The following is a 51,073-nucleotide window of genomic DNA, read 5'->3' as shown; positions in this document are numbered from 1 at the left end:
GTGACTGGAGCAACAGGGACAGCTGGAGCGACTGGGGCAACGGGAGCGGCAGGTGTAACAGGAGCAACAGGAGTGGCAGGTGTAACTGGAGCAACGGGGGCAGTTGGAGTGACTGGAGCAACCGGAGCGGACGGAGTGACTGGAGCAACGGGAGCAGCTGGAGCGACTGGAGCAACGGGAGCGGACGGAGTGACTGGAGCAACAGGGACAGCTGGAGCGACTGGGGCAACGGGAGCGGCAGGTGTAACAGGAGCAACAGGAGTGGCAGGTGTAACTGGAGCAACAGGAGCGGCAGGTGTGACTGGAGCGACGGGAGCGGACGGAGTGACAGGGGCAACTGGAGCGGCAGGTGTGACTGGAGCAACAGGGCCGAATATTCAAGCTGAGGGATTCTCAGCGTTCCTATCAGCTTTGTCAGTTTCTACTTCTTCCCAACTGACTGGATGGTCTGTGGCTTCTCCTTTCTATTCTGATCCTTCCTTTAACCCTGTTACGGGAAATTACACAGTTCCGACAACGGGTAGATATTCTATTGAAGCGACTATTAACTATTCCACAACTGCCTCAATCTCAATTAGTCTTGGTAGTGGGGTTAATCCAGCTTTCGTAGTTCAGAGAACTTCTCCTACTTCAACAAATCTGGTAAGTGGATTATTCCCTGTGTTGGATGTGAATGTTGCGCTTATTCTAGATTTGAGAGCTATTTTGGGAAGTGGGACTGTAACGCTGGTTGGAGAATTTGCACTAACAGCAGGTGATGTTATTGGTTTGTTCTATGTTTCTAATGGCTTGACGGTTCCTTTGAATCTGGGCGGTGCCAATACTTCGGGTATAGTTTGGTCTGTTCATGAATTGACGTAAATTTATCTCTGAGTTTGATTGTGAAAATAGAGGATGCTCAGTAGCCGTAAGGATGGCTTCCTGAGCTATCCTCTATTTTGTTAACGGGACAAGTTTTGGGCAGAACAGAATAATGCTCCTAAGAGTTACAATCTATTGAATATTGATAGATTTATAGATTTTTCCAATAGCACTCAATATGTATAGTAGTAGCTTTTGATAGATGTCCACACATTAAAAAGAGAAAAGAATATTACTATAAAGAGCCGAAAATTTCCAACTGAAAAATATAACAGGCTCATTGTTAGCGAATTTAGAGTAGATCGGAGGAATGATTATAGTAACGCTACTATTTAGAATTTTTTGCAGGCAATCTATTTAAAAATAAAAGGAGTTGATAACTTGAGTTATTTATCTACTGGACCTATAGAAAACAATCTGGTAAGCGGTGAAAGACCCACTCAGCTTGTTACTATTAAACTTGTTAATCAGAGTGATGTCACTGCGTCGTTGATTCAAGTCGAAGGATATTATATGAACGGTACAAGAACACTATATGTTAGTGAACTTCATACTGTGGGACCTAATGAAGTACTAACAAATGATTATTATGCAAATTTTGATTCATTCGAATTTTCATTTACAACACCAACTTTGATAGACGATCCAATTCAAGTCTCAGTTTGGGGAAAAAGCAGCACAGGTCAATTAGTGACTGCTCATCGGCTTGTCTACTCTGAATTGTATGGTGAAAATATAGGTTATTCAGGAGCCACCGGAGCCACTGGAGCCACCGGAGATACCGGAGCGACAGGAAGTACAGGTGCAACAGGAGCAACGGGAAGCGCAGGTGCAACAGGAGCAACAGGAAGCGCAGGAGTTACCGGAGCAACGGGAAGCGCAGGAGTTACCGGAGCAACGGGAAGCGCAGGTGTAACAGGAGCGACAGGAAGCGCAGGTGTAACAGGAGCAACAGGAAGTGCAGGTGCAACAGGAGCGACAGGAAGCGCAGGAGTTACCGGAGCAACGGGAAGCGCAGGTGTAACAGGAGCGACAGGAAGCGCAGGTGTAACTGGAGCAACAGGAAGCGCAGGTGTAACTGGAGCAACAGGAAGTGCAGGTGCAACAGGAGCAACGGGAAGCGCAGGTGTAACAGGAGCGACAGGAAGCGCAGGTGTAACTGGAGCAACAGGAAGTGCAGGCGTGACTGGAGCAACAGGAAGTGCAGGTGCAACAGGAGCAACGGGAAGTGCAGGTGCAACAGGAGCGACAGGAAGCGCAGGTGTAACTGGAGCAACAGGAAGCGCAGGTGTAACTGGAGCAACGGGAAGTGGAGGCGCAACTGGAGCGACTGGAGTGACAGGAACAACCGGAGCAACGGGACCTGCTGGTTCAGGTGCAATCATTCCTTATGCTTCTGGTCTTCCTGTAGCTATGACAACTGTATTAGGAGGCTTGCTGAATACTTCAAGTATCGTAGGATTCGGAAGTAGTGCGACGAATATTAGTGCTGCTGGCGGTACGATAGATCTCACCGGAGCGGCTGGAACCTTGCTGAACTTTGCATTCTCAGTTCCACGCACCGGAACAATTACCTCTTTGGCGGCCTATTTCAGCACAACAGCAGCGCTTAGTTTATTAGGTTCTACAGTAACAATCACTGCTCAATTATTCAGTTCTTCTACACCTAACAATACCTTTACTGCAGTCCCTGGTGCTGTAGTCACATTAAATCCTCCATTTACAGGTGTCCTTTCACTTGGCACAATTAGCAGTGGTATTACTACAGGCTTGAGCATTCCTGTAACCACTGGAGAGCGGTTGCTGTTGGTCTTCACTTCAACAGTAACGGCCGGAGTCGACGTTGCGACAACCATTGCTGGATACGCTAGTGCAGGAGTTACAATCACTTAATACGATGAATTTGAAAAAGGGATATCCCAAAAGCCATTTGGCTGAAGGATATCCCTATTTTTCTCCAAACATCATTACACCTAGATCATCAGAATTTCTCGGATGTCTTGTTCTGTAAGGGTAGATAACCCTTCCTGACCTGGCTGAATTACCTCATCGATCAAGTTCCTTTTCTTCTGTTGTAGCTCATACATTTTGTCTTCCACAGTACCTTGGGTGACGAGCCGAATGACTTGAACTACTTTTTTCTGTCCGATTCGGTGAGCCCGATCTGCAGCTTGCTGTTCGACGGCAGGGTTCCACCATAGATCGTATAGAATGACAGTGTCTGCCCCTGTTAAATTGAGTCCGGTTCCGCCAGCTTTTAAGGAGATCAGGAAAATATCCCGCTCTCCTTCATTAAATTGATTACATAAATCTACGCGCTGAGACACAGGCGTTTGACCGTCTAGGTAAAAATATGGAATACCTTGATAGCCGAGTTCACGTCCAATCAAACCGAGCATTTCTGTGAACTGGGAGAATACTAGCATTCGTTTACCTGAACTGCGGCATTCCTCTATGATTTCAAACAGCTGCTCGAACTTGGCGGAGCTTCCTTCATACCCATCCACAAATAGAGCCGGGTGACAGCATAGCTGGCGCAGACGGGTGAGACCAGCAAGGATTTTAATCCGATTATTATTACCGAAGCTATCCAGGGTCAGATGCTTAAGCGCCTCTTTTTTCAAACGGGCGAGATAAGCGACATATAACTTCTTCTGCTCAGGGAACAGCTCACAGGCTTGGAGTGATTCGATTTTCTCAGGCAATTCTTTTAACACATCACTCTTTAAGCGCCGCAGCAAAAAAGGACGTGCCCGTTTAGCAATAGTTTCCCTCGGCAAATCGTGAAAAGCCTTCTTACCTGGAAACAACCCGGGAAACACAGTGCCGAAGATGGACCATAGATCTTCTAGCGCATTCTCAACAGGAGTCCCTGTAAGTGCAAAACGATGCCGGGCTTGAAGAGCCATAACTGCTTGAGCGGTCTGCGTCGTATGGTTCTTTATGGTTTGCGCTTCATCGAGAATCAGGGTGTGAAAAGATTTCTTAGCATACAACTGAACATCTCTTCGAAGCAGCGGGTAAGAGGTGATAATTACATCCGCCTTCGCTGCATTTTTTAAAATTCGACTGCGTTCCGTTAAGCTTCCATCTGCAATAACAGCCTTAATCTCAGGCGTGAATTTTTTAAGCTCATTATGCCAGTTGTAGGTGAGAGAGGCAGGAGCGACAATAAGAGCGGGCAGACCACTCTGACGAATATCCGGAAGCTCAGAGAGCAGAAAAGCGATACTCTGCAGCGTTTTGCCAAGACCCATATCATCCGCTAAAATTCCCCCGAAATGGTAATGGGCCAGCGTCTTCAGCCACTGAAATCCATACTGCTGATAATCCCGGAGCACGGGAGCCAGACTCTCCGGTATAGGGAAATCAAGGTTCTCAGGATTGTGCATATTCGCAAGTAATCGTTTAAAGGATCTGCTTAGCTTGACTGAGTCACTTTGAGAATCGGAAGAGGTTAAGTGTAACCCACGAACGACTGGTAAAGAAAATTGCGCACCTTTAATCTCACCTTCTCGAATGCCCATCTCGTTCATAAAGGTGATGATTTCTTGGAGCTCCTCACTCTCCAGAGGTAGCAGTGCCCCTTCGGGCAATCGGTAGTATTTACGTTTATCCTGAAGTGATTTTAAGACCATCACAATCTCAGATTCGGGAATACCACCCATGTCAAATTTAAAATCAAGCCAGTCGGTTTTCTCATTCCAACTAATACTCACTTTTGGTGGCGTGGTTCCCGTGAATAGTCTTTCTTTGACAGCGGTGGTCGCATAGACCGTTAATAGTGGTTCAAGCAACGGAATCGTGTGGTATAAAAAATCGTACTCACCATCCTCATCCGTCATAATATACCCGCCTTCGGTTTTGGCGAAGGATTCATGCTCCATCAGCTCCAGAATTTTGGCCTCTCCTTCACCGTCGCGTATAAGAATCAAGTCCGTACCGCGAACATGGGCTTTTTCATCCAAAGGATTGATGATAATGTCACCATACTGAAACTCTAGCCCGGCGAGCAGTCGATCACGCACACGGTCCAGATAGAGCCTCGCTATAAGCTTATGTTGCACAATTCGATCAGCAATAGATTCGGCAATATGCACGTTTCCCAGTTTTTTCAAACCAGGGATAACCTTGTCCATAAAAGGCTCCATTTGTTCGGGGGCAATGTCGATGCCATCTCGACGAGAGGATTCCAGCATTTTCTTCATCTCAGATAGGCGCATGCATTCCTGAGCAGTTAGCTTCAACAGCTTACCTTCAGACAGCACGAGTCCGTAATCTTCCAGAACTGAGATCTGCTCCAGTCCTTGAATATCCAGATGGTAGCCTTCGCCTTCGGCTTGCTCGAACGCAAAGCTAAGGGGCGGTGCTTCATTAGACATATGAATACCTTCGTACAACACCTCTTCTTGTTGCAGATATACCGACTGAACCTCTGAAAGTGCGGGCTGAAGCGTCTCCCAGAAAAAAGGAGGGATAGCCAGCAGGCGATCTCCCCCCAGGCTGCCACCATATGGAGAGTAGTTAGTGACGTTATCGCGATACATTTTTTCATTTAAGACAATTTCAATTAGCTTCTGAAGAACGATGTTATCTTCCTTCCGAAAGCTGTGAATGGCAGGGTCATAGACGAAATGCTTCGAGAATTCGAAGGTTTCTCCACGATGTACACGTTCCAGAAAACCTCTTATTCTATGAACGACATATAGTCGTTTCGAGCCGATTTTCATTTCTATTCCCAGCATGGTAGTGCTATAGCTGTAAGTGAATGGCTTGCAGATGAACTCGACATTTAAAGGGATTCTATTATCTACAAAAGCCCCAGTACCGCTCGGACGAGGCTTATGGTTAGTGAACATGCCTAGCAGGCTGCTCACAAGATGCTGGTCTCTGGACCTTCCTCCCATGTCTCGCGTAGAATCCGTAACATTACGTGGGGTTAAGACTCCAGTATCTTCAATAGTAGAAAGGCTAGAAGTTCCAGTATGAGCTGGCCGTTCTCCAGCAGTTTCAAGGGCATCAATGCTGATCAGTACGGCTGCGATATGTTTGCAGAAAGGCCCTCCATGCGTGTAAGCAGGACAAGTACATTCTGCCGTGACATCACCGTCGATATCGATGACAACCATGACTTCGTAGCCAATGCCCCCTTGAACGAGCGCTTCATAACGAGAGCGGGGAAGATCTGGGATGGATTCATTACGTTCTTCAACATCTATTATATCGACGCTTCCTGACTGGTAATAAGCCAATCCTTTTTCAAAAATAGACTTGCCGCACAGCAGCTTAATTACCCGTTCTGTCACACTAAAGCCCATAACATAATTCCTTCCTCGTAACTTGTTCTTCGAAAAGTCCGATTATTATATAGTCCTTATGATAACAGAACGGGCGTGCGCATCAAATAGGGGCTGCTACTCCACTAATCCCGTGCATAATAAAACGGATCGTCAGGTCAATCTCTTCCTCATCGTTCCAGTCCTTCTCCGGTTGTAGCAGCAGGCGATTAAGCAGATACCCACCAATGGATGAAATAGTGAAACGTAGAATAGCGGGTGTGGGTAATTCAATGACTTCACCTTTTGCCTTGAAGTGTTCAACAATTTCGATGACGCGCTCCAGCACCTTGCTTAGAATATTTTCTGCGAACTGTTCTCTGAGCAACGGTTGGAAAGGAATCTCCTGTATCAGAATCTTTAGCATTTTAAAATTTCTACGGGCGAACTCCAGACGATTGACGATAAATGACCGTAGGAATTCTTCGAAGCTGTCATAGGGAACATCGAGTACCCCGTTGAAATTCCGCAGTACAAAAGGAGCGAGCATACGACTCATGGTGGGGCCAATGATGGAGAGCAGTAAATCTTTTTTGGTTTTGTAATATCGGAAAATCGTACCCTCTGCTACGCCTGCCTTTTGAGCAATTTCACTAGTCGCAGCAGCAGCGTAACCTTTTTCGGAGAACACCTCAATCGCCGCATGCAAAATGGAAATCTGCTTCGGTGTCAGTTTATCCTCTTCACTTATGGCCAGCAGCTCTTCAATCCACTGCTCTTCTATATTTCGTTCCGCAGAATCATGTTCTTTCATTACAATTATCCTCCAAACTTGGTTCATTCCGTTCAACCGATGAAAGTTCTTAGTGAGGCTACATTTTCCGGTGTTTGCGTAGTGCTAATACATTCAGCACCATGAATAATAGTGAAAACCCGATCAGCACATAGACATCCAGAGCGATGGAATTCCATCCTTTGCCACGGATCATGATGTTCATAAGCGCTTCTGATCCATAATAAATTGGGGTTGCGTAGCCGATGCGCTGTAGCCATAGCGGTAGGGTGTCGAGTGGGAACAGTCCGCTGAGGAAAACTTGTGGCACGATAATAAGCGGGATGAACTGAATCATCTGTAGCTCGTTGGCTGCAAAAGCAGATAATAGCGTGCCCAGCGTCAGTGCAGTCATTGACAGGAGTAAGGTGATCAGCATTACGTAACCAAAGCTTCCCGTCATCATAATGCCAAGAATCTGAATGGAAAACCACGAGATCAACAGCGCTTGAAATACGGTAAAAATGCCGAAACCACATACATACCCGAGTACAATCTCCCATCTTTTTAAAGGAGTAGAAAGTAAACGTTCAAGGGTGCCTGTAGTCCGCTCTCGCAGGAAAGAAACACCGGCAATCAGGAATACGAAAAAGAAAACAAATACGCCAATCATAATCGGACCGAAGCGGTCAATCGTCTTCATATTCTCAGAACCGTATAAGTAGCTGATCTGGGGCTGTAATTGCAGCTGTTTCTCTGTACTTGGAAGAAGCTTCTGAGAAAGCTTTTGAAGCGTCATAATTACTGCCTTGTTGGCTGTAGGATTGCTACCCTCTAACAACACTTGAGGGATGACTCCTGAATTCCCAACGTTTCCGTCCAAAGTGATCAAAGCGTCAATCTTTCCTTCTACTAGAGCACTTTTCCCTAGCTCTTCGCTGGCATACTCTTTAATTGTGGTATTTTCTTCTTTTAACGCAGCTGAGATATTTAGTGGCACACCGGATACTCCGATTTTTGGCTCATAGGCGTCCCCGTTGAATACCAAGCTCATTAAACTTAGAACGATAAGCGGTGCAATGAACATTAAGGCCATCGTTCTTTTATCATGAATAAATTGTCGCAAAATCCTTAAGGTGATCGCTCGGATTCTCATGAACGGACACCTCCATAATATAGAAAGGCTTCTTCAATAGAAGCTGAGCCAGTGGCTTCAAGCAATCCGGCAGGTGTGTTGGCGGCAAGCAGTTTGCCATCACGGATCATTCCAAGGCGATCACATTTCTCAGCTTCATCCATGACATGCGTAGTGAGTACAATCGTGGTACCTTTCTCGTTCAGAGCTTTTAGTTCTTTCCAGATGGATAGTCGGAGTACAGGATCGATACCAACTGTTGGTTCATCAAGAAGAAGTAGCGGAGGCTCATGGAGCAGCGCAATCGCCAGGGATAGGCGGCGTTTCATTCCGCCAGAGTATTGATCTACTCTTTTGCGCAGATGCTCCTGAAGATCTACTAGTTCCATAACAGCTTTGATGCGTTTTCCGCGCTCCGCACCTTTTAGTCCATATAGCGCAGCGAAGAACTCCAGATTTTCTTTTGCGCTGAGTTCCGTATATAGGGCATCAGATTGAGCCATGTATCCAATTTGCTGCAGCATGGATAACTTAGGCATGGTGACACCAAGCACCTTTACCTCACCTGAGGTCACCTCATCGATACCTGTAAGCAGCTTTACTAGCGTTGTTTTTCCGGAGCCAGAGGGCCCTAATATGCCGAAGGTTTCCGCACGCTCCACTTGAAGTGAAATATCTTCGAGCACCTGTTTGTCTCCAAAGGCTTTACTAACATGGCTCACTGAAATGACTGGAACTTCCGAACCCATATTCATCTCCTCGATTCTGAATAGTCTGGGATACAAAGTGGTGTTACTGAGTGCTCTGCACAACAATAATGAGTGAGTGCTCACTCATTATTGTGCTCCGGAATCCAGTAAATGTAAAGTGTTAGATTTCCGCTACTGAAACTAACTTACAATTAGGTGTAAATCGCAAAGTAGCGGCATTTTTGCACAAGATGCGAATACCTGCTCACGAATCAACTTGATATGATGTTAATAAGGAATCCAGCTGGGATGTTCGACAACTCAATGATGCAAATGCCATTGCTTCCGAAATTGATTAGGCGTTGTGCCGAAATGGGTTTTGAACAATTTGCAAAAATGAGAGCAATTTGTGATCCCCACTTCCTCGGCGATGTGTGCAACTGTGTATTTGCTTGAAGTCAGAAGATGAACGGCTTCCTGCATTCTTTTGACCGTTAAATAATCGGAAATACTGCTGCCTGTACATTCCTTGAACAAGTGGGATAAATGATGGGGTGAAAGATGCAGATCCTTGCTCATTTGATCAAGCCGCAAAGGTTCCTTGTAATGCAACTGCAGCCATTCCATAATACGTTCTGCCTGATGTGGTTTACGAAGCAATTGTTCCATGGAGGCCGGCTTCTGCTGTGTATCCCAAAGCGGCTTTAAAGTACGTAGGAACGTGATGAGAAACAATGAGACCTCTTCCATGAAATCATTTTTGTGCAAAGTTGGAAGCGCTTTATCCAGATCCTTCAGAAGAGCTATCAGGGATTGCAGGTCCTGCTGTTCATACCATCGAGGTGAGGCAGAATTGCCGCTGTGAATATGATTGAAAAAGCTCTGTAGGATGGGCCACTTTTCAAAATAAGCTTTAAATATGCTGGGCTCATAATGCACGATTGAACGCACGAACGGAACCGCCTCATTAATTTCAATTTGAATATGATGCAGTTGATACGGCTGGAAAATACAAATCATCCCTGGCTTTATTTCATAGCTATTTTGATCAATAATCAGCGTCCCTTTACCTTCATGAACAATAAGAATTTCAACACCCTGATGAGCATGGAATGTACCTTGATAGTCGTCTGTATTTGTACTTGTTCTTTTATATACAAAATAGAGATGGAAGGGTTGTAAGTCCTGCTGCTCATGGTACGTCACATTCGTGTTCCTCCTATTAGTAGGGATGCGGATAACCTATCGTTTACAAAAGTATAAGAGAACCATTGCACAGCTAGCAACATCTAGATTAAAAAGTCTTACTCTCTAATGGAGGACATCGAATTATGGCAGAACAAAAGACAGAATTACATAACGCAGGGTATAAAGCTTGGCTCGAATATCCTTATATTCAATCGAGTACCGTAAGAGAGCGCTATGCTTCTTGGTGCAATAACATTTTGATCCCCGAACAGGATCATCCAGTGATCAAAAGTGCTGTGCAAGAACTAACACGTGGCATACAAGGAATGCTGGATATAGATGCTACTATTAATGAATCTCAGGATAAAGATAAACAAGCTTGTATTGCAATCGGTACGTTTGATAGTAATCATCCGTTGATTACGCATACCTTTAGCGAGGCTACAAGGACAGCAATTGGATCAGAAGGATATGCCATTCGAACAAATACGGAGAAGGACTGTATTGCAATTGGTGCTTCCACACCCGTGGGTTTATTGTACGGTGTATTTGCATTCCTACGCTTACTTGGAACGGGTCAATCTATTAAAGCGTTGGATATGTTGGATCAGCCGGTAAATACGCTCCGCATGATGAATCAATGGGATAACATCGATGGAAGCATCGAACGTGGTTACGCAGGGAAGTCCATATTCTACTCATACAACGAAATCACTAAGGACTTTGATCGATTGCAAGATTATGCGAGAATGCTCGCTTCGATAGGAATCAATGCGATTGCTATAAACAATGTCAATGTACATCGGTTTGAAACGATGTTTATTACGGAGCGCTATCTTCCTGACATCGCGAGGATTGCCGATATCTTCCGTAACTACGGGGTGAAGCTGTTCCTAAGTATTAACTATGCTAGCCCGATCGAAATCGGTGGATTGAATACAGCTGATCCGTTAGATTCTGATGTACGCCAATGGTGGAAGGCAAAGGCAGTAGAAATTTATAAATTGATTCCAGATTTCGGCGGTTTCCTCGTAAAAGCTGATTCAGAGAATCGTCCAGGTCCATTCACTTATGATCGTGATCATGCAGAAGGTTCGAACATGCTGGCTGAAGCTTTATTGCCTTTCGGGGGAATCGTCATCTGGCGCTGCTTCGTTTACAATTGCAAACAGGATTGGCGGGATCGCTCCACCGATCGTGCACGAGCGGCATATGATCACTTTAAACCGCTAGATGGTCGATTCATGGATAATGTTATTTTGCAGGTGAAGAATGGACCGATGGATTTTCAAGTACGGGAAGGTGTGTCTCCGCTGTTCGGTGCCATGGAGCATACTAATATGATGATTGAGTTTCAGGTTACGCAGGAATATACAGGCCAACAGCGTCATGTCTGCTACCTCATTCCTCAATGGAAGGAAGTTCTTGATTTTAATACTTACGCAACGGATTCGGAGTCATCGGTGAAACGGGTCGTCGATGGATCCATGTACGGTTATAAATATAGCGGCTTCGCTGCTGTTTCAAATATTGGTAATGATCATAACTGGACGGGGCATTTGTTAGCGCAGGCCAATCTATATGGTTACGGGCGTCTCGCTTGGAATCCGGAATTAAGTGCAGAGCAAATCGCGAAGGAATGGACAATGCTCACGTTCAGTGCAGAGGATGAGCAGTTAATAGATACGATTCGTGAGATCTTGTTAACCTCCTGGCATATCTATGAATCTTATACTTCGCCGCTTGGGGTAGGCTGGATGGTCAATCCTGATCATCATTACGGTCCAAATGTGGATGGATATGAATATTCGAAATGGGGAACGTATCATTTTGCAGACTTACAAGGGATTGGCGTAGACCGGACAATAAAGACGGGTACGGGTTATGTTGCTCAGTATCAAGGAGCGAATGTAGATTTGTATGAATCGGTAGCTACTTGTCCAGATGAGTTATTACTGTTCTTTCATCATGTACCGTATACGTATACTCTTAAATCTGGTAAAACGGTCATCCAGCATATTTATGATACGCATTTTGATGGCGTGGATCGCGCAGCAGGGCTGAAAGAGAAGTGGCAATCCCTTGAGGGGAAAATGGACGATAGCAGGTATGTGCAGGTGGCAGACCGTCTGCATGAACAGGCACTACATGCCCGCGAGTGGAGAGATATCATCAATACGTATTTCTATCGAAAAAGCGGTATCCCAGACCAGCATCAACGTACAATATACTAAATATTAGCATTAGGAGGAGTGTGTCCAGCAGGGCCACTCCTTCTGTTGCTCCATCCCTTTGTTTCATAATCCTATGAGAAGAAAGGAAGATACACCTTGAATCAGAAAAGATTATTTAATGAGGGCTGGGAATTCGCCAAGAGTACTTTAGAAGTGACGAATGCTGAGTCCTTGGATTTCCATCTCGTCGATCTCCCGCATGATTGGTTGATTTATAACACGTTAGACTTATATGAGAATAGTATTGGCTGGTATCGAAAGTGTTTTATAAATACGAAGAACGATGAGCAGCTATTGCTGTGTTTTGATGGTATTTATATGGACTCCACGATTTATGTGAATCATCAATGGGTTGGGGAGTGGAAATACGGTTATTCTTCCTTTGAATACGAGATTACAGATATGCTCATAGACGGGGAAAATGAAATTCTAGTGAAGGTTGTGCATCAGAGTCCGAATAGTAGATGGTATTCAGGAGCGGGTATCTACCGGAATGTATGGCTCAAGACAAGAGATTGCAATCATATCGTGACAGATGGAATTTACATTCATACGGTACAAAAAAATGACGTTTGGCGAGTGGAGATCGACACCGATGTGAGCATTACAGGAGATATGCGGATTTCCCAAACCGTTCTACACAAGGATCGAGAGATAAAGACCAGTGTTGAGAAGATCTCCGCAGTAGGATTAACACAAGTTACCTCACGTGTAAGTCAGGTGCTGACTGTAGAGAATCCTTTATTATGGAGCCCCGGTGAGCCTCATTTATATCAGCTAAAAACGGAATTGCAGCATAAGGCACCTGATCAGGGCTCTGATGATGTGTGGACAACAATAGAAGAAGTAACACAGTGTATAGGTTTTCGAACGATTGTACTGGATCCGCAAGAGGGAATGCTTCTGAATGGGTTAAAGATCAAGCTTAACGGAGTTTGTGAGCATCATGATCTTGGAGCATTGGGTTCGGCGTTTCATACAGCAGCATTGCGAAGAAGACTTGAGATCTTAAAGGACATGGGCGTAAATGCAATACGCACCGCTCATAATATGCCTGCAGCAGAGCTTATGGATCTGGCGGACGAAATGGGGCTGCTTGTGGTTTCAGAAGCCTTTGATATGTGGGAGCGATCGAAGACCACATATGATTACGCAAGATTTTTCAAGGACTGGGCGTTAAAAGATGTGAGAAGCTGGGTCATGCGAGATCGTAATCATCCAAGCTTGTTAATGTGGAGTATTGGCAATGAAATTTATGATACGCATGCTGACAAGCGAGGGCAAGAATTGACGAGCATGTTGATGGAATCCGTGCTTCAATATGATCCGAAAGGCAACGGGAAAGTGAGCATTGGATCGAACTATATGCCATGGGAGAATGCTCAGAAATGTGCGGACATCGTAAAGGTGGCAGGCTACAATTATGCGGAAAAATATTACCATCAGCATCACGCGGAACATCCTGACTGGATTATCTATGGTAGTGAAACCGCCTCTATTGTGCAGAGCAGGGGAATATATCATTTCCCATTCGAGCAATCCATCCTGGCTGATGACGATGAGCAGTGCTCTGCGCTTGGAAATAGCTCTACAAGCTGGGGAGCGAAGTCGGCAGAAGCGTGTATTATCGCGGAGCGAGATGCAGCGTTCTCATTAGGGCAATTTATATGGACGGGTTTTGATTATATTGGTGAACCTACACCGTATCATACGAAGAATTCGTATTTTGGGCAGATTGATACAGCGACCTTTAAAAAGGATTCATATTACATCTATCGAGCGGCTTGGACAAATTACAAGGAGCATCCGATGGTGTATATTTTTCCCTATTGGGATTTCAATCCCGGTCAAATGATCGATGTTCGAGTCTGCTCGAATGCTCCCAAGATAGAATTGCAGTTCAATGGTGAGACTGTTGGGACCTATGAAATCGATCATGTGCATGGAACGCAGCTAGCGGGCTGGTGGAAGATTCCTTATGAAGCAGGCGAGCTCAAGGCAATCGCTTATGATGAGGCTGACCAAATCATTGCAGTAGACATCAGGAAATCGTTCGGGGATGCGAGTCGAATCTGCTTAAAGGCTGATAAGGGTACACTCCTTGCGAACGGCACAGATTTAATCTTCATCGAAATTACGATGGAGGATGAGCGCGGGAATGCCGTTGAGAATGCAAATAATCGCGTTCAGGTTCAGGTGGGCGGAGCAGGCCGTTTGATCGGTTTAGATAATGGAGACAGCACGGACTATGATCCATACAAAGGAATGAATAGACGCTTGTTCAGCGGTAAGCTTATGGCGATTGTTGCTGCGAGTTTAGAAGCAGGTACGATAACAGTTGAGGTTACATCGAAAGGTGTACTAGGTAGTAAGCTACAGCTTCAATCGCTCCCTGTGGCAGATCGTGGAATAGGCATTTCAGCTAACACTAGAAATCTAGCGTTGCCCTGTGTGATGGGAAATGTAGAAGAAATTCCTTTACGAAAGATAGAAATTATAAGTCATTCTGGACAACAGTTTAATGAAAATAGAAGAAAAATGAATGTACACGCCATCCTTTACCCTAAAGACACTTCCTATACTGAAGTGGAGTGGAGTATTGTAAATGATGCAGGGATTGAGTCCAATCTAGCGCGGCTCGAACAACTGGGACAAGAAGCCAAGATCACGGCGTTAGGAGATGGGAGTTTCCGCGTTCGCTGTATGAGTAAGAACGGTACGGAAAAGACAAAGCTGATTTCACAGTTGGAATTTACAGCGAGCGGTCTGGGGACGGCTTACAAGGATCCGTATGGATTTATATCTGGCGGTCTATATGACGAGGTTAAAGGCGAAGTCGGAAACGGAAATGAACGAGGCGTAGCAACGAGTCGAGATGGTGAGACGCAGGTTGCTTATCGCGAGATTGACTTTGGAACTTACGGCTCGGATTTGATAACGATTCCCCTATTCGCATTGTCTAGCGAAGCCTACGAGCTCCAGATTTGGGAAGGCATGCCGGACGAAGAGCATAGTGAGCTTTTGGCAGACGTTATTTATCAGAAGGAATCGCAATGGAATGTTTATCAGGAGGCAACCTATCTATTATCCAAGAGACTCACGGGTATCAGCTCTATTTGTTTCGTATTACAGAAGAAGGTGCACATTAAAGGCTTCTCATTTGTGAAAAAGAACCGAGCGTTCGAGCAGAATAGGGCTGTGGATTGTGATCGCATTTATGGTGATACGTTCACCATCGCGGAACAGGGTGTTGAAGGAATCGGGAATAACGTATCTCTCGTGTTCGAGCAGATGGATTTTACGACGGAAGGTACTTCAAAGCTTGTCATTTGTGGGAGAACTCCGATCGATAAGAATACCATTCATCTTCGCTTCGAAGAGGGTGAAGCATCTAACAATCAACTGATCGAATTTACACAGTCAGATGGATATGTAGAGCGAGTATTTGAGTTGGAGAAAGTGACAGGGGAGCAGAAGGTAACGTTTATCTTCTTGCCTGGAAGTCAGTTCGATTTCGGTTGGTTTCGGTTTGAATGATCGATTGTCCTTTCAACTACTACGATAAATGAGGTGACGTGTACATGTTAACAGGCAAGATGAATGCTGCAATAATGGATGAGCAATTATCGATTTCTGTGAAGCAAATAGATATTCCTGTTCCTAAAGATAATGAAGCGCTAATTAAGGTGTATTGTATCGGGATTTGCGGGTCAGATGTTCATTACTATGAGCATGGAAGAATCGGTCGTTATGTAGTAAAGGAACCGATCATATTAGGCCATGAGCTGGCTGGTGAAGTCGTTGAGGTTGGTAAGCAGGTATCAAATATAGCTGTAGGTGACCGAGTAGCTGTTGAGCCAGGAGTGACCTGTGGACAATGCGACTATTGTAAATCAGGACGTTATAATTTGTGCCCAGATGTGGTCTTTCTTGCAACACCCCCAGTAAATGGGGCTTGGGCAGAATACATTGTCATGCCAAGCGATTATCTATTTAAACTTCCGGATTCTATGAGTTATGAGGAAGGTGCAATGCTGGAGCCATTGTCGGTTGGTTTTCACGCAATGATGCGTGGTAAGGTTCAACCGTTTGATCGAGTGCTAATAACGGGTCTTGGTCCGATCGGATTGCTTGCAGGACAAGCAGCAAAGCTATTTGGCGTTTCTGAAATTTATGGAACAGACTTAGTACCTTTTCGGCGTCAACTTGCAATGGAGATGGGCTTCACTGCAGCATTAGATCCAGTAAAAGAGAATGTTGGACAGCGACTCAATGAGTTAACGAACGGATTTGGAGTTACACTCGTCGTAGAATCATCGGGTAACGCAATGGCGATGGCGGATACAATTAAGTGGGTTCGCCGTGGCGGGAGAATTGTATTTGTCGGTTTACCAGCCGATAGTGCTATTCCGATGGACATGGGACAATTTATCGATGGTGAGATCGATGCTTATGGTGTTTTTCGTTACGCAAATACCTATCCGGCTGCGATCCAAGCGTTGCAGCATTCTTCATTAGATATTGAGAAAATAGTTACGCATCGCTTTGCGCTTACAGATACTCAAGAGGCTCTTGAAGTAGCACGTAAAGAGAAGGATACAAGTATTAAGGTAATGATCTATCCGAATATACCTTAATGCGTGTTATATAAAAAGAGACCGTCCCAAAAGCCATGAAAATGGCTGCTTGAGGCGGTCTTTTTGTGTTTACGTAGGAGCAACTATTGCTTTTTATATGGACGCTCCGCGAACGGACCGTTGTTCCAATCGCTGTGGTCTCCAGATTTAATTTATTTTCCCTACGCGGTAAAAATCCGGAGACCAAGGCGAACGCTATCGCTTTTCCACAATCAGTCCGTCCTCTCCGCTGTTTTAGAGGGGGAAGTTTCAACAAAAACAACGAGACCGAAGACACATAGATATGCCAAGTTGGACAAATCTTTCTACTGTAGGACAGCCTCTTCGTGTTATTACGCTTTAATATAATCTGCAAAATTCTCCAATAGGTATAAGGAGTTCATATCTTCACGCAAATGATGCTGGACTAGCTCATCCACTTTGTCTGGTTCATGGTTTGTCATACAATCCAGGATCATGTGATGCTCGCTCAAAATTTTCTCCAGCTTTTCTTGCTTTAGGGTATGCAGGCGTCGATATCTTTCATAATGCACATGGGAGAACTTAATTTGCTCCCACAAAAATTCATGTCCTGCTAATGTGAATAACGTCTTATGATAGGCATCATCCAAAGTAAAAAAGTGCTCAATGGCATGTTCTTGATGTATGGCATTTTTTTGTTCTTCTAGGTTCTTCTTAAGTTCTATAATTCCTTTAAGAGTAAGGCTACCGCATAGACCTTTGATAATATCTTTTTCCAAAACACTTCTTAAATAGATCATTTGCTCGACAGATTCCAAATCAATGTATGAAACCAGATTCCCTTTCTTCGGATACACATCAATATAGGACTCGAGGGATAGCTGCTTTAGTACATCGCGCAAAGGTGTTCTGGATATCTGAAACCGTTCGGATAACACGGTCTCACTTAGAATGGATCCAGGCTTTAGTGTTAGGTTAAGAATTTCGTGCTTTAATAGGTTCAAAATATCATTTTTGGTGGACATGAGGTTGCGTCTCCATTGCCGTTGAATTTGTAATGCGGATATCTGAAACGGGATCCTGAAATAAGATAGTGATTTCATTATATAATTTTTTGATCTTGTATACAAGAACGGTAATTATTGATTTTATGTCATTGACAAAAGGTATTATTTAAATCTAATATTTGAGTATATTATCTTGTATACAAGATCTCGACATAAGAAATTATAGGAGGTTTTATCTAGATGAACATGACATGGAGATGGTATGGAGAAGGCAATGACAACATTACGCTTGATCATATCCGGCAAATTCCGGGGGTAATGGGTATTGTCTGGTCACTACATCATAAGGTAGCGGGCGAAGTATGGGAAATGAATGACATTCAAAAGGTTGCGGATCAAATTACGAGCAAAGGGTTTAGCACTGCCGTAGTAGAGAGTGTGAACGTCCATGATGATATCAAGATTGGACTCCCGACGCGTGATAAATATATCGATATTTACATAGACACCATACGGAAGCTAGCCAAGGTCGGTACTAAAGTGATCTGTTACAATTTCATGCCTATCTTTGACTGGACTCGGACGGAGCTGTACAAGGAATTGCCAGATGGCTCGAATGCTCTTTTTTATGAAAATGCGGCAATTAACGAGAACCCGCGCGACATGGTGAATCGTATTCTCGAGGGGGCTGGCGAATTTACGATGCCTGGCTGGGAGCCGGAGCGTCTTGCGAAGCTCGATGAGCTATTCGCCGCTTATGCAGATGTAACGGAAGAGAAGCTGTTCGAGAACTTGGTCTATTTTTTGAAACGCATTATTCCTGTCTGTGAAGAAGTCGACATCAAAATGGCTATTCATCCCGATGATCCTGCTTGGCCGATCTTTGGCTTGCCCCGCATTGTCCGCAGCCGTGATACGATCCGTCGTTTACTTGACGCAGTAGATAGTCCGTATAATGGATTAACCTTCTGCACTGGGTCGCTCGGTACGAATCCGAAGAACGATCTGCCGGCTATGATTCGGGAATTCTGTAATCGTATTCATTTTGCTCATATTCGAAATGTTAAGGTTTTTGAGAACGGAGATTTTATTGAGGTCTCTCATCGTGGACGGGATGGCAGTGTGGATGTGGCAGAGGTTGTTAAAGCGTATCATGAGAATGGATATACGGGGTATGTGCGTCCAGATCATGGTCGACATTTGTGGGGGGAAGAGAAGACTTGCCGCCCGGGGTACGGGCTGTACGATAGAGCAATGGGGATCATGTATTTACTTGGTGTGTGGGATAGTCTCGACAATACGATGGGGGTGAAGTGAATGCTGCTTCTGACAAGAGAGAGTATTCAATCATATGCAGAGGCGTGGAAGGACGCTGACGTGGAGCTTCCTCAGTTTGATTATGAGCAGGTGGCGGAGAATACGCGCGTTAGGCCGGAATGGGTTCATTTTGGAGCGGGAAATATTTTTCGGGAATTTGTTGCGAATGCTCACCAGAAGCTGTTGGAGCTTGGAAAAGCAGATACAGGTATTATTGCCGCTACCTCCTCTGACTACGAGCTGATTGACAAAATTTATAAACCGCATGATCATTTAACACTTCTCGTACTAATGAATGCGAGTGGCGAGTTTACGAAAAAGGTCATTAGCAGCATTACCGAAGCTATTATGGCAAACAAGAATCGAGCGCAGGATTACTGCCGTTTGGTTGAAATTTTTGAAAACCCGAGCCTGCAGATGGCCAGCTTCACCGTTACAGAGAAAGGTTATACCTTGACCGGTCCTGATGGAATGTACCTTGATATCGTGAAGAAGGATATGGAGCAAGGGCCAGAGCAGCCATCCCACAGCATGAGTGTGATCGCTTCTCTAGCGTACCGTCGATATCTAAAAGGCCAGTATCCGATGACTTTTGTCAGTATGGATAACTGTTCGCACAATGGGGATATGTTGAAAAATAGCGTGATTACAATCGCCAAGGCATGGGCTGCGAAAGGGATTGTGGAGGAAGGTTTTGTTGCGTACCTCGAAGACGAGAGTCGCATAACATTCCCCTTGTCGATGATCGATAAAATCACACCACGTCCATCCGAGGTAGTACGTAATGCTTTACAGGAGCAAGGGATTGGCGGCATGGATATACTTATTACCTCGAGGAACGCTCATACCGCGCCTTTTGTTAACGCAGAAGTTAGTGAATATCTGGTCATTGAGGATAAGTTTACGAATGGGCGACCTTTATTAGAAGAAGCCGGCATTATATTCACAGATCGTGAGACCGTGAACAGGGTAGAAACGATGAAAGTTACCACCTGTCTAAACCCCTTACATACTGCGTTAGCGGTCACTGGCTGTCTACTAGGCTACACACAAATTTCGGATGAGATGCAGGATCAGACTCTTCGTACATTAGTCGAGCGGATTGGGTATAAGGAAGGATTGCCTGTAGTTGTAGATCCTATCATTCTACGTCCACAGCAGTTTTTGGATGAAGTGCTACAAGAGCGCTTGGCGAATCCATTTATTCCGGACACCCCGCAGCGAATTGCGACAGATACGTCGCAGAAGATAGGCATACGTTATGGGGAAACGATCAAATCCTATGTACAACGCGAAGATCTTCATCCAGCTGAATTGACGGCGATTCCACTAGCAATTGCTGCTTGGTGCCGCTATTTGATCGGAGTGGGTGATGAAGGAAATTCATTTGAGCTAAGTCCCGATCCGTTAATGGAGTCGCTTCAAGCGCATCTGCAGGGAGTGACTTTGGGAGATTCGACCTCTAATGTGCATAGGATTCTAGATAATGAGAAGATCTTTGGTGTACCGTTATATGAAATCGGTCTGGGTAGCAAGATTGAAAGCTACTTCTATGAGATGCTGAAGGGCCCGGGAGCTGTACGGAGAACGTTGGAAAAGCATTTAAATGAAGAGTTAGTGTAGATCACATTTACAAAAAGCCTCATGGAGTAAAAGCTACTGCACCCCGCAGAGCTATCCCCCATGAGGCTTTTTCGTGTCTAGTCCATTTGGTTTATCTGAATTTAGCAGTCTAGTACGCTAATATACCTACTTTTTCAAAAAAATAATTATAGTTAATATTTCCATAACATTCCTCTGCAACAGAGTTGACAATTGTAGACGAAAATGACATTAGCAGTTACCTATACGAAAAGGGTGAATCTAATTGAAAAACAGTAAATGGATTAGCGCAACGTTGGCTTCAGCACTTCTTGCAACAGTAGGCGTTGGGAGTGTATCTGCAGCTAGCATCGGCAGTAATGTAAAATCTGTGGCTACCAATCAAACCGCTGCAAAAACAGCAGTTAAAGAAGGTACAGCTACTTGGAATGTAAATGGTACGCCGATTGTGTTTAACACCATTAATAGCAGTGGTTACAAGTTGTACTCGCTGAATCAGGTAGCTGGTGAAATTGGAGCTAAGTTAGTACTTGGAGATGGCGGGTTTGAACTTAATGACAGCAAAGGATTACATAATGTGAAGCTCAAAACAGGCTCAAAGAGCTATCAAGTAGATGGTAATTCCGAGACATTCACAGTTGCTCCAGTATTTTATAACGGTAAAACCTATGTAGAGCTTTCAAAGTTAGTTTATGCATTAGGTGGAGAACTGGATGCTGACGCTAGCACGATTCTAAGCTTTGCTCGTCCTGAAGGATTGTTTGATACTTTGCACTGGACAGCAGCTGGAAGTCTGATTGCGAACAAAAGTGATGCTGAATCTGCTCAACTTATCAAGTTCAGCACAGAGCCAGGTAACTACGAAGTATTTTCATCAAATGACAGTGCAGTAGATTTTGCAGTATCGCCGGATGGGCAGTGGGGAGCTTTCAATGATGAGACTGGTTTGTTGAATCTGATTAACCTGTCTAGCGGAGCTACTAAGACACTTGGTACTGACAATAGTGTGAAAACGGATCTGGTGTGGTCGAACGATGGTAAAAGTATTTACTTCGTCCAAGGTGACAAGCAAGAGAAACTCGCAAAAATCGCTGTAGACACTGGTGAAGTTAAATCCGTATTGGCAGACAAAGTAGAAAATAAATCCGAACTGCGCATTTCCGCTGACGAAAAGAGCGCCGTTTATATCGTTAACTTGACGGGTGTTGCTAAAAACGATGCGGACAGCACAGAAGATTCTCTTACTGTAGACTTCAGCTCTGCTGGAGAGCAGCTTTACAAGCTTGACCTGGCTACGAAAGATGCTAAACCAGCTGCACTGACAACTACACCGGATAACAAACTGTACCCTGAAATTTCTGCTGATGGTAGCGTCGTTTACCTGAGTGCAGATGCTGAGGGTAACGCAGCTAACACATTGAAGGTTGTAAAAGCAGACGGAACAAGCAGCAATATTAAACTTGATGTTGAAGTAACTTGGTCTACTGGCGTTAAGAACGGCTTGGTTGTAGCAGGTTCAGCGGCAGATGGAAGCACAGTAGTCTATTCCGTTGATAACAATGGAGCTAAGACTGAACTGTTCCGTTCCACTGAAGATGTATCTGAAGTAGCTGTTTCGAATGATGGAAGCAAGCTTGCTATCGTAAGTGATGGCGGTGTATGGGTGGTTCAAGGCGGTAAAGCATTGCAACTGTCGAAATAATAAATATCCCTAATCATATTTTAACGGCGTAGAGCCGAGAGGAGAAATAATACAAATGAAGATTTTCAAAAAGCTAACAGTAACGGCTCTAACGGCTGTAATTGCGGTAACCGCATCTTTCGCAGGGGTTGCAGCAGCAGCCGATTCACTAAAAGGTAAAATCACAGTTAACGGTTCAACCGCACTTCTTCCATTGACGCTTCAAGCGGCAAAAGAATTCCAAAAGCTGCACCCTAAAGTGAAAATCGCAGCATCAGGTAAAGGTTCAGTAACTGGACCTCAAGCTGTTAAAAAAGGCATCGCCGATATCGGCGCTTGCGACTGGGATGCTAGCATCGACGTACCAGGCTTCAAAGCTTTTGACGGTCAAGTAGCAAACAAAGTAGCAGTTATTCCTTTTGCTACAATCGTAAACAAAAATGTTGGTGTAGATAACCTTACAACTGAACAGCTTAAAGGTATTTTCGCAGGTAAAATCACGAACTGGAAAGAAGTAGGAGGTGCAGATGCTGACATCGTGGTTATCACTCGCTCTTTCGGTTCCGGTACACGCGTTAACTATCAAGCTAAAGCTTTGGATGGCGGAGATATCGTTAAAAAAGCTAAGAACTACAAAGAAACAGGTTCATCCGGTGACATGAAGACTGCCGTAGGAACAACTCCTAACTCTATCGGTTATATCGACCTTGTATATGTAAGTGGTGACGTAAAAGCTGTTAAACACAACGGTATAGCTGCTACTACAGATAACGTAATCAATGGATCTTATAAGATCTGGGCTTATGGTTACTATATGACTAAAGGCCAACCTACTGGCGCTACAAAAGAATTCATCGAATACGTACAAAGCAAGAAGTTCCAACAAGGTTCCCTGAAAAAGCTTAAATTTATTCCGATCGCAGCAATGAAGGGCTAATAACATCTAAAGAACATATTGAACGGTAACAGCGGCCAGCTCCGATCTTGATACGGGGGTGGCCGCTTACAGGAGGGAAAGTATGGGGGCACCAGTCCAAGGCTTGGCAACTAGGGGAAAAGAGAGCGTAACGCAGGTTAGCGCTAATCCCAAACGTCATGGTAGACATTTGTTTAGCAACAAATTGTTTAAGTTTTATTTTTTATTCAGCATTCTTGCGCTTTGCTTCGTGCTTGGACTTGTAATTCTATTTATCGGCAAAACGGCTATGCTTCTGTTCGGCCATCTCTCGCCTGCGGACTTTTTCTTTTCCTTTAACTGGACGCCGGAAGAGGATTCTTTTGGAGCGGCTGCCTTCATTGTAAATACACTTTCACTAACTGCATTAACACTGCTGATTGCAGTTCCTATTTCGGTAGGGATGGCAGTACTTTGTGCAGAGATTGCTCCAAAATGGATGAAGACTTTTATCCGCCCAGTGCTAGATTTATTGGTAGGTATTCCTTCAATTGTTTACGGATATATAGGCTTAACGGTATTACTTCCTTTCTTGCGCAGAATTAGTGGGGAGAGCTTAGGCGATGGCTTGTTAGCTGCTGCGCTTGTGCTCGCATTAATGGTGCTGCCAACGATTTGCCGAATCAGTGATGATGCCATTGTCTCTGTGCCGCGCAAATATCGGGATGCTGCATATGCTCTTGGATCTACCCGTTTACAGGTTATCATGCGTGTAGTACTGCCTGCGGCTAGCCGGGGAATTATCTCTGCGGTTATTCTAGGTATGACTCGTGCTGTGGGTGAGACGATGGCTGTAGTTATGGTTATCGGGAATACACCGCAATTGGCGAAGACGTTATTCACGCCAGCATCGGTGCTGACTAGTAACATCGTTATGCAAATCTCCAATGTAGAGTTTGACTCTACATGGAACTATGCGCTACATATGATGGCATTTCTCCTGCTAGTAATATCATTTGTATTAATTCTGATCATCCGCGTGCTGGGTAGAAAAAGGAGGGATGCAGCGTGAACGGATTCGCAAGTACAAAGCATACAGCGCGTGCTCAAAGAAACAATAAAATTGCAACCATAGGGTTTTATACGCTTGGGGCTTTAGTCATGCTGCTGATCTTCTGGCTGCTCTTCACGATTCTTAGTAAAGGTTTACCGGCACTTAGGCCCGATTTCTTGATTAAACAGCCTGAAGAGATTGACGCAGGTGGTGGGATTGGCCCGGTGCTGTTTAACTCCTTTTACATTTTGTTCATCTCGTTGTTTATTTCCGTTCCAATTGGTTTGGGTGCCGGAATCTATATGGCTGAATATGCACCAGACAATAAATTTACAGGCGCACTACGTATTTGCGTAGAATCTCTCTCATCAGTACCATCGATTGTGTTCGGTATGCTCGGACTCGCAATTTTTGCGGAATATTTCGATATCGGTCTGACGATTCTTGGTGGAGGCGTCAGCTTGGCACTGCTGAATCTACCTATGCTTGCGCGAGTGACAGAGGAAGCGGTACGTGCTGTCCCCGGGGAGATCCGCGAGGCTGGTTATGCGCTTGGGATGACTAAATTCCACGTGATCCGCACGGTAGTCCTGCCTGTTGCAATGTCTGCCATTGTTACTGGGATTTGTCTCGTTGCTGGACGCGCTTTCGGGGAGTCTGCGGTTATTATCCTTACCGCTGGTCTCAGTACCTCGGGCGAAATGTGGGATTTCAATCTGTTCTCACCGGGTGAAACACTGGCCGTACACCTTTGGTATGTACAATCCGAGGCGATCGTAGAAGATGCGCGTCAAATTGCTGATAAGTCGGCAGCCGTACTTGTTTTTGTTGTTTTGTTTATCAATTTTGTATTTCGATTTCCGCTGTGGCTTAGCAATCGCCGCAAAGGACACTAATTCGTTCAATAGGTACGTAAAAACTGTCACCCGGCAATGGATATCGGTGGGTGACCGTTTTTTTGTTTTCTTATGATGAATTATTTAATGTAGCATTCCCTCCGGATAAGGCCAAAGGAATAACCTCGCGAAACACTCGTGGCAAGGCTGAGACAATATCGCACATTTCACTTTCAGTCTAAATTGATAATATTCGCACAAACACATCCTGCACTATTTCTTCCGCGTGCTCCTGCTTCCCAGCATACGAATAGTAAAAACACTTTTTCGTAATGTGCCTCGATTTCCTCAAAGGATAATGTGGTGAGTAGTGAGTAGTGAGTAGTGAGTAATGAGTAATGAGTAATGAGTAATGAGTAATGGTGTTAGGGGTGGCTTTAGTTGCACTTTATGCAGCTATTTATCATGGTGTAGGATTTATTTAGGATTAATTGTACTTTGTGCAACTAAAAATGGAGAAAATGACAATCTAGGAGTAAATCAGAGAATATAAGTGTACGGAATGCAGTTAAACCGAGTTGTTGAGGTCAAAGGGAACCTTTTAGTTGCACAAAATACAATTAAAGTGTTCGAGTTAGGTGGAACCTAAGATTGAACGTTGCCTAATGTTCTGACTGCTACGTGGGTGTATAACGTAGTAGGGGATTTGACGAAGCTTGAGCTCCATAGAAGCCTGTACTCGATTGAAGAGAGAGCTACATCGAAGCCTGAGCCTCATGGATCCCTAAGCCCTAGGCTCTGCTTCTAGCTTTGGTCCTAGCTCTGTCCCTAGGGCTAGGCCCTCCCACTGGTTCGCATCCCCTGAACGCAAAAACAGCCTCCCCGAAGGAAGGCTGTTACTCTGACGTCCCGGAAGGGATTCGAACCCCTGACCGTGCGCTTAGAAGGCGCATGCTCTATCCAGCTGAGCTACCGGGACATGATTGCTGGCTGAAAAGCAAGCAGGAGTTATCATATCATGTACGCCGATGTTTTTCAAGCTGTTTTTTAAAAAGAGTACGGGGTATGCTATAATCTACAATTATTAAGTTTCGGAAGAAGCTTAAGGTCTTAATAACATTTATGACGTTTTAGAATTCAATTCACATAATTAGCTATAAGGAGGTGCCCTCATTAAAGATTCAGATTCCCCCGCCACAAAAGAGAATATCGTCCTGTTTCCCAAGACACTGGACTATTATCAAATCCAGCTTACGGTGATGCTGGAGAGTGAACGATACGGGGAAGCGATGGAGCTGCTGCGTTTTTTGTTGCAGTGTCAAGGACAGGAAGAACGAAATTACGAGGAATGGCGGTCTCTGCTGGAATGGCTCGAAACAGCTTTCCCCTACGCCTCTCAGAATGGAGATGCGGAAGGAGCCGTTCACCCCGAAGACGAAGATTTAAGGGAAGAAGATATGGCCCGTTTCTTGGCCAAATCAAAAATGACTGAGGATGCGGGGTATCCTCAAAAGCTGCTGCAGCGGATAATGAATGAGCCGCTGTCAGAGGCGACAATCCTAGCACTAGAGCAGCTTTCATATCTGGAAGGCGGCGGAGTCGATGAGGCGCTGACGGCATGGCTGCAGGGGGATAATGTTCACCCACTGCTGCAATTTCGGACCCTGCAGACCCTTCGGCGGCGTGGGATGCAGGGAACAGTGAATCTGATTCGTGGTCACGAAACAGCAATTGTAGAGATTGAAAGTGTGCCGCTGCAGACAGAGGATTTTCCACCACAGGTGAGTCAGGTGCTCGAGCGGGTAGCCGAGCAGGCGGAGGTACATGAGCCTACGCTGTATTATTTTGCACAGGAGCTCTGGGGCCAGTTCGTCATGTCGATTTATGGATCGGAAGAGTATCGGAAAATACTGGATGGGGAAGACGCGCTACTAGATATTTGGGCGGGGGCGTTACACCAGTTTGTATCTGAGAGCTTAAACGGTACACGGCAAGAGGAGGAGACTCGTGGAATGTACGGCATTACAGACGGCATGCGCTTTCAATTTGAGGGGGCATATCGTGCGCTCAAGGGTTTTGTAAAGACTTCTCTACTTGATAAATAAAGTAATGTTGTATATAATATAATGGTTATTCTGTGCGTGGATTGTATCATTTTTTGAAGTAAACTTGTGAACCTATATTTTGGAGGGAAAAGTATAATATGAAAGCAACATGGGAAAAAATAGAGAAGAACCTTGGAGTTCTTGAAGTAGAAGTTGACGCAGAACGCGTTGCAGCAGCACTTGATAAAGCTTTTAACAAAGTCGTTAAGAAAGCTAACGTACCAGGCTTCCGTAAAGGTAAAGTGCCACGCCCGATCTTTGAATCCCGTTTTGGTGTAGAAAGCTTGTACCAAGATGCAATCGACATTCTTCTTCCTGAAGCTTACGGTGAAGCAGTTGAACAAACTGACATCTTCCCTGTAGACCGTCCTGAAGTTGATATTGAGCAATTTGCTAAAGGTCAATCCTTTATCTTCAAAGCGAAGATCACGGTTAAACCTGAAGTGAAGCTCGGCGATTACAAAGGTCTGGAAGTTCCAGTACAAAAAGCTGAAGTGACTGAAGAAGAGCTGAGCGCTGAGCTTGCTCGTCTGCAAGAGCGTCATGCTGAACTCGTAGTAGTTGAAGAAGAAGCAGCAGCTAACGGCGACATCGCTGTGATCGATTTTGACGGATATGTTGATGACGTACCGTTCGAAGGCGGAAAAGCTGAGCGTCATTCTCTTGAACTTGGTAGCAACTCCTTCATTCCTGGATTTGAAGAGCAAGTAGTGGGAATGTCCACTGGAGATTTCAAAGATGTTGAAGTTACTTTCCCTGAAGAATACCATGCAGAGAACCTTGCGGGTAAGAAAGCAGTATTCAAAGTGAAACTGCACGAAATCAAACGCAAACAACTTCCTGCACTCGATGATGAGTTCGCTAAAGATGTAAGTGAATTCGAAACTTTGGAAGAGTACAAAGCAGATCTGAAAACTCAGCTCGAATCCCGTAAACAGGATGAACTGAAAGGCCTTCGCGAGAATGCAGTTGTTGATAAAGCAGCAGCAAACGCTGAAGTTGAAATCCCAGAAGCAATGATCAACAGCGAAGTTGAGAACATGGTTCGTGACTTCGACACTCGTCTTCGTCAACAAGGTATGAACATGGATATGTTCCTTAGCTTCTCGGGTCAAACTCGTGAAGACTTGCAGAACCAAATGAAAGGCGATGCTGAAAAACGCGTTCGCAACAACCTGGTACTGGAAGTTATCGCTAAACAAGAGAACATTGAAGTTTCCGAAGAAGAAGTTAACGAAGAGTTGGCTACTATGGCTGAAGCTTACAAACGTACTCCAGAAGAAATTCGCAGTATCTTGGCAGCTAACGGTTCACTGGGCAGCTTGAGCGAAGAACTTTCTTTGCGCAAAACCATTGATTTCCTTGTTAGCAATAGTGTAGAAGTTGAAGCAGTAGAAGAAGCAACTGCTGAAGACACTAAAGCTGAGTAAGATTTTTTAAACTACCTAGAACGGCCGAGCAATCGGCCTCCATACAGATATGATAAGGCACGTAAGTTTCGTTACGTGCCTTATTTTTATCCTCGGGCACAGATATATGTGATTACATAGGTATCCGTATGACCGTATGGTATTAAGGAAATTGGCATGATGACGTCACTATCACAAGCAGTGGACAGGTCTGCTGTAGTGAAAAAATGACATCGGGCCGTGAACGTGTTAAAATATTTTTGAAACGATAAGACTAATCTGTATAGAGAAAAGAGGTTGGTGGCATGAGTCTGGTACCAATGGTTGTGGAATCAACAAGTCGTGGGGAACGTTCATACGATATCTATTCCAGATTGCTCAAGGATCGCATTATTTTCTTAAGCAGTGCGATTGACGATGATGTCGCCAATCTGGTTATTGCTCAACTGCTGTTCCTTGCAGCAGATGATCCCGAGAAGGACATTCACTTGTACCTCAACTCACCCGGTGGTTCAGTAACAGCCGGCATGGGTATATACGATACGATGCAATATATCAAACCGGATGTTTCAACCATTTGTGTAGGGATGGCGGCAAGCATGGGATCGCTCCTTCTAACAGCTGGGGCTCCGGGCAAAAGATACGCGCTGACTAACAGCGAAGTTATGATTCATCAACCGCTCGGTGGTGTTCAAGGTCAAGCGTCCGACATTTGGATTCATACCGACTGGATCCTCAAGACGAAACAGAAGTTGAATCAAATTTATGTAGATCGCACAGGTCAGCCCCTTGAAAAAATCGAACGGGACACAGACCGCGATAACTTCATGAGCGCGGAAGAAGCCAAGGAATATGGGCTTATTGACCAGGTTCTTTCTTCACCGATGAAATCTTAAAGGGGTGGTTAGATGTTTAAATTTAATGATGAAAAAGGGCAATTGAAATGTTCTTTTTGCGGCAAATCACAAGAGCAGGTTCGTAAGCTTGTAGCAGGACCGGGCGTTTATATATGTGACGAATGTATCGAGCTTTGCACGGAAATCGTGGAAGAAGAGCTCGGTCATGAGGAAGAGCTTGATCTGAAGGATATTCCGAAACCAAAGGAAATCCGCGATATTTTGGATCAATATGTAATCGGTCAAGAGCAAGCGAAGAAATCGCTGTCTGTTGCGGTTTACAATCACTATAAGCGTGTGAACAGCCAAAGCAAAATCGAAGATGTTGAACTGACGAAGAGTAATATTCTTTTGCTTGGTCCAACAGGTTCGGGTAAAACTTTGCTCGCACAGACGATGGCGAAGATTATCAACGTTCCATTTGCGATTGCTGATGCTACTTCCCTAACGGAAGCTGGTTATGTCGGCGAGGATGTTGAGAACATTCTGCTTAAGCTGATTCAAGCGGCAGATTATGATGTGGAGAAAGCCGAACGCGGCATTATCTATATTGATGAGATTGATAAAGTGGCACGTAAATCCGAGAACCCGTCCATTACTCGTGACGTATCCGGTGAAGGTGTACAGCAGGCACTTCTGAAGATTCTCGAAGGAACGGTTGCTTCCGTACCTCCACAAGGTGGTCGTAAGCATCCTCATCAAGAGTTTATTCAAATTGATACGACGAACATCTTGTTCATCGTAGGCGGTGCCTTTGACGGTCTGGAGCAAATGATTAAACGCCGTATCGGTAAAAAAGTCATTGGCTTCAACGCAGCGGTTGAAGGACAAAAGGATCTCAAGCCTGGCGAATATTTGTCGATGGTATTACCTGAAGACTTGCTCAAATTCGGATTAATCCCTGAATTTGTAGGCCGTCTACCGGTCATCTCGACTTTGGAGCCGCTTGATGAGAATACGCTGGTGCGTATCCTTTCCGAGCCTAAGAATGCACTCACGAAACAATACATCAAGCTGCTGGAAATGGATAACGTAGCGCTGAAGTTCGAACCGTTGGCACTCGAAGCAATTGCCAAGGAAGCGATCAAACGCAATACGGGAGCCCGTGGACTGCGCGCGATTATTGAGAGCATCATGCTTGATGTGATGTATGAAGTTCCTTCACGCGATGATATTAAAGATTGTGTGATCACGGAGCAGGTCGTTCAAGAGAAGGCTTTGCCTGAATTGAACCTTAAGAAAGACAAAAAGAAAGAGGAAAGCGCGTAAGTCGCTTACCTTAACAATACATGTCACTGTCTCCACCTTTCTTCCGCTTATCCCGCTTCACTAGCGGTTGCGAAGGGGTGGAGCTTTGGCGTTATGGGGGAGAAAAATCATGTTCTTGAGACACCAAACCCGTCCTGTCAATGTTGGCGGGCTCATTATTGGGGGAAACAACGAGGTTGCGATTCAAAGCATGTGTACAACCAAAACAGCTGATGTGGAGGCTACTGTAGCCGAAATTTTACGGCTTGAGGAAGCAGGCTGCCAACTGGTACGCGTTACTGTCAACAATGAAGAGGCAGCCGCCGCGATTAAGGAGATCAAGAAGCAGATTCATATCCCACTCGTAGCGGATATTCATTTTAACTATAAGCTCGCGCTGATGGCTATTGAGAACGGCATCGATAAAGTACGGATTAATCCGGGCAATATCGGTCGTCGGGAGAAGGTAGAAGCAGTAGTTAAAGCGTGTAAAGAAAAAGGAATTCCGATTCGGATTGGTGTAAACGCCGGTTCTTTGGAGAATCATCTCTTGGAGAAATACGGATATCCGACTCCAGAAGCTATGGTAGAAAGTGCACTGTACCATATTGGGATTTTGGAAGAGCTGGATTTCCACGATATTATCGTATCTTTAAAAGCATCCGATGTGCCCATGGCCATCGAAGCTTACCGTCAGGCTGCGGAAGTTATTCCTTATCCGCTGCACCTCGGGATTACAGAATCCGGCACCTTGTTTGCCGGTACAGTAAAAAGCTCCGCGGGTATCGGTGCACTGCTCTCTATGGGCATCGGCAGCACCCTGCGTATCTCGCTTAGTGCTGATCCAGTGGAAGAAGTTAAGGTGGCACGCGAGCTACTGAAGACCTTCGGTCTGATCTCTAACGCGGCAACACTCATTTCTTGTCCGACTTGCGGACGACTGGATATAGATCTCTTCTCCATCGCTAATGAGGTGGAAGAGTACATTTCGAAGCTTAAGGTGCCTATTAAAGTATCAGTGCTCGGCTGCGCCGTTAATGGTCCTGGTGAGGCGCGTGAAGCGGATATTGGTATTGCTGGTGCCCGTGGGGAAGGTTTGTTGTTCCGTTACGGTCAGATGATTCGTAAGGTGCCTGAAGCGGAACTCGTGAACGAGCTGAAGAAGGAAATCGATGCGATTGTTGTAGCGTATGAGGAAACTGGTGAAATCCCAGGTCGCGCTCATGCTAATCTTGCACCTCCGGTGCAATCAAAGTAATTTGGTCTTTTACGAATTAATGATTCAATTCATAATAAGTGGCGAAGAACGCCCTGTTACACCCCGGTATATCCGGTGGTGGGAACAGGGCGTTTTTTTTGCGTGGAATTAATGATTAAGGGGGGACATTGAATGCATTATGAACAAGCCCATGAAGCGTTTATTGAGAAGCATCTAGCAAGCAGGAATGGGGAACGACGAGGAAGGCTAGAGAGAGGGCATCGTCATGCCGAAGAAATGTTTTTACAGAATGTATGGTGGCCGCTTCGTGGAGATTTCAATGATCTACATCCGGAGTATGAAGTGCTGGATTGGCGCGGACGATCTTATTTCGCGGATTATGCTTTTTTGCCGGGGCCTATCAAGCTCTTGTTTGAGATCAAAGGGTATGCAGCGCATGTGAGGGATATGGATAGACTGAAGTATTGTAATGAGCTAAATCGTGAGACGTTTCTGTACGGAATGGGTTACCAAGTAATTTCATTTGCCTACGATGATGTGGAACAGCGCCCAGAGCTATGCATTATACTGCTGCGTGTGGTGCTAAGCCGTTACTTAATTGTAGATGCACCGCATGGAAAATTACTATTTGCTGAGAAGGAAATTATGCGATTAGTGGTTCGCCAAGCGGGGACAGTTCGTCCCAAAGATGTAGCAGAGTATTTTGCTATAGACCCCAAAACGGTACGTTTGATGTTGATGAAGTTGTGTGAAAAGGGCTGGCTAACCCCTGTGACAAGGGGGATCGGTGTCAAATATGTTGAGTATAAGCTGGCTCGTGATGTCCTTTATTACTGGGATTAACATAGTAAGTTTAATGGTTGATGGGCTAATGTTTAAGGAATTACCTGCAGATGGGATGCTGGAAGTGCGAATGACTTGATTAGAAGGAGTGGGGTATGGAGTATGGAGTATGGTAAGGAAGTTGGTATGTTATATGTAGTTAGTATGGAATGTGATAAGGAATGTGGTGAGGAGTGCCGTAAGATGTGTACTATGGAGCGAAATTTGAAGCATTAATAAATAATTAGGGAAAACCTCCCTGAAAAAAGCCTAAAATCGCTCCAAATCGAGCTTTTTACGAAAAACCTCCCTAATAAATGAGCGATTCACCTTATTTATAACCATTTTGGCTGATAATCAGGGAGGAATTCCCTAATTATCAGCCTAGAGTCCATAAACAACATATAATCAGGGAGGAATTCCCTAATTATCCGCTTAGAGATCATAAACAACGAATAATCAAGTGGATTTTCCCGGATTATCGCTTGAAGACCATCTTAAGCTTCTTCCATAGATGACTTAACGCCATTGAGCAGCACAGTCGACAGAACTAGGTGCCTACTGAACGTGAATGTAGCACCAAGTTCTATGACTGTTCATACTCATCTTCCGCTAGAGGGGGTGGTGAAGAATCTGAGGTGTCTCTAGCACTCCTTAGAACTTTCAACCCCCCATTTATAAATTCCTGCTACTTGTCCTACACCAACAATTCAACAAATCCTCAATTGTGCGTTTACTAATTACCGAAACGGCTATACTACCTAATAGTAGCCAAAGGTGGAAAGGTAGACTGAACGAAACAGGAGGATGACCTATGGAATTAAGTATAGTTGTGATGATCGTGCAGCTCTTTTTCGCGCTGGTTATCGGCGTATACTTTTGGAATCTGCTGCGGGGTCAGAAGACAAACAAGACGGCGGTAGACCGAGAGTCGCGTAAGGAACTGGATAAACTACGGAAAATGCGTATGATTTCACTAACCAAACCATTGTCGGAGAAAACTAGGCCGGCTTCTATTGGAGATATTGTTGGGCAAAAAGATGGGCTCCGCGCCCTGAAGGCCGCACTATGTAGTGCTAATCCGCAGCATGTGATTATTTATGGTCCGCCAGGAGTCGGCAAGACTGCAGCGGCGCGCGTGGTCATGGAAGAGGCGAAAAAAAATGTCCTTTCCCCTTTTAAAAGTGACGCCAAATTCACTGAAATTGATGCGACGACCGCTCGTTTTGATGAGCGTGGTATTGCCGACCCGTTAATCGGATCGGTGCATGATCCTATTTATCAGGGCGCCGGAGCCATGGGCGTGGCAGGTGTGCCGCAGCCAAAGCCAGGAGCGGTGACGAAGGCGCATGGCGGGATTCTTTTTTTGGATGAGATCGGTGAGCTTCACCCCATTCAGATGAATAAGCTGCTAAAGGTGCTGGAGGACCGGAAGGTTCTGCTAGAGAGCGCGTATTATAATTCGGAGGACAATAATACTCCGGCTTATATTCATGATATTTTTCAAAATGGCTTACCCGCTGATTTCCGGTTAGTAGGAGCTACTACGCGTTCCCCGGATGAGATTTCTCCCGCGCTGCGTTCACGCTGCATGGAGATTTATTTCCGTCCGCTATTGCCGGATGAGATTGCGGTCATCGCGCGTGACGCGATACAGAAGATCGGACTGAAGCCAAGCCCTGAAGCAGTCACTGTTGTGCAGCAATATGCAACAAATGGCCGGGAGGCAGTCAATATGATTCAGCTCGCAGCTGGATTAGCACTAACGGAGCAGAGAGATACGCTAAGTGCTGCTGATGTAGAATGGGTAGCAGGCAGTAGCCAGCTGCCACTTCGAACAGAGCGCAAGATTCCTTCGGCGCCGCAGATTGGATTGGTTAACGGACTTGCAGTGTATGGACCGGGAATGGGCACCTTGCTCGAGATCGAAGTATCCGCAGCACCTGCGCAGAACGGTCAAGGTAGATTGAACGTAACCGGAGTAGTAGATGAGGAAGAGATCGGTGGAGGTTCTCGCACGATTCGGAGAAAGAGCATGGCTAAAGGCTCCGTTGAGAACGTATTGACCGTACTGCGTACTATGAATCTGGAACCAGACCGTTATGATCTGCATGTGAACTTTCCAGGTGGAACACCCATTGACGGACCCTCAGCAGGGGTTGCGATGGCAGTTGCTATCGTCTCCGCCATTCGTGGTCTTCCAGTGGATAATACCGTAGCGATCACTGGTGAGATAGGTATTCATGGGCGTGTGAAGCCTGTTGGTGGTGTAATTGCGAAGGTGGAGGCTGCTTTTCAGGCAGGAGCTACTACGGTGCTTATTCCAAAAGAAAACTGGCAGTCCCTATTCGCTGACCTCGCCCCACTACGCGTCATTCCAATGGAAACGGTGGAAGAAGTATTCCGTCATCTGTTTGGCGCCGATACAGCAGATGTAAGGCTACCAGCAGTAGCTGGAGAGTTATTCTCAGCAGCACCTTCACTCCTGAAGGCCGATGCCGCTGGCGAATCTGCAAAGGGCTGAGCTTAAATTATTACCTAAAATGTAAGCTAGGGTGTGTTATGGTTTCGATAAGTAAATCGTGACTTGCCACTGTAAAATAAAGGGAGCGGCAGGCGTGTCTGCTGCTTCCTTTTTTAAAGTATAGATTCACACTTTCCATAATCCTTACATTTCTTTGAGAAACGTTGCCGTTTTTTAAGGATAATAAGGTTGTTTATTCTTAAATTGCAAGTACTTTGTTGGTGTTTTGGGGCTGCTTTTGTTAGAATGAATTCATATGAGATTAATTGAGAGCCATGGGAGGTGCGAAAGCGATGATGACAAATAAAACAAAAGGTCGTCGTTTTCCTTTATTACCGCTAAGAGGTCTTCTTGTGTACCCAAGCATGGTTCTTCACTTGGATGTGGGCCGTGAGAAGTCAGTTCGGGCACTAGAAAAAGCTATGGTTGAAGATAATTTAATTCTTCTGTGTTCACAGTCGGAAGTGAATATTGAAGAGCCTGGTCAGGACGATATTTTTCGGGTCGGTACTGTCGCGAATGTGCGGCAAATGCTGAAGCTGCCAAACGGTACGATTCGTGTACTGGTTGAGGGTGTAGAACGAGCCGAAATTATTAATTATATCGATAATGATGAGTATTATGAGGTTATGGCGCGCGAGCTACCAGAAGAGGAAGATGGCGATCAAGAGTGTGACGCGCTGATGCGTACAGTACTTAATCAGTTCGAACACTATATAACGTTATCCAAAAAAGTGACACCAGAGACACTGGCTGCTGTATCCGATATTGAGGAGCCGGGTCGTCTTGCGGATGTCATTACGAGTCATTTATCGCTAAAGATTAAGGATAAGCAAGAAATTCTAGAGACGATTGATGTTAGTAAACGGCTAGAGAAGCTTCTTGATATTCTTAATAATGAGCGTGAAGTGCTGGAGCTTGAACGCAAGATTAATCAACGTGTGAAGAAGCAGATGGAGAAGACGCAGAAGGAATATTATTTGCGCGAGCAAATGAAAGCGATCCAGAAAGAACTCGGCGAGAAGGAAGGTCGGGTGGGAGAAGCGGAAGAGCTGCGGAATCTCATGGAAGAGAAGAATTTGCCGGAACGCGTGAAAGAGAAGATGGAGAAGGAAATCGATCGTCTGGAAAAAATGCCAGTGAGCTCAGCGGAAGGTGGCGTAATTCGCAATTATGTGGATTGGCTGCTGGGTCTTCCTTGGAATGAACAGACAGAAGATGACCTCGACATTAAGAAGGCAGAACAAGTACTCGATGAGGACCACTACGGTTTGGAAAAACCAAAGGAGCGGGTATTGGAATATTTAGCCGTTCAGCAACTGGTGAAGAAGCTAAAAGGTCCGATCCTATGTCTTGTGGGGCCTCCAGGTGTGGGCAAAACCTCACTGGCTCGTTCCATCGCCCGTTCACTCAATCGTAAGTTCGTGCGCATTTCGCTTGGCGGTGTGCGTGATGAGGCTGAGATCCGTGGTCATCGCCGGACTTATGTGGGTGCGATGCCAGGCCGAATCATTCAAGGGATGAAGACGGCAGGAACGATTAATCCAGTTATCTTGCTAGATGAAATTGATAAAATGGCTGCAGATTTCCGTGGCGATCCATCCTCCGCATTGCTTGAGGTATTGGACCCAGAACAGAATAATACGTTCAGTGACCATTTCGTAGAGTTGCCGTTTGATTTATCGAACGTTATGTTTGTTACAACAGCGAATGTAGTGCATAACATTCCGCGTCCGTTACTTGATCGGATGGAAATGTTATTCATTCCGGGTTACACGGAACTGGAGAAATTGCAGATCGGTAGCCGTTATCTTTTGCCGAAGCAGAAGAAGAACCATGGTCTTGCAGAAGATCAACTGATCATCGAAGACGACAGTTTACTACGTATCGTGCGTGAATATACTCGTGAATCCGGTGTGCGTAATTTGGAACAGCAGATTGCAGCGTTATGCCGCAAAGCTGCGAAACAGATTGTGTCCAAGGAAAAAGAAAGTGTAGTCATTCTGCCAGATGACATCAAGGATTACTTAGGTGCATCGAAATACCGTTACGGTATGGCGGAGCTTGAAGATCAGATTGGCACAGTAACTGGACTGGCCTGGACTGAGGTTGGTGGCGATACGCTGCTGATCGAAGTGACTGTCGTGCAGGGAACGGGCAAGCTGACACTTACTGGACAACTGGGCGATGTAATGAAGGAGTCGGCGCAGGCCGCTTTCAGTTATACACGTTCGAAGGCGGAGGAGCTGGGACTCCAGCCCGATTTTTATGAGAAGATTGATATTCATATCCACATTCCTGAAGGTGCAATTCCGAAGGATGGCCCGTCTGCAGGGATTACGATTGCTACCGCATTGATTTCCGCACTTACGAAGCGTTATGTTTCGAAGGACGTGGCCATGACCGGTGAGATCACCCTGCGCGGACGTGTATTGCCGATCGGTGGACTGAAAGAGAAGTCTTTAGCTGCACACCGTGCTGGATATAAAAAGATTCTTCTTCCCAAAGAGAATGAACGTGATCTGAAAGAAATTCCAGAGAGCGTACGTAATGATGTGGAGTTCATACCAGTATCTAACATGGATCAGGTCTTGCATCATGCGTTAGTTGAGCATCATAATGAAATTAGCAGTGAGCCACCGAGTAGTGTGCATTAGAAAGGAAGTCCTATGAAAGTTAATATTGCCGAATTTATAATCAGTGCCGTTGGCCCTGATCAATACCCTGATGATGCTTTGCCAGAGGTTGCTCTGGCAGGGCGCTCCAATGTAGGGAAGTCATCCCTCATTAACCGAATGATTAACCGCAAGAATCTGGCTCGGACAAGCTCCACTCCAGGTAAGACCCAGCATATGAACTATTACCGTATCAATGAAGACAGCATGTATTTTGTTGACTTTCCAGGTTACGGATATGCAAAAGTGTCGAAGACGCAACGTGCAACATGGGGCAAGATGGTGGAAAAATATCTATCTGAGCGCGATACGTTGAAGCTTGTTCTGCTCATCGTGGATCTGCGTCATCCGCCGACCAGCAATGATAAGATGATGTTCGACTGGTTGAAGCATTATGATCTTCCTATGTGTGTAGTAGCGACTAAGGCGGATAAGATTCCGAAGACTCGCTGGCAAAAGCATATCAAGATCATGAAGCAGGAGCTTGGCGTGCTGCCAGGGGATAATTTCATTCCATTCTCTTCAGAGATTGGCCTTGGTAAAGAAGAACTTTGGGGATTGATTGATGGGTATGTTCTCTCCTCTCCAGATTCTGAAGATGCTGAAATAGATGGAAATGAACCTCAGCAAGAGGAACCTACTGAAGCATAAGACAAGAATTCATTTACAATCAAGCAACCATTCCATTTGGGAATGGTTGTATTTTTTTGTGGGTAAAACTAAATTTTCTATGTGAAGGGACCGATAGATAACATATGAAAGATATCCATTGCCACATCTTACCCTTTATGGATGACGGAGCTACTGATTGGGAATCCGCTCTCGCCATGGCGCAAGACGCCTATAGGGACGGGATTACATCCGTCATTGCCACACCACATCACGCCAACGGTCAATATATGAATAACTCTGCTAGTATAAGAGAAGCAGTGGATCTGATGAATGAGAAACTTCGTCAGCATGGCAATCCACTGCTTGTTCTTCCAGGTCAGGAAATCAGAGTGTACGGAGATTTACTGGATGATCTGGAGCGGGGGCAACTGCTAAGTCTTGCAGACTCGCGGTATATTTTGCTAGAAATGCCTTCTTCACGAGTCCCACGCAACATGGAAGAAATCTGTCACGAGTTGATCATTCAAGGGTTCGTTCCGGTCATCGCCCATCCGGAGCGTAATGCTGAAGTAGCTGTCGATCCTTCTAAGTTAGAAAGATTGATAGAGCTGGGATCACTTGGTCAGGTAACCGCACAAAGTCTTGCAGGCGTCTTCGGGAATAAACTTCAGAAGCTATCCCTGGAGTTATGTCGTAGAAATGCAGTACATGTGTTGGCCTCTGATGCACATGACAGTGTTCATCGTCCTTTTGGATTACATGCTGCTTATGTGGTTTTAGAGAAACAATTAGGTCCTGAGGTGCGCGACTATATGCGCGAGAACTCTCAGCAAATTGTGGCAAATGGAGAGGTTATTCGTGGTAATCACGTACAAAAAAGGGGGAATCGACACAAATTGTTTGGGATTTTTTCCCGAAAGGGCTGACTAATCTACCTAATAGTGGTAGAATGGGTTTTATTGGGTGAATCGTTGAAATACGTAATAGTGTAGACATAAGGTGAAATAGTATAGGACTATAGTAACAAAAGAATTTAAATACATATAAAGAGGTGGATATTTAGTGACTTTGAAAAAGAAACTAGTAGTATCAACATTGGCAGTTAGCATGGCAGCGGTTGCAGTAGCAGGACTTCCGCTTAGCAGCAAAGGATTGGCAGCGCAGTTTGGAATCGTTGGAACAGCATCCGCTGCGACTAGCGTGGATTTTGCAAGCTTGAAGGAGCGTGCAACGAAGCTTTATAGCACGCTTACTGATGCTGATAAGCAGACGCTTCGTGATTTCCGTACTGAGCTTCAAACTCTTTCACGTGAACAACTGGAAGCAGACTTTGCACCTATTTTGGCTCAACTTGAGCTCAGCGCTGAACAAAAATCTACATTGTTTGATCTCTATTTAGAAGTAGTATCGTCTATCTATACTCCGGATTTATCCGCAGTGACAGATATTCTGAAGTCCCCAAACTATGAGGCTTATCAAGCACTACTTAAGGAGATCGGTAAACAAGCTGGTGTTACAGATCTTTCCGTTGAAGAAGTTTACAGCTTCATCTTTGGTTCGAACGGTGTTGAACAGAAACTAATTAACTTGCTAAAAGGAAAATCAGAATCGGATCTGGCTGACCTTATTATTCATCCGAACAGTGAACTCGCGAATCAAGTGAAGACTATTGTTCTCGACAGCACCATTGGTACTGCCAACTATTCCTTGAGAGCGTCTCTAGCAGAACTTAAGATTACTAAAGATATGATTGCAGCAACCAAGAATAAAGTTGAATCTAGACTTACTAATGAAAAAGCAGCAGCTTTGGTTCTGGCGAAAGCTTACTATAACGCGTATCTGAAATCATCTACAACTACTGAACCTGGTACTCCGGGATCCGGTTCAGGTTCAGGTTCCGTAACAACTCCACCTGTACTAACTGTGGATCAGAAGCTGGCAGCCGCTGCTACTTATGATGTATCTAAACTGGTACAAGTAGTAGATGGTAAAGCAACTGTGAAATTGGTAGATACCGATACAATCAATGCATTGGCTAATCTTGCTGCTGCAGCTAAAGCTGCCGGTAAAGAAGGTACTGCCCTTACGCTGACATTGAATCTTGGCACGATCACTGCGCCTACTGTTGAAGTTCCGTTGTCCAAAGCTATTGTTGAAGCAGCTAAGACTAATGGCATTGCGAATATCGCAGTAACCTTTAATGGCGTAACCGTAACAATTCCAGTGAGTCAGTTCAGCACAGCAATCGCATTGACTGTAACAACTGCTAAACCAGAAGTGGTAACTTCCGTTACAAAATTGAAATTGGCTTCGGATGTATACGAGTTCGGACTCAGTGTGGATGGTGTAGCGACTAGCACATTCAAACAACCAATCACCATTAAACTTCCGCTTAAGAATACTGATGGTCTTGATAAAGAATTGCTGTCCGTAGCGAAACTTGTATACGGTAGCCTGCAATTCCAAGGTGGTGTTCTTGACGGAGAGTTCATCGTAGAACCACGTGATACTTTCTCATCCTATGCAGTGCTTGAGAATAAAGTAAACTTTACGGATATTGCTAGTGTACAAGCATGGGCTGGCAAACAAATTCAAGTCGTAGCTGCAAAAGGCGCGATTGAAGGCGTAGGCGAAGGTAAATTCGCACCGAAGAGCAATGTAACACGTGCAGAGTTCGCTAAAATGCTGATTCGTGCGCTTAACCTGGAGAATAATTCAGCTGTACAAAGCTTTAGCGATGTAAGTTCAACTGCTTGGTATGCACCTTATGTAGCAGTTGCAGCAGAAAAAGGAATCATTACTGGTCGCAGTGCGGACAAGTTCGATCCTAATGCAACTATCACACGTGCAGAGATGGCAACAATGATCGCCCGCGCAGTGAAATCTATCAATCCAGCTGCAACAACGAATGTAACGGCAATTAGCCAATTCTCCGATGCTGCTAAGATCAGCGCATCTTTGAGAGATGGCGTAGCATTCGCAGCAGATCATAACTTGGTTATCGGAAATGCTGGTAAGTTCAACCCGAACGATACAGCAACTCGTGCTGAAGCAGCAGTAATTATCTACCGTACCATTAACTTCAAGTAAGAAAATAAAAAAGTATAGTATACAGCCTCCTCTCATGTAGGTGAGAGGAGGCAATTTTTTGCCAATAGGGAAGTGCTGTAATATAGTAACGAAATATTTCAGAAATAGCTTGGAGGTAATTACACTTGTCATCACAAGAATTGGATCTTCGCGATTATTTTCAGATCGTCAGGAAGCGACTATGGCTGATTATTAGCATAGTTGTTTTGGTGTGCGGTGTTGCTGGTGTGTACAGTCTGTATATTAAGAATCCGGTGTATGAAGCATCCACTAAGATTATTGTTAACCAGACTCCGACTCAATCGGCAGCAGCGCAGCTTGATTTGAACCAGATTAATACTAATATTCAATTGATTAATACGTATAAGGAAATTATTAAGACTCCGGCCATCCTTGATATTGTTACGAGAGATTATCCGCAGTTCAATATTACTGCAGAAGAGCTGTTGAAGAAGGTTAATGTGAGCTCCGTCAATAATACGCAGGTGATGACACTTGTCGTTCGAGATAATTCGTATCAGCGAGCCGCTGAAATCGTGAATGCCATTTCACTTGTATTCAAGGATGAGATTCCTAACCTATTTAACGTGGAGAACGTATCGATTCTAAATGAGGCCAAAGTGAATCCACTTAACGAGCCAGGACCCGTAGAACCGAATGTCTTAATGAATATGGCTATAGCTTTCATCGTTTCCTTGATGATTGGTTTAGGGATTGCTTTCTTGCTGGAATACATGGACGATACGCTGAAGACTGAAGCAGATATTGAGAAATATCTTGGTCTACCAACGATAGCGATGATTACAAGATTGGGTTCAGAAGAAAGCAAACAAGGCGCAACACAGGCACAGCCGCAAACATCCAGAAAGGCGGGCGAACTTGAACATGTCACAGCTGCCAAATAAACAAAGACATCTGATTACCGTTACGAACCCTCGCTCCCCTGTATCTGAAGCGTTTCGCGCGCTACGCACGAATATTGATTTTTCCTCTGTGGATGAGACTATTCAAGTAATCATGGTAACTTCGTCCGGACCGGAGGAAGGTAAATCAACAGTTTCTGCTAATTTAGCTGCGGCTTACGCACAGGCAGATAAGAAGGTATTGTTGATTGACGGTGATTTGCGAAAACCGACAGCACATAAGACTTTTTCGCTTAGTAACCGATTTGGGCTATCTTCACTACTGTCGCAGCAGGCGGTTCTTGAGGATACTGTCCAAGATTCTGGTGTTTCCAATCTTTCCATTATGACCTCAGGACCGATTCCTCCGAACCCAGCAGAAATGATGGCTTCTAATCGGATGAGTGCTCTTTTGCAGGACTTGCGCCAGCGTTATGATGTCATTCTTATTGATACTCCACCGTTATTGGCGGTTACAGATGCGCAGATCATGGCTTCCAAGAGTGATGGTGTCATTATGGTTGTCAGCTATGGCAAGGTGAAACGCGATATTGCTGTAAAAGCGAAAGCTAACCTTGATCGTGTAGGTGCGAAAATGCTTGGCGTGGTTCTCAATAATGTAAAACGTAAAGCCAGCGAAGGTTACTATTACTACTACTATGGAAATTGATTTGTTCTTTAACAATAATGTTGTTTTTGGAGGCACTGAAAATGACAGCGAAATCTAGAGTGATTCTTTTATTCTTCATTGATCTTGCGATCATTTGGTTCAGTATTGTGACATCTTATTTGTTTCGGTACCCTAACCATGCTCTTCAGGAATACGTTGTACAGATGCTGCAATTCGGTTTGATTGCAACATTTGCATTTGGTGGAAGCCTGATATACTTCGGTCTTTACCGAAGAATGTGGCAATATGCCAGTATCGGTGAGATTATATCGGTTTCTAAAGCTATTGTAGTAGGATCTTTATTTTCATTTGCACTGGCGTATCTAATTTTGCCGGATAGAGTACCTCTTGCTATAGAAGTTCGGTCGATGGAGACTATTCTTTTATTAGTAGGAGGAGTTCGATTTTTGTGGAGAGTACTTCATAATGATCGAATCAATTACAAAGACACTAAGACCCATACACTTATTGTAGGTGCAGGCGATTGTGGAATATTAATTGCCAGGGAAATGATGGGACCTTCTTTTGCTCATACCAAGCTGGTGGGTTTCGTTGATGATAGTATCAATAAATATCATTTGTCTATATTGGGTGTGCCAGTGTTGGGCAATCGTTACGCGATTCCCGCTATTGTGAAAGAACGGGAAATTCATGAGATTATTATCGCTATGCCTTCCGTTTCACGTACTGAAATCTCTGAAATTATTAATCTTGCGAAGAAGACAGGGGCCAAGCTAAAGATTATACCGGCGCTTAACGATCTGATCGCGGGAAAAATATCAGTGAAAAAACTGCGAGATGTTAGCGTCGAAGATTTACTAGGCCGTGAGCCGATTATAGCCGATTTGAACAGCATTCTAGGTTATGTACACCACAAGACTGTATTAGTTACGGGGGCTGGTGGATCTATTGGTTCAGAGCTCTGTCGGCAGATTGCCCCATTTGGTCCCGATAAGCTAATGCTACTCGGACACGGAGAGAACAGCATTTATACGATAGAGATGGAGCTTCGAAAGAAGTATCCAGATTTGAATATTGTTACCGTGATCGCGGATGTGCAGGACCGCAGTCGGATGATGGACGTATTCAGCAGCCATAAGCCACATGTTGTCTTTCATGCGGCAGCACATAAACACGTCCCATTAATGGAGCGGAACCCTTCCGAAGCCATTAAAAATAATGTTTTCGGAACAAGGAATGTTGCGGATTGTGCAGATAAATATGGTGCGGAGAGATTTGTAATGATCTCCTCGGATAAAGCGGTTAACCCAACGAGTGTGATGGGCGCAACTAAGCGTATTGCTGAAATGTATGTGCAAAGTCTGCATACCACAAGTAGCACGAAGTTCTCAGCCGTGCGTTTTGGGAATGTGCTTGGCAGTCGTGGAAGTGTAATCCCGGCCTTTAAAGAGCAGATTGCTGCTGGTGGTCCAGTCACTGTTACTCATCCAGAAATGGTCCGTTATTTTATGACGATTCCAGAAGCCGTTCAGCTTGTAATCCAGTCGGGTTCTTTTGCCAAAGGTGGCGAAGTGTTCATTCTGGATATGGGAGAACCCGTAAAGATTCTAACGTTAGCGGAAGATTTGATTACTCTTTCTGGCTATGAACCTTATAGAGATATTGATATTCAGTTCTCCGGTATTCGTGAGGGCGAGAAGTTATATGAAGAACTGTTAACAGATGAAGAGAATTTAGGCTCTACAGATCACGGAAGAATCTTTATCGGTAGACCTAATGTGATAAGTCTGAATCAGCTAGAACTGGAATTCAAACGATTGGATCGTGTGCTTGCTGAAGAACCAGAAGTTATTCGTGAAGTGATCAATCAGATTGTACCCATGCAGCCCGTTGCCCAAGTTGCTATCAGCTAATTTATTCATAAAGGGGGATACATAAGTGTTCAACAAACGATGGAAAAAGATCCTTTTATGGACGCTGTCAGTCATTGTAGTTCTGGGTGTTGGTGGTTTGTTCGCTGCGAATTATGCGGTCGATAAGCTGATGAATTCTATGGTGGATGGTTTTGATCTGGAGTCTGAGGATCAAGTTAATAGTGGTCAAGATCAAGGGACTGCACCTGAAGATACAGTAGCAGATGATAAGGTCGAACCTGTAGCTTCTGCAACACCTGCTCCATCAACAGATGATAAGGGAAGTAATGATGCTGGAGAAACTGGAAAAGATACAACAGCTTCTACTACTAGTGAACCTACGAAAGCCCCATCAACAGATTCGAAAGATAGCTCTTCAGATGGCTATACGGCACAGGTCTCAACAGATAAAGCTAAAGAAATTCAAGATAATGTAACGATGAAGGATAAAGCAGATGTAGCTGCTATTGTGCTAGGTCAACTAAGTGTATCTGATATCAACCGTCTAAAAGATCTTGCCAAGGGTGGCCTAACGCTTGACGAGAAGCGGGAAGCACGCAGTATCATTCTCGGTAAAGTTTCTGAAGAACAATACAATGAGCTTTCACAGGTTGCCAAGAAGTATGGCGTGAGTCAAGGGAAGACACGAGATCAAATCCTTAAAGAAGAAGAGCAATTAAAAGCGAAAGAAAAGGGAAGTGAATAAGTATGTCTAAAGCAACAATACCAGTCATAGCTCTATCTTTAATAGCTTCAATAGGGTTAGCACCCTTAACGGCATCCGCTCCTATCTCAGTATCAGCAGCGGCGGTACTAAGTACAACAACTAAGACTGCAAATACTACGATTAAAGTGCAGAGCATGAACGTGAATATGATTTTTGATGGAGTGAGTATTCAACCACCAGTAGGCCAGTATGTGTTCATGTATAACAATACAACATATGTTCCAGTGCGGTTTATGTCATATGCCTTACAGAAAAGTGTAGCTTGGGATGCTAAAAACGTTAAAGTTACTGTAGCAGAGCCTAGCAGATCTGAGCTAGTTGTGATTAAAGAGTATCTGATGAACGCAACGAATAACAGCACTGCAGCGGCAACAAAGAATATCGTCCTGAATCAAGTTAATGCTAGCTATGTATTTAACGGCTCTACTAAAGCACTGCCTACGGGTCAATCTAGCTTCATCCTAAATGGCTCTTTATATGTACCTCTACGTTTTTTATCGGAATCTGTAGGTCATAACATTAGTTGGGATCAGAAGACGAAGACCATTACTGCTGCCTCTAAGGCTTATCAAGAGCAAGGTGGTACTAAGGATCCATCTCCAGGAGCGACACCAGCACCAACCGATACAACAAGTGGTGCAGCAGGAGGCGCTGCCGGAACTGGAAAGGTATCTTATGAAACCATAACTAGTGAGACGGAAGCCAAGCTTGTTGCACTTAAAGATCAAAGCCAATCAACATTAATGAGCATTGCGTTAGAGTATCTCGGAGCAAAAGATGAGGCAAGTAAGAAAAGCATTAAGGCTAAAGGTGTACAACAACTTTCAGCGTTTAGTGCCAGCTTCAATAGTATAGTAGCTGACACTGAACAAAAACTGAACAGTAACGGATATAGTACGGCAATCATTAGTCAATATAGAAGTGAATTTGAGTCACAGCTTCAGTTGGGTAAGGAGATTGCTGAGGGAATGGCTAACTAAACAAGATAAGACGATCATCTCTATGTCTCTCTGACATAGAGATGATGTACATAGATTGGAAATAGTAACTTAAAGGATCAGGTGAACTTATGAGACCTTATGTTTACGTGAAACAAACCATTGATTTTTTGTTGGCTTTAATCGGGATGATAGTGTTATGGCCGGTCTTCTTGATCATCGGGATCGCGATTAAGACAAGCTCTAAAGGTCCTATCCTGTTTAAACAAAAGCGATTAGGTAAAAATAAATCGGAATTCTATATTCTCAAATTTAGAACGATGCGAACAGATACGCCTAATGATATGCCAACTCATCTATTGAAGGATCCAGATTTCTTTATAACAAAAGTGGGCAAGTTCCTAAGAAAAACAAGCTTGGATGAACTACCGCAAATTATCAATATCCTTAAGGGTGAAATGAGTATCGTTGGACCTCGCCCTGCATTATGGAATCAGTATGATTTGATTGCGGAACGTGACAAGTACGGAGCGAATGATATTAAGCCTGGGTTGACTGGGTGGGCACAGATTAATGGTCGGGATGAGTTGGAGATTGATATTAAGGCGAAGCTTGATGGAGAGTACGTTGGTGAAATGAATATTTGGATGGATGTTAAGTGTTTTTTTGTGACTATTTTTAGTGTTATTAGACGTGAAGGTGTTGTTGAGGGCAGTCCTGAAGGATTGAGAAACAACGAGAGGGAGTTTTTATACAAATGAGGTCGTCTCAAGCCTTAGATGGAAAAATAGAAAGTGTAATGGTAACAGTTATAATAGCTACTTATCGAAGAGATGAATCATTAGAAAAGTCACTCAGATCGGTTATTGATCAAACATATAAGGCAATAGAAATTATCGTCGTAGATGATAATGGCCAAGAATATTGGAATAGTAAAGTTTTGAATATTATAAATAATTTAAATCATTTACACCCTATTATATATGTGAAAAATTTAACCAATAAGGGATCCGCAGAAACACGAAATATTGGTATTAGAATAGCTTCTGGTGAATTAATTACATTTCTTGATGATGATGATTTATATTTACCGAATAAAGTGAAAAACCAAGCAGAAAATATGATGAGAAAAAGTGCGGATTTTTGTATAACTGATATAAATTTATATGATGAAAGAAACAGACTTATTGAAAGAAGGAACAGAAAATACATAAAGAAGGTGGATCAAGACAGCTTACTTTCATACCACTTAATGTATCATATGACGGGGACAGATTCACTTATGTTTAAAAGAGATTATTTGTTGAGTATAGGTAACTTTCCTCCAATTGACGTAGGTGATGAATATTATTTAATGCAAAAAGCAATTGAAGGCGGTGGTTTATTTAGCTATTTACCTTCTTGTGATATAAAAGCGTATGTGCATTCCGTAACGGATGGTTTATCTAGTGGGGAAAGTAAGATAGAAGGAGAGAACAATTTATATAATTATAAGAAAAAATTCTTTTATAAACTGAACGCAAAGGAAATAAAATATATTAAAATGCGTCATTTTGCAGTGCTAGCATTTGCAAAATTAAGAAAGAAAGACATAGCAGGATTTTTGAAAAATGCTTTTTTTTCTTTTTTTTCTGATCCATATCAATGTACAAGGTTATTTTTTTTGAGGAAATTTTAAAAATCTAATTAAATTTATAAAAAATTGTTAAGGAGAAATATGAAAATTCAAGTATTAGTATCTACTATGAACCAATCTGACCACAGTTTAATAGAAAAAATGAATATTCAGTCCGACGCCATTATAGTTAATCAATGTAATAAAAACGAGGTTGAAGAATTTAAGTACAAAGGAAATAAAATTAAATTTTTATCTTTTGCTGAAAAAGGTGTTGGTTTAAGCAGAAACAATGCCTTGATGAGAGCATCTGCTGATATTTGTTTATTCGCAGATGATGATGTTAAGTATATTAATAACTACAATGATATAATATCTGAGGCTTTTGAGAATAATCTAGATGCTGATGTTATTGTATTTAATGTTCCTAGTACTAATTTAGAACGTCAAGAATATATAATCCCTAAATATAAACGTGTAAGATTTTATAATTGTTTACGATATGGTACTTTTCGAATTGCAATAAGGACAGAAAGTATCAGGAAAGAGAATATAAACTTTTCTCTACTATTTGGTGGTGGAGCCAAGTATAGTAGTGGCGAAGATAGCTTATTTATGATGGATTGCATCAAAAACAATCTTAAAATATATGCATGTCCAGAAATAATAGGTTCAGTTGCACATAATGAATCAACTTGGTTTAAAGGATATACGGATAAATACTTCTTTGATAAAGGTGTTTTTTTCGCAGCCCTATCAAAACGTTGGGGAAGACTATTGTGTTTATTATATGCCATGAGAAGGTATAAAGTATTTTCTCATGAAAAAACTTTAATAAAGGCTTGTTCACTGATGATAAGTGGAGTTAAAACACACTTAAAGTGATAATTAAATGTAAGAAGATGAAAATGTTTCATTTTATGTAGTTCTTCTAGAAAGTGGGTCATTATGACATTGTTTTTGTTGTTTAATATAATCACTTTAATACTCTTGAGTACTATTTTTTCAAATATAAGTATTTTAGTTGTAGGAATATTAGGACTTGCTTTAGTTGTTCTATTAACGAAAAATGAGAACCCAAAAGTTTATATGACTTTAACAGTTATCTTCAGTATATCAGTTGCATTAATGCTTATATTGTATTATGGGTATTTTAGTAAATATACTATGCCCTATTATTTAGGGGGTTCAGATGATTTATCTTTCGAACAGAGCGCAGAATATATTTTGCAACGTGGGTATAAACTACCTCATGAATTAAAAAGTGAGTCTCAATTTTATTATCATAGCGCTAAAGGTTTTCTATGGTTATTATCTTGGCTTATGAAATTTTGTAATATTTTTGGTGGGTATCATACTATTGTATATCGTATTTTAAATATTTATTTTCTTCTAGCATTGGGTATTCTTGTATTTAAGTATTTTTCAAAGCACTATTACTTTTCACAAAAACAAAATTTAGTTGTTTTATGTGTAACAACCTTATTTCCAAATGCGCAATTTATCAGTATACATGTTTTTAGGGATACTCTGAATATCTTAATTTTATTCAGTATTTTCTATATGTGGGATAATTATTTATCAAAAGTAAATGCAGCTAAAATTTCTTTAATATTATCTGTATGTATAACTATGATTTTAAGTTATGTTTCTTTTTGGATTAGAACCCAAAATCTAATTTTTATTATTGTAATAATTTTATTGAGTTTATTTTTAAAGCATAGATCGCTTACAAAGAAAACTGTTTGGTTATATTCACTTGGTTTAATAATCATACTTTTAGCATTTAGTTATCTTGACGTTTTTAATGAAATCACAAAATTTAATGAGTATTACACAGACTATTTATTAACAACTAATGATGGAATATCACAAAAGGTTTTTGCTATGAATTTGATACCTTATGGAATATTTGTGAGAATTATTTTTGGGTTAATTTCTCCTTTACCTGTAGCTATTTTGAAATTGAAGGATATGTTTATTGATATTGATACTTTTTTTAAGGTGTTAGTGTCAATTGGTAGTATTGCTCAAATATATTTATTACCATATCTAATTTCAAACTTAAAGCGAATTGACAAGGTAGTTATTATGTATTTAACATTTTTATTTGCAACTGTAATAACAACATTTACATTTCGTCACTTTATAATGCTTTACCCTTTTATGTTTATATTGATTTTCAGACAATTTTTCGAATCAACAAAGCAAACTAAAATATTATTATTTATCAGTATGACGATGACACTAGCTTTGACAGCATGTATTTATATATTAGTAAAGTAGGTGATAATGTATGAAAGTTCTTTTAGTAAGGCTCTCTCCCATTGAATCTAGAGATTCTGCGAACATTAGAACTCTAGGACTTGTCAAAGGATTACTGGAATCAAATTGTATAATCGATTACTTAACTATCCCACCAAGTAATTCTCATACAACAATGCCAGATAAAGAATTTATGAAGGATATTAATGTAATTAAAACTCAAAGTAATGAGTTGTATAACTCTGTAATTAGTAACAGTAGAGGAATTAAGAAGAAATTAGTAGGTTTTATGAGAAAAGTCTATCATTCATTCAATTTGTATGATTATACATATTCA

The 51,073-nt window shown here is 43.5% G+C and carries 37 protein-coding genes, 1 tRNA gene and 1 pseudogene (1 of these 39 running past the window's edge); 32 read left to right on the top strand and 7 right to left on the bottom strand.

Annotated elements, in window-relative coordinates; all coding sequences use genetic code 11:
* Together ACFWMP_RS28495 and ACFWMP_RS28490 are read left to right on the top strand one after the other, a co-directional pair.
* A pseudogene (locus ACFWMP_RS28495) lies at positions 1–861 on the top strand (collagen-like protein); the annotation flags it as partial.
* Between the two features lie 381 nt (positions 862–1,242).
* Positions 1,243–2,754, top strand: a complete 1,512-nt coding sequence (locus tag ACFWMP_RS28490) for an exosporium glycoprotein BclB-related protein (protein WP_379425635.1) — start codon at positions 1,243–1,245, stop codon at positions 2,752–2,754.
* A gap of 80 nt (positions 2,755–2,834) precedes the next feature.
* Here ACFWMP_RS28490 and ACFWMP_RS28485 read toward each other — a convergent pair whose 3' ends face one another.
* From ACFWMP_RS28485 to ACFWMP_RS28465, 5 genes are all read right to left on the bottom strand, one after another.
* Positions 2,835–6,179 (bottom strand): DEAD/DEAH box helicase, encoded by a 3,345-nt coding sequence (locus tag ACFWMP_RS28485; protein WP_379425633.1) that lies wholly within the window; start codon positions 6,177–6,179, stop codon positions 2,835–2,837.
* Positions 6,180–6,261: 82 nt separating this feature from the next.
* Positions 6,262–6,951: a TetR/AcrR family transcriptional regulator gene (locus tag ACFWMP_RS28480; RefSeq protein WP_379425632.1), complete on the bottom strand. Its 690-nt coding sequence runs from the start codon at positions 6,949–6,951 to the stop codon at positions 6,262–6,264.
* A 58-nt stretch (positions 6,952–7,009) separates the two neighbouring features.
* Positions 7,010–8,065 (bottom strand): ABC transporter permease, encoded by a 1,056-nt coding sequence (locus ACFWMP_RS28475; protein WP_339243331.1) that lies wholly within the window; start codon positions 8,063–8,065, stop codon positions 7,010–7,012.
* Positions 8,062–8,793 (bottom strand): ABC transporter ATP-binding protein, encoded by a 732-nt coding sequence (locus ACFWMP_RS28470; protein WP_379425629.1) that lies wholly within the window; start codon positions 8,791–8,793, stop codon positions 8,062–8,064. The genes ACFWMP_RS28475 and ACFWMP_RS28470 overlap by 4 nt, the downstream gene beginning before the upstream one ends.
* Positions 8,794–9,054: 261 nt before the next feature.
* Entirely contained in the window at positions 9,055–9,939 is an 885-nt protein-coding gene (locus ACFWMP_RS28465) for a helix-turn-helix domain-containing protein (RefSeq protein WP_341146286.1), read from the bottom strand.
* Between the two features lie 125 nt (positions 9,940–10,064).
* On the opposite strand from ACFWMP_RS28465, the gene ACFWMP_RS28460 reads away from it, so the two are divergent.
* The 3 genes from ACFWMP_RS28460 to ACFWMP_RS28450 all read left to right on the top strand — a co-directional run bounded on the left by ACFWMP_RS28460 (position 10,065) and on the right by ACFWMP_RS28450 (position 16,792).
* Positions 10,065–12,155 (top strand): alpha-glucuronidase family glycosyl hydrolase, encoded by a 2,091-nt coding sequence (locus ACFWMP_RS28460; protein ID WP_379425627.1) that lies wholly within the window; start codon positions 10,065–10,067, stop codon positions 12,153–12,155.
* Positions 12,156–12,251: 96 nt separating this feature from the next.
* Positions 12,252–15,692: a glycoside hydrolase family 2 TIM barrel-domain containing protein gene (locus ACFWMP_RS28455; protein WP_379425625.1), complete on the top strand. Its 3,441-nt coding sequence runs from the start codon at positions 12,252–12,254 to the stop codon at positions 15,690–15,692.
* Between the two features lie 44 nt (positions 15,693–15,736).
* Positions 15,737–16,792 (top strand): NAD(P)-dependent alcohol dehydrogenase, encoded by a 1,056-nt coding sequence (locus tag ACFWMP_RS28450; protein ID WP_379425623.1) that lies wholly within the window; start codon positions 15,737–15,739, stop codon positions 16,790–16,792.
* Positions 16,793–17,124: 332 nt separating this feature from the next.
* Here the strand turns inward: ACFWMP_RS28450 and ACFWMP_RS28445 are convergent, their stop codons facing one another.
* Positions 17,125–17,778 carry a GntR family transcriptional regulator gene (locus tag ACFWMP_RS28445; protein ID WP_339243327.1) on the bottom strand — a complete coding sequence of 218 codons (654 nt, stop codon included), beginning with the start codon at positions 17,776–17,778 and terminating at the stop codon, positions 17,125–17,127.
* Between the two features lie 222 nt (positions 17,779–18,000).
* On the opposite strand from ACFWMP_RS28445, the gene uxuA reads away from it, so the two are divergent.
* From uxuA to pstA, 6 genes are all read left to right on the top strand, one after another.
* On the top strand, positions 18,001–19,077 hold the full coding sequence (gene uxuA, locus ACFWMP_RS28440) for a mannonate dehydratase (protein WP_379425621.1): 1,077 nt from the start codon (positions 18,001–18,003) through the stop codon (positions 19,075–19,077).
* A complete protein-coding gene (locus ACFWMP_RS28435; protein WP_379425619.1) occupies positions 19,078–20,700 on the top strand; it encodes a mannitol dehydrogenase family protein in 1,623 nt (540 codons plus the stop codon).
* 244 nt (positions 20,701–20,944) lie between these two features.
* The gene (locus ACFWMP_RS28430) at positions 20,945–22,381 is read left to right on the top strand and encodes a stalk domain-containing protein (RefSeq protein WP_379425617.1); all 1,437 of its coding nucleotides are present in this window, start codon (positions 20,945–20,947) and stop codon (positions 22,379–22,381) included.
* Between the two features lie 55 nt (positions 22,382–22,436).
* Entirely contained in the window at positions 22,437–23,297 is an 861-nt protein-coding gene (locus ACFWMP_RS28425; protein ID WP_042191274.1) for a phosphate ABC transporter substrate-binding protein, read from the top strand.
* An 82-nt stretch (positions 23,298–23,379) separates the two neighbouring features.
* A complete protein-coding gene (gene pstC, locus ACFWMP_RS28420) occupies positions 23,380–24,327 on the top strand; it encodes a phosphate ABC transporter permease subunit PstC (RefSeq protein ID WP_042191272.1) in 948 nt (315 codons plus the stop codon).
* On the top strand, positions 24,324–25,205 hold the full coding sequence (gene pstA, locus ACFWMP_RS28415; protein WP_340972561.1) for a phosphate ABC transporter permease PstA: 882 nt from the start codon (positions 24,324–24,326) through the stop codon (positions 25,203–25,205). The genes pstC and pstA overlap by 4 nt, the downstream gene beginning before the upstream one ends.
* A gap of 845 nt (positions 25,206–26,050) precedes the next feature.
* Here the strand turns inward: pstA and ACFWMP_RS28410 are convergent.
* Positions 26,051–26,124 (bottom strand) — tRNA-Arg (locus tag ACFWMP_RS28410).
* 280 nt (positions 26,125–26,404) lie between these two features.
* Here ACFWMP_RS28410 and ACFWMP_RS28405 point away from each other — a divergent pair.
* The 21 genes from ACFWMP_RS28405 to ACFWMP_RS28305 all read left to right on the top strand — a co-directional run.
* Positions 26,405–27,250, top strand: coding sequence for a hypothetical protein (locus tag ACFWMP_RS28405; RefSeq protein WP_339243322.1), 846 nt, complete (start codon positions 26,405–26,407; stop codon positions 27,248–27,250).
* A 98-nt stretch (positions 27,251–27,348) separates the two neighbouring features.
* Positions 27,349–28,680, top strand: a complete 1,332-nt coding sequence (tig, locus tag ACFWMP_RS28400) for a trigger factor (RefSeq protein WP_379425613.1) — start codon at positions 27,349–27,351, stop codon at positions 28,678–28,680.
* Positions 28,681–28,964: 284 nt separating this feature from the next.
* Positions 28,965–29,555 carry an ATP-dependent Clp endopeptidase proteolytic subunit ClpP gene (clpP, locus tag ACFWMP_RS28395; protein ID WP_036685049.1) on the top strand — a complete coding sequence of 197 codons (591 nt, stop codon included), beginning with the start codon at positions 28,965–28,967 and terminating at the stop codon, positions 29,553–29,555.
* 12 nt (positions 29,556–29,567) lie between these two features.
* On the top strand, positions 29,568–30,824 hold the full coding sequence (gene clpX / locus ACFWMP_RS28390; protein WP_042130648.1) for an ATP-dependent protease ATP-binding subunit ClpX: 1,257 nt from the start codon (positions 29,568–29,570) through the stop codon (positions 30,822–30,824).
* 109 nt (positions 30,825–30,933) lie between these two features.
* Complete coding sequence (ispG, locus tag ACFWMP_RS28385; RefSeq protein ID WP_060621818.1) at positions 30,934–32,061, top strand: flavodoxin-dependent (E)-4-hydroxy-3-methylbut-2-enyl-diphosphate synthase; 1,128 nt, start codon at positions 30,934–30,936, stop codon at positions 32,059–32,061.
* Between the two features lie 132 nt (positions 32,062–32,193).
* Entirely contained in the window at positions 32,194–32,865 is a 672-nt protein-coding gene (locus tag ACFWMP_RS28380; RefSeq protein ID WP_379425610.1) for a type IV toxin-antitoxin system AbiEi family antitoxin domain-containing protein, read from the top strand.
* Between the two features lie 793 nt (positions 32,866–33,658).
* Positions 33,659–35,368, top strand: a complete 1,710-nt coding sequence (lonB, locus tag ACFWMP_RS28375) for an ATP-dependent protease LonB (protein WP_042191261.1) — start codon at positions 33,659–33,661, stop codon at positions 35,366–35,368.
* A 293-nt stretch (positions 35,369–35,661) separates the two neighbouring features.
* Entirely contained in the window at positions 35,662–38,025 is a 2,364-nt protein-coding gene (gene lon, locus ACFWMP_RS28370; RefSeq protein WP_379425607.1) for an endopeptidase La, read from the top strand.
* 12 nt (positions 38,026–38,037) lie between these two features.
* Entirely contained in the window at positions 38,038–38,694 is a 657-nt protein-coding gene (gene yihA / locus ACFWMP_RS28365) for a ribosome biogenesis GTP-binding protein YihA/YsxC (protein ID WP_042191256.1), read from the top strand.
* A 104-nt stretch (positions 38,695–38,798) separates the two neighbouring features.
* The gene (locus ACFWMP_RS28360) at positions 38,799–39,581 is read left to right on the top strand and encodes a tyrosine-protein phosphatase (protein WP_379425604.1); all 783 of its coding nucleotides are present in this window, start codon (positions 38,799–38,801) and stop codon (positions 39,579–39,581) included.
* Between the two features lie 136 nt (positions 39,582–39,717).
* Positions 39,718–41,745, top strand: a complete 2,028-nt coding sequence (locus ACFWMP_RS28355) for an S-layer homology domain-containing protein (RefSeq protein WP_379425602.1) — start codon at positions 39,718–39,720, stop codon at positions 41,743–41,745.
* A gap of 125 nt (positions 41,746–41,870) precedes the next feature.
* Positions 41,871–42,650 carry a YveK family protein gene (locus tag ACFWMP_RS28350; RefSeq protein WP_379425600.1) on the top strand — a complete coding sequence of 260 codons (780 nt, stop codon included), beginning with the start codon at positions 41,871–41,873 and terminating at the stop codon, positions 42,648–42,650.
* A complete protein-coding gene (locus ACFWMP_RS28345; RefSeq protein ID WP_379425598.1) occupies positions 42,631–43,317 on the top strand; it encodes a CpsD/CapB family tyrosine-protein kinase in 687 nt (228 codons plus the stop codon). The genes ACFWMP_RS28350 and ACFWMP_RS28345 overlap by 20 nt, the downstream gene beginning before the upstream one ends.
* Before the next feature lie 41 nt (positions 43,318–43,358).
* Positions 43,359–45,191, top strand: a complete 1,833-nt coding sequence (locus tag ACFWMP_RS28340; RefSeq protein WP_379425596.1) for a polysaccharide biosynthesis protein — start codon at positions 43,359–43,361, stop codon at positions 45,189–45,191.
* Positions 45,192–45,216: 25 nt separating this feature from the next.
* Complete coding sequence (locus ACFWMP_RS28335) at positions 45,217–45,897, top strand: hypothetical protein (protein WP_379425594.1); 681 nt, start codon at positions 45,217–45,219, stop codon at positions 45,895–45,897.
* A gap of 2 nt (positions 45,898–45,899) precedes the next feature.
* A complete protein-coding gene (locus tag ACFWMP_RS28330; protein ID WP_379425592.1) occupies positions 45,900–46,898 on the top strand; it encodes a copper amine oxidase N-terminal domain-containing protein in 999 nt (332 codons plus the stop codon).
* Positions 46,899–46,987: 89 nt separating this feature from the next.
* Positions 46,988–47,617 carry a sugar transferase gene (locus tag ACFWMP_RS28325; RefSeq protein ID WP_379425590.1) on the top strand — a complete coding sequence of 210 codons (630 nt, stop codon included), beginning with the start codon at positions 46,988–46,990 and terminating at the stop codon, positions 47,615–47,617.
* On the top strand, positions 47,614–48,534 hold the full coding sequence (locus ACFWMP_RS28320) for a glycosyltransferase family 2 protein (protein WP_379425588.1): 921 nt from the start codon (positions 47,614–47,616) through the stop codon (positions 48,532–48,534). Before ACFWMP_RS28325 ends, ACFWMP_RS28320 begins: the two co-directional genes overlap by 4 nt.
* A gap of 39 nt (positions 48,535–48,573) precedes the next feature.
* A complete protein-coding gene (locus ACFWMP_RS28315) occupies positions 48,574–49,356 on the top strand; it encodes a glycosyltransferase family A protein (RefSeq protein ID WP_379425586.1) in 783 nt (260 codons plus the stop codon).
* Between the two features lie 105 nt (positions 49,357–49,461).
* Complete coding sequence (locus tag ACFWMP_RS28310; protein WP_379425584.1) at positions 49,462–50,757, top strand: hypothetical protein; 1,296 nt, start codon at positions 49,462–49,464, stop codon at positions 50,755–50,757.
* A 10-nt stretch (positions 50,758–50,767) separates the two neighbouring features.
* Positions 50,768–51,073, top strand: partial view of a glycosyltransferase family protein gene (locus tag ACFWMP_RS28305; RefSeq protein WP_379425582.1) — the 5' portion only. 840 nt of this gene lie beyond the right edge of the window; only the first 306 of its 1,146 coding nucleotides appear in the window; its start codon is at positions 50,768–50,770; its stop codon lies off the right edge, out of view.

The organism is Paenibacillus sp. NPDC058367, from assembly GCF_042723305.1.
GTDB lineage: Bacteria > Bacillota > Bacilli > Paenibacillales > Paenibacillaceae > Paenibacillus_AQ.
The sequence above is the reverse complement of the archived record's forward strand: the minus strand, read 5'-3'. Positions and strand labels throughout refer to the sequence as shown.

Bases quoted from the DNA above. Each gene is read 5' to 3' on its own strand.
- ACFWMP_RS28485 (WP_379425633.1), bottom strand. From the start codon at position 6,179: ATGGGCTTTAGTGTGACAGAACGGGTAATTAAGCTGCTGTGCGGCAAG.
- ACFWMP_RS28480 (WP_379425632.1), bottom strand. From the start codon at position 6,951: ATGAAAGAACATGATTCTGCGGAACGAAATATAGAAGAGCAGTGGATT.
- ACFWMP_RS28475 (WP_339243331.1), bottom strand. From the start codon at position 8,065: ATGAGAATCCGAGCGATCACCTTAAGGATTTTGCGACAATTTATTCAT.
- ACFWMP_RS28470 (WP_379425629.1), bottom strand. From the start codon at position 8,793: ATGGGTTCGGAAGTTCCAGTCATTTCAGTGAGCCATGTTAGTAAAGCC.
- ACFWMP_RS28460 (WP_379425627.1), top strand. From the start codon at position 10,065: ATGGCAGAACAAAAGACAGAATTACATAACGCAGGGTATAAAGCTTGG.
- ACFWMP_RS28450 (WP_379425623.1), top strand. From the start codon at position 15,737: ATGTTAACAGGCAAGATGAATGCTGCAATAATGGATGAGCAATTATCG.
- ACFWMP_RS28445 (WP_339243327.1), bottom strand. From the start codon at position 17,778: ATGTCCACCAAAAATGATATTTTGAACCTATTAAAGCACGAAATTCTT.
- uxuA (WP_379425621.1), top strand. From the start codon at position 18,001: ATGAACATGACATGGAGATGGTATGGAGAAGGCAATGACAACATTACG.
- ACFWMP_RS28435 (WP_379425619.1), top strand. From the start codon at position 19,078: ATGCTGCTTCTGACAAGAGAGAGTATTCAATCATATGCAGAGGCGTGG.
- ACFWMP_RS28425 (WP_042191274.1), top strand. From the start codon at position 22,437: ATGAAGATTTTCAAAAAGCTAACAGTAACGGCTCTAACGGCTGTAATT.
- pstC (WP_042191272.1), top strand. From the start codon at position 23,380: ATGGGGGCACCAGTCCAAGGCTTGGCAACTAGGGGAAAAGAGAGCGTA.
- ACFWMP_RS28405 (WP_339243322.1), top strand. From the start codon at position 26,405: ATGCTGGAGAGTGAACGATACGGGGAAGCGATGGAGCTGCTGCGTTTT.
- tig (WP_379425613.1), top strand. From the start codon at position 27,349: ATGAAAGCAACATGGGAAAAAATAGAGAAGAACCTTGGAGTTCTTGAA.
- clpP (WP_036685049.1), top strand. From the start codon at position 28,965: ATGAGTCTGGTACCAATGGTTGTGGAATCAACAAGTCGTGGGGAACGT.
- clpX (WP_042130648.1), top strand. From the start codon at position 29,568: ATGTTTAAATTTAATGATGAAAAAGGGCAATTGAAATGTTCTTTTTGC.
- ispG (WP_060621818.1), top strand. From the start codon at position 30,934: ATGTTCTTGAGACACCAAACCCGTCCTGTCAATGTTGGCGGGCTCATT.
- ACFWMP_RS28380 (WP_379425610.1), top strand. From the start codon at position 32,194: ATGCATTATGAACAAGCCCATGAAGCGTTTATTGAGAAGCATCTAGCA.
- lonB (WP_042191261.1), top strand. From the start codon at position 33,659: ATGGAATTAAGTATAGTTGTGATGATCGTGCAGCTCTTTTTCGCGCTG.
- lon (WP_379425607.1), top strand. From the start codon at position 35,662: ATGATGACAAATAAAACAAAAGGTCGTCGTTTTCCTTTATTACCGCTA.
- yihA (WP_042191256.1), top strand. From the start codon at position 38,038: ATGAAAGTTAATATTGCCGAATTTATAATCAGTGCCGTTGGCCCTGAT.
- ACFWMP_RS28360 (WP_379425604.1), top strand. From the start codon at position 38,799: ATGAAAGATATCCATTGCCACATCTTACCCTTTATGGATGACGGAGCT.
- ACFWMP_RS28345 (WP_379425598.1), top strand. From the start codon at position 42,631: ATGTCACAGCTGCCAAATAAACAAAGACATCTGATTACCGTTACGAAC.
- ACFWMP_RS28340 (WP_379425596.1), top strand. From the start codon at position 43,359: ATGACAGCGAAATCTAGAGTGATTCTTTTATTCTTCATTGATCTTGCG.
- ACFWMP_RS28330 (WP_379425592.1), top strand. From the start codon at position 45,900: ATGTCTAAAGCAACAATACCAGTCATAGCTCTATCTTTAATAGCTTCA.
- ACFWMP_RS28325 (WP_379425590.1), top strand. From the start codon at position 46,988: ATGAGACCTTATGTTTACGTGAAACAAACCATTGATTTTTTGTTGGCT.
- ACFWMP_RS28320 (WP_379425588.1), top strand. From the start codon at position 47,614: ATGAGGTCGTCTCAAGCCTTAGATGGAAAAATAGAAAGTGTAATGGTA.
- ACFWMP_RS28315 (WP_379425586.1), top strand. From the start codon at position 48,574: ATGAAAATTCAAGTATTAGTATCTACTATGAACCAATCTGACCACAGT.